At 68.5% G+C, this 55225-nt stretch carries 61 protein-coding genes (2 of these 61 running past the window's edge); 28 read left to right on the top strand and 33 right to left on the bottom strand.

Translation table 11 applies throughout. The annotated features are described in order from the left end of the window. Window positions 1-109, top strand: the 3' portion of a protein-coding gene (locus ACIA58_RS35400) for a helix-turn-helix domain-containing protein (RefSeq protein ID WP_396408206.1). It extends 860 nt beyond the left edge of the window; only the last 109 of its 969 coding nucleotides appear in the window; its start codon lies off the left edge, out of view; the stop codon is at window positions 107-109. On the opposite strand, the gene ACIA58_RS35395 is transcribed toward ACIA58_RS35400, so the two are convergent. Then, complete coding sequence (locus ACIA58_RS35395; protein WP_396408205.1) at window positions 110-637, bottom strand: hypothetical protein; 528 nt, start codon at window positions 635-637, stop codon at window positions 110-112. A gap of 96 nt (window positions 638-733) precedes the next feature. Between ACIA58_RS35395 and ACIA58_RS35390 the strand changes: the two genes are divergently transcribed. After that, complete coding sequence (locus ACIA58_RS35390) at window positions 734-1696, top strand: HpcH/HpaI aldolase/citrate lyase family protein (RefSeq protein ID WP_396408204.1); 963 nt, start codon at window positions 734-736, stop codon at window positions 1694-1696. Here the strand turns inward: ACIA58_RS35390 and ACIA58_RS35385 are convergent. Further along, window positions 1693-2304 (bottom strand): VOC family protein, encoded by a 612-nt coding sequence (locus ACIA58_RS35385; RefSeq protein ID WP_396408203.1) that lies wholly within the window; start codon window positions 2302-2304, stop codon window positions 1693-1695. The genes ACIA58_RS35390 and ACIA58_RS35385 overlap by 4 nt on opposite strands. A 41-nt stretch (window positions 2305-2345) precedes the next feature. After that, the gene (locus tag ACIA58_RS35380) at window positions 2346-3011 is read right to left on the bottom strand and encodes a peptidylprolyl isomerase (RefSeq protein ID WP_396408202.1); all 666 of its coding nucleotides are present in this window, start codon (window positions 3009-3011) and stop codon (window positions 2346-2348) included. A gap of 131 nt (window positions 3012-3142) precedes the next feature. On the opposite strand from ACIA58_RS35380, the gene ACIA58_RS35375 reads away from it, so the two are divergent. After that, window positions 3143-4597 carry a serine/threonine-protein kinase gene (locus tag ACIA58_RS35375; RefSeq protein WP_396408201.1) on the top strand — a complete coding sequence of 485 codons (1455 nt, stop codon included), beginning with the start codon at window positions 3143-3145 and terminating at the stop codon, window positions 4595-4597. Window positions 4598-4704: 107 nt separating this feature from the next. Continuing rightward, complete coding sequence (locus tag ACIA58_RS35370) at window positions 4705-5895, top strand: acyl-CoA dehydrogenase family protein (RefSeq protein WP_396408200.1); 1191 nt, start codon at window positions 4705-4707, stop codon at window positions 5893-5895. Here the strand turns inward: ACIA58_RS35370 and ACIA58_RS35365 are convergent, their stop codons facing one another. The 3 genes from ACIA58_RS35365 to ACIA58_RS35355 all read right to left on the bottom strand — a co-directional run bounded on the left by ACIA58_RS35365 (window position 5896) and on the right by ACIA58_RS35355 (window position 8811). Beyond that, the gene (locus ACIA58_RS35365) at window positions 5896-6360 is read right to left on the bottom strand and encodes a hypothetical protein (protein WP_396408199.1); all 465 of its coding nucleotides are present in this window, start codon (window positions 6358-6360) and stop codon (window positions 5896-5898) included. A 156-nt stretch (window positions 6361-6516) separates the two neighbouring features. Then, window positions 6517-7530, bottom strand: a complete 1014-nt coding sequence (locus ACIA58_RS35360; protein WP_396408198.1) for an ArsR/SmtB family transcription factor — start codon at window positions 7528-7530, stop codon at window positions 6517-6519. Window positions 7531-7704: 174 nt separating this feature from the next. Further along, complete coding sequence (locus tag ACIA58_RS35355) at window positions 7705-8811, bottom strand: magnesium and cobalt transport protein CorA (protein ID WP_396408197.1); 1107 nt, start codon at window positions 8809-8811, stop codon at window positions 7705-7707. Between the two features lie 76 nt (window positions 8812-8887). Here ACIA58_RS35355 and ACIA58_RS35350 point away from each other — a divergent pair, with 76 nt between their 5' ends. Both ACIA58_RS35350 and ACIA58_RS35345 read left to right on the top strand, forming a co-directional pair. Beyond that, window positions 8888-9418: a general stress protein gene (locus ACIA58_RS35350; protein WP_396408196.1), complete on the top strand. Its 531-nt coding sequence runs from the start codon at window positions 8888-8890 to the stop codon at window positions 9416-9418. Between the two features lie 12 nt (window positions 9419-9430). Beyond that, entirely contained in the window at window positions 9431-10021 is a 591-nt protein-coding gene (locus ACIA58_RS35345) for a MaoC family dehydratase (RefSeq protein WP_396408714.1), read from the top strand. Between the two features lie 46 nt (window positions 10022-10067). Here the strand turns inward: ACIA58_RS35345 and ACIA58_RS35340 are convergent, their stop codons facing one another. The 4 genes from ACIA58_RS35340 to ACIA58_RS35325 are packed head-to-tail and all read right to left on the bottom strand — an operon-like array spanning window position 10068 to window position 14483. Continuing rightward, the gene (locus tag ACIA58_RS35340; RefSeq protein ID WP_396408195.1) at window positions 10068-11375 is read right to left on the bottom strand and encodes an alpha-L-fucosidase; all 1308 of its coding nucleotides are present in this window, start codon (window positions 11373-11375) and stop codon (window positions 10068-10070) included. 45 nt (window positions 11376-11420) lie between these two features. Next, window positions 11421-12269, bottom strand: a complete 849-nt coding sequence (locus ACIA58_RS35335; RefSeq protein ID WP_396408194.1) for a carbohydrate ABC transporter permease — start codon at window positions 12267-12269, stop codon at window positions 11421-11423. After that, a complete protein-coding gene (locus tag ACIA58_RS35330; protein ID WP_396408193.1) occupies window positions 12259-13200 on the bottom strand; it encodes a carbohydrate ABC transporter permease in 942 nt (313 codons plus the stop codon). The genes ACIA58_RS35335 and ACIA58_RS35330 overlap by 11 nt, the downstream gene beginning before the upstream one ends. Continuing rightward, on the bottom strand, window positions 13200-14483 hold the full coding sequence (locus tag ACIA58_RS35325) for an ABC transporter substrate-binding protein (protein ID WP_396408192.1): 1284 nt from the start codon (window positions 14481-14483) through the stop codon (window positions 13200-13202). Before ACIA58_RS35325 ends, ACIA58_RS35330 begins: the two co-directional genes overlap by 1 nt. A 170-nt stretch (window positions 14484-14653) precedes the next feature. Here ACIA58_RS35325 and ACIA58_RS35320 point away from each other — a divergent pair, with 170 nt between their 5' ends. Further along, entirely contained in the window at window positions 14654-15415 is a 762-nt protein-coding gene (locus tag ACIA58_RS35320; protein WP_396408191.1) for a FadR/GntR family transcriptional regulator, read from the top strand. On the opposite strand, the gene ACIA58_RS35315 is transcribed toward ACIA58_RS35320, so the two are convergent. Genes ACIA58_RS35315 through ACIA58_RS35290 form a run of 6 tightly spaced genes read right to left on the bottom strand, consistent with a single transcriptional unit; the run spans window position 15321 to window position 22864 of the window. Then, the gene (locus ACIA58_RS35315; protein WP_396408190.1) at window positions 15321-17135 is read right to left on the bottom strand and encodes a xylan 1,4-beta-xylosidase; all 1815 of its coding nucleotides are present in this window, start codon (window positions 17133-17135) and stop codon (window positions 15321-15323) included. The two genes, ACIA58_RS35320 and ACIA58_RS35315, sit on opposite strands and share 95 nt — an antisense overlap. A 12-nt stretch (window positions 17136-17147) precedes the next feature. Next, window positions 17148-18722 (bottom strand): glucoamylase family protein, encoded by a 1575-nt coding sequence (locus ACIA58_RS35310; RefSeq protein ID WP_396408189.1) that lies wholly within the window; start codon window positions 18720-18722, stop codon window positions 17148-17150. Window positions 18723-18732: 10 nt separating this feature from the next. Beyond that, the gene (locus ACIA58_RS35305) at window positions 18733-19545 is read right to left on the bottom strand and encodes a carbohydrate ABC transporter permease (protein WP_396408188.1); all 813 of its coding nucleotides are present in this window, start codon (window positions 19543-19545) and stop codon (window positions 18733-18735) included. Next, window positions 19545-20486 (bottom strand): carbohydrate ABC transporter permease, encoded by a 942-nt coding sequence (locus ACIA58_RS35300; protein ID WP_396408187.1) that lies wholly within the window; start codon window positions 20484-20486, stop codon window positions 19545-19547. Before ACIA58_RS35300 ends, ACIA58_RS35305 begins: the two co-directional genes overlap by 1 nt. Before the next feature lie 4 nt (window positions 20487-20490). After that, window positions 20491-21786, bottom strand: coding sequence for a sugar ABC transporter substrate-binding protein (locus ACIA58_RS35295; RefSeq protein WP_396408186.1), 1296 nt, complete (start codon window positions 21784-21786; stop codon window positions 20491-20493). Between the two features lie 19 nt (window positions 21787-21805). After that, window positions 21806-22864 carry a LacI family DNA-binding transcriptional regulator gene (locus ACIA58_RS35290; RefSeq protein WP_396408185.1) on the bottom strand — a complete coding sequence of 353 codons (1059 nt, stop codon included), beginning with the start codon at window positions 22862-22864 and terminating at the stop codon, window positions 21806-21808. A gap of 94 nt (window positions 22865-22958) precedes the next feature. Between ACIA58_RS35290 and ACIA58_RS35285 the strand changes: the two genes are divergently transcribed. After that, window positions 22959-23555 (top strand): histidine phosphatase family protein, encoded by a 597-nt coding sequence (locus tag ACIA58_RS35285; protein ID WP_396408184.1) that lies wholly within the window; start codon window positions 22959-22961, stop codon window positions 23553-23555. Between the two features lie 24 nt (window positions 23556-23579). Here the strand turns inward: ACIA58_RS35285 and ACIA58_RS35280 are convergent, their stop codons facing one another. Both ACIA58_RS35280 and ACIA58_RS35275 read right to left on the bottom strand, forming a co-directional pair. Further along, window positions 23580-24560, bottom strand: coding sequence for a hypothetical protein (locus ACIA58_RS35280; protein WP_396408183.1), 981 nt, complete (start codon window positions 24558-24560; stop codon window positions 23580-23582). Window positions 24561-24656: 96 nt separating this feature from the next. Then, entirely contained in the window at window positions 24657-25232 is a 576-nt protein-coding gene (locus tag ACIA58_RS35275) for a TetR/AcrR family transcriptional regulator (RefSeq protein ID WP_396408182.1), read from the bottom strand. A 90-nt stretch (window positions 25233-25322) separates the two neighbouring features. On the opposite strand from ACIA58_RS35275, the gene ACIA58_RS35270 reads away from it, so the two are divergent. Continuing rightward, window positions 25323-25724 (top strand): DUF4267 domain-containing protein, encoded by a 402-nt coding sequence (locus ACIA58_RS35270; protein ID WP_396408181.1) that lies wholly within the window; start codon window positions 25323-25325, stop codon window positions 25722-25724. On the opposite strand, the gene ACIA58_RS35265 is transcribed toward ACIA58_RS35270, so the two are convergent. Both ACIA58_RS35265 and ACIA58_RS35260 read right to left on the bottom strand, forming a co-directional pair. Beyond that, on the bottom strand, window positions 25700-26455 hold the full coding sequence (locus tag ACIA58_RS35265; protein WP_396408180.1) for a GNAT family N-acetyltransferase: 756 nt from the start codon (window positions 26453-26455) through the stop codon (window positions 25700-25702). The genes ACIA58_RS35270 and ACIA58_RS35265 overlap by 25 nt on opposite strands. Before the next feature lie 17 nt (window positions 26456-26472). Continuing rightward, entirely contained in the window at window positions 26473-27306 is an 834-nt protein-coding gene (locus ACIA58_RS35260) for an NAD(P)H-binding protein (RefSeq protein WP_396408179.1), read from the bottom strand. A gap of 85 nt (window positions 27307-27391) precedes the next feature. On the opposite strand from ACIA58_RS35260, the gene ACIA58_RS35255 reads away from it, so the two are divergent. Next, a complete protein-coding gene (locus ACIA58_RS35255; RefSeq protein ID WP_396408178.1) occupies window positions 27392-28099 on the top strand; it encodes a helix-turn-helix domain-containing protein in 708 nt (235 codons plus the stop codon). Here ACIA58_RS35255 and ACIA58_RS35250 read toward each other — a convergent pair whose 3' ends face one another. Then, window positions 28100-28498 carry an NUDIX hydrolase gene (locus ACIA58_RS35250; protein WP_396408177.1) on the bottom strand — a complete coding sequence of 133 codons (399 nt, stop codon included), beginning with the start codon at window positions 28496-28498 and terminating at the stop codon, window positions 28100-28102. Window positions 28499-28601: 103 nt separating this feature from the next. Here ACIA58_RS35250 and ACIA58_RS35245 point away from each other — a divergent pair, with 103 nt between their 5' ends. The 9 genes from ACIA58_RS35245 to ACIA58_RS35205 all read left to right on the top strand — a co-directional run bounded on the left by ACIA58_RS35245 (window position 28602) and on the right by ACIA58_RS35205 (window position 36392). Beyond that, window positions 28602-29483, top strand: a complete 882-nt coding sequence (locus ACIA58_RS35245; RefSeq protein ID WP_396408176.1) for a PHP domain-containing protein — start codon at window positions 28602-28604, stop codon at window positions 29481-29483. Beyond that, entirely contained in the window at window positions 29480-30097 is a 618-nt protein-coding gene (locus ACIA58_RS35240; protein WP_134122241.1) for a MarC family protein, read from the top strand. The genes ACIA58_RS35245 and ACIA58_RS35240 overlap by 4 nt, the downstream gene beginning before the upstream one ends. 13 nt (window positions 30098-30110) lie before the next feature. Then, window positions 30111-30980, top strand: a complete 870-nt coding sequence (locus tag ACIA58_RS35235; protein ID WP_396408175.1) for a RecB family exonuclease — start codon at window positions 30111-30113, stop codon at window positions 30978-30980. 97 nt (window positions 30981-31077) lie between these two features. Further along, the gene (locus ACIA58_RS35230) at window positions 31078-31917 is read left to right on the top strand and encodes an alpha/beta hydrolase (RefSeq protein ID WP_396408174.1); all 840 of its coding nucleotides are present in this window, start codon (window positions 31078-31080) and stop codon (window positions 31915-31917) included. A gap of 233 nt (window positions 31918-32150) precedes the next feature. Beyond that, on the top strand, window positions 32151-32948 hold the full coding sequence (locus ACIA58_RS35225; RefSeq protein WP_396408173.1) for an ABC transporter permease: 798 nt from the start codon (window positions 32151-32153) through the stop codon (window positions 32946-32948). Continuing rightward, a complete protein-coding gene (locus ACIA58_RS35220; RefSeq protein WP_396408172.1) occupies window positions 32941-33756 on the top strand; it encodes an ABC transporter permease in 816 nt (271 codons plus the stop codon). Before ACIA58_RS35225 ends, ACIA58_RS35220 begins: the two co-directional genes overlap by 8 nt. Before the next feature lies 1 nt (window position 33757). Next, on the top strand, window positions 33758-34714 hold the full coding sequence (locus ACIA58_RS35215; RefSeq protein WP_396408171.1) for an ATP-binding cassette domain-containing protein: 957 nt from the start codon (window positions 33758-33760) through the stop codon (window positions 34712-34714). Between the two features lie 122 nt (window positions 34715-34836). After that, window positions 34837-35361 carry an RNA polymerase sigma factor gene (locus ACIA58_RS35210; RefSeq protein WP_396408170.1) on the top strand — a complete coding sequence of 175 codons (525 nt, stop codon included), beginning with the start codon at window positions 34837-34839 and terminating at the stop codon, window positions 35359-35361. Further along, complete coding sequence (locus ACIA58_RS35205; RefSeq protein WP_396408169.1) at window positions 35358-36392, top strand: hypothetical protein; 1035 nt, start codon at window positions 35358-35360, stop codon at window positions 36390-36392. The genes ACIA58_RS35210 and ACIA58_RS35205 overlap by 4 nt, the downstream gene beginning before the upstream one ends. Here the strand turns inward: ACIA58_RS35205 and ACIA58_RS35200 are convergent. Next, complete coding sequence (locus ACIA58_RS35200) at window positions 36389-37267, bottom strand: alpha/beta fold hydrolase (RefSeq protein ID WP_396408168.1); 879 nt, start codon at window positions 37265-37267, stop codon at window positions 36389-36391. The two genes, ACIA58_RS35205 and ACIA58_RS35200, sit on opposite strands and share 4 nt — an antisense overlap. Before the next feature lie 72 nt (window positions 37268-37339). Between ACIA58_RS35200 and ACIA58_RS35195 the strand changes: the two genes are divergently transcribed. After that, window positions 37340-38092 (top strand): ParA family protein, encoded by a 753-nt coding sequence (locus ACIA58_RS35195; RefSeq protein WP_396408167.1) that lies wholly within the window; start codon window positions 37340-37342, stop codon window positions 38090-38092. Here the strand turns inward: ACIA58_RS35195 and ACIA58_RS35190 are convergent. Together ACIA58_RS35190 and ACIA58_RS35185 are read right to left on the bottom strand one after the other, a co-directional pair. Further along, window positions 38086-38994: a DUF4349 domain-containing protein gene (locus tag ACIA58_RS35190; protein WP_396408166.1), complete on the bottom strand. Its 909-nt coding sequence runs from the start codon at window positions 38992-38994 to the stop codon at window positions 38086-38088. The two genes, ACIA58_RS35195 and ACIA58_RS35190, sit on opposite strands and share 7 nt — an antisense overlap. 85 nt (window positions 38995-39079) lie before the next feature. Continuing rightward, the gene (locus tag ACIA58_RS35185; RefSeq protein ID WP_396408165.1) at window positions 39080-41182 is read right to left on the bottom strand and encodes a DEAD/DEAH box helicase; all 2103 of its coding nucleotides are present in this window, start codon (window positions 41180-41182) and stop codon (window positions 39080-39082) included. A 264-nt stretch (window positions 41183-41446) separates the two neighbouring features. Here ACIA58_RS35185 and ACIA58_RS35180 point away from each other — a divergent pair, with 264 nt between their 5' ends. Next, on the top strand, window positions 41447-42127 hold the full coding sequence (locus ACIA58_RS35180; protein WP_396408164.1) for a ferritin-like fold-containing protein: 681 nt from the start codon (window positions 41447-41449) through the stop codon (window positions 42125-42127). Here the strand turns inward: ACIA58_RS35180 and ACIA58_RS35175 are convergent. From ACIA58_RS35175 to ligD, 6 genes are all read right to left on the bottom strand, one after another. Next, a complete protein-coding gene (locus tag ACIA58_RS35175; RefSeq protein ID WP_396408163.1) occupies window positions 42124-42720 on the bottom strand; it encodes a hypothetical protein in 597 nt (198 codons plus the stop codon). The genes ACIA58_RS35180 and ACIA58_RS35175 overlap by 4 nt on opposite strands. A gap of 641 nt (window positions 42721-43361) precedes the next feature. After that, a complete protein-coding gene (locus ACIA58_RS35170) occupies window positions 43362-43637 on the bottom strand; it encodes a GlsB/YeaQ/YmgE family stress response membrane protein (protein ID WP_363862936.1) in 276 nt (91 codons plus the stop codon). A gap of 145 nt (window positions 43638-43782) precedes the next feature. Beyond that, window positions 43783-44010, bottom strand: a complete 228-nt coding sequence (locus ACIA58_RS35165) for a DUF3107 domain-containing protein (RefSeq protein WP_130439935.1) — start codon at window positions 44008-44010, stop codon at window positions 43783-43785. A gap of 149 nt (window positions 44011-44159) precedes the next feature. Then, window positions 44160-44789 carry a TetR/AcrR family transcriptional regulator gene (locus ACIA58_RS35160; RefSeq protein ID WP_396408162.1) on the bottom strand — a complete coding sequence of 210 codons (630 nt, stop codon included), beginning with the start codon at window positions 44787-44789 and terminating at the stop codon, window positions 44160-44162. 105 nt (window positions 44790-44894) lie between these two features. Beyond that, window positions 44895-45062, bottom strand: a complete 168-nt coding sequence (locus ACIA58_RS35155; RefSeq protein ID WP_396408161.1) for a hypothetical protein — start codon at window positions 45060-45062, stop codon at window positions 44895-44897. 13 nt (window positions 45063-45075) lie between these two features. Further along, complete coding sequence (ligD, locus tag ACIA58_RS35150; RefSeq protein WP_396408160.1) at window positions 45076-46002, bottom strand: non-homologous end-joining DNA ligase; 927 nt, start codon at window positions 46000-46002, stop codon at window positions 45076-45078. Between the two features lie 111 nt (window positions 46003-46113). Here ligD and ACIA58_RS35145 point away from each other — a divergent pair, with 111 nt between their 5' ends. From ACIA58_RS35145 to moeZ, 3 genes are all read left to right on the top strand, one after another. Further along, window positions 46114-46977: an alpha/beta fold hydrolase gene (locus tag ACIA58_RS35145; RefSeq protein WP_396408159.1), complete on the top strand. Its 864-nt coding sequence runs from the start codon at window positions 46114-46116 to the stop codon at window positions 46975-46977. Between the two features lie 93 nt (window positions 46978-47070). Next, on the top strand, window positions 47071-49830 hold the full coding sequence (locus tag ACIA58_RS35140) for a Calx-beta domain-containing protein (protein ID WP_396408158.1): 2760 nt from the start codon (window positions 47071-47073) through the stop codon (window positions 49828-49830). A gap of 173 nt (window positions 49831-50003) precedes the next feature. Further along, complete coding sequence (gene moeZ, locus ACIA58_RS35135) at window positions 50004-51194, top strand: adenylyltransferase/sulfurtransferase MoeZ (protein WP_387781922.1); 1191 nt, start codon at window positions 50004-50006, stop codon at window positions 51192-51194. 35 nt (window positions 51195-51229) lie between these two features. Here the strand turns inward: moeZ and ACIA58_RS35130 are convergent, their stop codons facing one another. Together ACIA58_RS35130 and ACIA58_RS35125 are read right to left on the bottom strand one after the other, a co-directional pair. Continuing rightward, a complete protein-coding gene (locus tag ACIA58_RS35130) occupies window positions 51230-52009 on the bottom strand; it encodes a maleylpyruvate isomerase family mycothiol-dependent enzyme (RefSeq protein ID WP_396408157.1) in 780 nt (259 codons plus the stop codon). Further along, complete coding sequence (locus ACIA58_RS35125; protein WP_396408156.1) at window positions 52006-52647, bottom strand: TetR/AcrR family transcriptional regulator; 642 nt, start codon at window positions 52645-52647, stop codon at window positions 52006-52008. The genes ACIA58_RS35130 and ACIA58_RS35125 overlap by 4 nt, the downstream gene beginning before the upstream one ends. Window positions 52648-52733: 86 nt before the next feature. Between ACIA58_RS35125 and ACIA58_RS35120 the strand changes: the two genes are divergently transcribed. The 4 genes from ACIA58_RS35120 to ACIA58_RS35105 are packed head-to-tail and all read left to right on the top strand — an operon-like array spanning window position 52734 to window position 54558. Next, entirely contained in the window at window positions 52734-53000 is a 267-nt protein-coding gene (locus ACIA58_RS35120; RefSeq protein WP_130439916.1) for a DUF2277 domain-containing protein, read from the top strand. A gap of 9 nt (window positions 53001-53009) precedes the next feature. After that, window positions 53010-53366, top strand: a complete 357-nt coding sequence (locus tag ACIA58_RS35115) for a hypothetical protein (RefSeq protein ID WP_396408155.1) — start codon at window positions 53010-53012, stop codon at window positions 53364-53366. Between the two features lie 45 nt (window positions 53367-53411). Then, window positions 53412-54251 (top strand): TIGR03560 family F420-dependent LLM class oxidoreductase, encoded by an 840-nt coding sequence (locus ACIA58_RS35110; protein WP_396408154.1) that lies wholly within the window; start codon window positions 53412-53414, stop codon window positions 54249-54251. Between the two features lie 10 nt (window positions 54252-54261). Continuing rightward, window positions 54262-54558 carry an MGMT family protein gene (locus ACIA58_RS35105; protein ID WP_396408153.1) on the top strand — a complete coding sequence of 99 codons (297 nt, stop codon included), beginning with the start codon at window positions 54262-54264 and terminating at the stop codon, window positions 54556-54558. 4 nt (window positions 54559-54562) lie between these two features. On the opposite strand, the gene ACIA58_RS35100 is transcribed toward ACIA58_RS35105, so the two are convergent. Next, window positions 54563-55225, bottom strand: partial view of a hypothetical protein gene (locus tag ACIA58_RS35100; protein ID WP_396408152.1) — the 3' portion only. Its footprint extends 249 nt past the window's final position; 663 of the gene's 912 nt are visible here — the last part of the coding sequence; its start codon lies off the right edge, out of view; the stop codon is at window positions 54563-54565.

Genomic DNA, 55225 nt, shown 5'->3' with positions numbered 1-55225 from the left:
GATCAGCCGACGTACGGTGGCGCGCCGCGTGCAGCAGTTGATGGAGCAGACGCACTCCCGCTCGCGTCTGCAGCTCGGCTGGCACGCCCGCGACCGCGGCTGGCTGTAGCTAACTCAGCTTCGGACGGCGGCGTACTGGGCGGTGGAGGGTGATCGGCGCCTTGCCACGGGTGGTTGCGCTGGTCGGGACCGGCGCCTCGGCTCGTGGAGTGGCGTCGTAGCGTCCAGCCGCCTCGGTAATCTCGCCGGTGGGCTCCAGGACGAGGATGTCGGCTTCGCTCTGCCAGCGGTCGAGCTGCGTGTCCAGTCCAGCCGCGTTGAGGCGCTCTGTCCGCAGTACCTGGGCTGCTGCCGTCCACTCATCCGTCCCGGGCTCCAGCCGCCGTACCGTCGCAGTCCAGCTGGCCAGCCGGTTGGTCGCCGGTTTGGCCGGTACGACGACCTGTGCCGAGCCCGCAGCGGCCAGTCCGGGCAGCGGCTGCTCTGCACTCTCGGCGGCGTCCGCCAGTACGACGTACTGCCCTTCGACCGTCGCGAACCAGGCCGGGGCCGGCCGTCCGCCGTCCCACGACAGCCAGACGAGACCCGCCTTCTTCATGACGGCGGCGATCTCCGTCACAGCCTCCTCGGTGTCCACCGCCCAAGAGTGTCACAGTGAGCGATGTCACCGGGCCGGACGCGTGCGTTTCGCCGTACGCTGCCGGTGACCGGTGGGTAACCGAGTGGAGGTCCGATGTCGGAGCAGGTTCTACGCAGTCGGCGGTCTTGTCTGGCCACGCCCGGGTCCAACCCGCGCTTCCTGGCCAAGGCGAAGGGGCTGGACGCGGACCAGGTGTTCCTGGACCTCGAGGACTCGGTCGCGCCGATCGCGAAGCCGGACGCCCGGAAGAACATCGTCGCCGCGCTGAACGAGGGCGGCTGGGGCACCAAGCTCCGCGTCGTCCGGGTGAACGACTGGACCACCGAGTGGACCTACGCGGACGTGATCGAGGTCGTCTCCGGCGCGGGCGCGAACCTCGACTGCATCATGCTGCCGAAGGTGCAGACCGCGGAGCAGGTGGTCGCGCTCGACCTGCTGCTCACCCAGCTGGAGAAGGTGCACGGGTACGAGCCCGGCCGGATCGGGATCGAGGCGCAGATCGAGAACGCGCTCGGCCTGACCAACGTGAACGCGATCGCCACGGCGTCGCCGCGGGTGGAGACGATCATCTTCGGCCCGGCCGACTTCATGGCGTCGATCAACATGAAGTCGCTGGTCGTCGGCGAGCAGCCGCCCGGGTACGACGTCGGCGACGCGTACCACTACATCCTGATGCAGATCCTGATGGCCGCGCGGGCCCACGGGAAGCAGGCGATCGACGGCCCGTACCTGCAGATCAAGGACGTCGACGGCTTCCGCCGCGTCGCCGGCCGCTCGGCCGCACTCGGCTTCGACGGCAAGTGGGTCCTGCACCCCGACCAGATCGCCGCCGCCAACGAGGTCTACTCGCCACGCCAGGACGACTACGACCACGCCGAGAACATCCTCGACGCCTACCACCACTACACGTCGGAGGTCGGCGGCGGACGCGGCGCCGTCATGCTCGGCGACGAGATGATCGACGAAGCCTCCCGCAAGATGGCCCTGGTCATCTCCGCCAAGGGCCGCGCCGCCGGCCTGACCCGCACCGACATCTGGCACCCGCCGGCGGACTAGGCCCCGACCTGCGCCATGATCGCCAGCAGGTGGCCGTCCGGGTCGGGGAAGAACGCCATCCATTCTTCGACGCCGTTGTCGTGCTTGTGGATCAGATGCGGTGCGGCCTCGAACTGCACGCCGCGCCCGCGCAGTTCGTCGTACGCGACCTGGATGTCGTCGACGCGGAAGTAGAGCGTCGACGGCTCACCCATGTCCGCGGTGGTGCTGAGAAACAGGCGGGTGCCGCCGCAGTCGAAGAAGGCCAGGTCTCCGAACGTGTACAGGTGCGGCAGGCCGAGTACGTCGCCGTAGAACCCGACCGCCTTCTGGATGTCGCTGACCGGGCGAGCGATCTGCCCGATCGCACCTAACTGCAGCATGTCCGTGCCTCCCGATCGTCGTAGCGCACTGTCGGCGGGCACGCCGCGCCAGGTGCGAAGCTCGGCCCGTCGGTCCAGGCCGAGCTTCAGCAACGCGTTCGCGACGTGGAACTTGACCGCGTCGACGCTGACCCCGCGCCGCTGCGCGATCTCCCGGTTCGACAGGCCGTGCCGCACCAGGTGCACCACGCGCCACTCGGCGGGGGTCAGTACGTCGGGATGTCTCGGTCGTCCGCGCGTGCCCACGACGCCACGGTAAGGCCGGCAGGCGGGGAATTACCCTCCCCTCAGAAGCTCCAGACCTTGTAGATGCGGATCGGCCTGACCGGCGGACCGTCCTGGTCGGGGTCGGCGATGCCCGCGGCGACCATCCGGTCGAACGTGGACATGCCGGCGATCACATGGCCGAGGACGGTGTAGTTCGGCGGGATGTTCGCGAACGAGTGCACGACGAAGAACTCCGAGCCGTTCGTGCCCGGACCTTGGTTGCCGTAAGCAACGGTGCCGCGTGGGTAGGTCTCCTGGCCGGTCACCTCGTCGGGGAACTTGTACCCCGGTCCGCCCTCCTCCTGGCGGTAGATGTCGCCGCACTGCAGTACGCCGAGCCGCGCCGAGTTGGTCAGCCGGAAACACTGGGTGGAGTCGTAGAACCGGCTCTGCACCAGATGCACGAAGTTGTGCACCCCGCAGGGCGCGTTGGCCCGGTCCATCCGGACCACGAACGGCCCGTAATTGGTCAGGAAGAACACGTCGACCGTGCCCTTCGAACGTGCCGTCGCGGACGGGATCCGCACCGGTTTGGCGGCCGGGTTCTCCGGAGTCGGTGTGAACTCGCACTTGACCACCGGCTTCGGGTGGTGGGCCGGTGCGGCGGACGCGGTACTCGTCGTGGTCACAGTCAGTGTCGCGGCGACGAGGGCGGCCGCGACCAGGGCGGGAATCGATCGCTTCATGCGACACACGGTAGTACTCCGATCGCTGTCTGCAGAGGTTCCGGAAGGCTTTCTGAAGGTTTCGGCCGCGGACTCGATCCTCCGGCGCTTCCCGCCTAAGGTGTTGCGGTCCGCTGCGGAAGGTGTTGTGTGTGAACGGCGAGGTACTGGCAGGTCGGTACCGGTTGCTGACCCTGCTGGGCAGGGGCGGTGCAGGTGAGGTGTGGCAGGCCGAGGACACCGTTCTCGCCCGCCAGGTGGCAGTCAAACTGCTGAGGAGTCTCGACGGCGACCCGATGGACGCGGTCCAGCGGTTCCGGGCCGAGGCGCAGGCCGCGGCGCGGCTGACGCATCCGAACGTCGTCGCGACGTACGACGTCGGCTCAGCAGGCGACCACGTGTTCCTGGTGATGGAGCTGGTGCAGGGCCCCGATCTCGCGCAGCTGATGCGGACGGCGGGGCTCCCGACGGCTGACCTGGTCACGGACATCGCCACGCAGGGCGCACGCGCTCTGGACGCGGCCCACGAGGCAGGGATCGTCCATCGCGACGTGAAGCCCGGCAACCTGCTGCTGGCCCCGGACGGCACGCTCAAGATGACCGACTTCGGTATCGCCAAGCGCGCGGGCAACGAGACGACCGGACTGGGCGTTCTGCTCGGTACTGCGTCGTATGTGTCGCCGGAGCAGGTCCGCGGCGAGCCGGCCACCCCCGCCAGCGACTGGTACTCCTTCGGCTGTGTCCTGCACGAGCTCCTGGCCGGTACGCCGCCTTTCACCGGGCCGACCGTCGACGTGGTGATGCGGCAGCACCTCGACGTACCACCGCCCCCGATCGCCCGCACCGACGTACCGCAGGAGCTGTCGGACCTCGTCACGCACCTACTGGCGAAGAACCCGGCTGACCGTCCATCGTCGGCTGCGGACGTGGTCGCACTGCTCACACCGGCCAACCAGACCCAGGTGCTGGCCTTCACGTCACCCGCGGCCGAAGAGGTGCTCGGTGTCGGCAAGTGGGAGGACGGCGACGAACCGGAGGCCACCAGCGGGCACCGGGCGCCGCGGCGCAGTCTCCCATTCGCGAAGATCGGTATCGCGGCTGCTGTGGTGGTGGCAGGGGTAGTAGGCGCACTGCTGCTGCGGTCAGGGGTGGCAACCGATCCGCCGGCGCAGGCTGGTGGTACGCCGTCCGCTCCGGTGGTGAAGGCGACCAGCGCGCCCAAGACCACGCCGAAGCCGAAGCCGACGCCTTCGAAGACTCCGACGAAGAAGGCGACGCCCAAGCCGACTCCTAAGCAGACGCAGCAGAACCCACAGGCTGCTCTGGTGCAGAGACTGCGCACCTTGGCCGCACAGGTCCGTGCCACTCAGCAGGGCAGCCGCAGCAAGGCTCCACGCGACGCGGCGCAGCAGCTGGACCGGGCCGCCGAGGCGCTCGATCACGGCGACACCGACGCCGCCGCACGGAACTTCTACGAGGCCCGGCAGCGTCTGTTCGACGCACAGCAGCACCACCGCTGGCAGGCGACGCCGCAGATCGCCGCGCTGTTCCAGACGGTCGGCCAGGCCCTGCCACGCCCCGACCACGACAACAACGACAACGAGTGAGCCACGCGACCTCCATCAGGTGGTCGATGTCACAGCGGGTGTCACCCTCGTCCCGGGATGCTGAGAACCGCGATACTCGCGGGTAAGCCGGCCGAAGGAGACGCACGATGAGCAGGTTGCAGCAGACCGACGGGCTGACCGACATCCAGGAGGAGATCCTGAAGACGGTCCGGGCCTTCGTCGAGGCCGAGATCCTCCCGGTCGCCACCGAGCTCGAGCACCGCGACGAGTACCCGACCGAGATCGTCGAGGGGCTCAAGGAGCTCGGCCTGTTCGGGCTGATGATCCCCGAGGAGTACGGCGGCCTGGGCGAATCGCTGCTGACCTACGCCCTGTGCGTCGAGGAGATCGCCCGCGGCTGGATGAGCGTGTCCGGCATCATCAACACGCACTTCATCGTCGCGTACATGCTGCTCCAGCACGGCACCGACGAGCAGAAGCAGAAGTACCTGCCCCGGATGGCCACCGGTGAGGTGCGCGGCGCGTTCTCGATGTCCGAGCCGGGCTGCGGCTCGGACGTGGCGGCGATCAAGACCAAGGCCGCTCGCGAGGGCGACAGCTACCTGATCAACGGCCAGAAGATGTGGCTGACCAACGGCGGCTCGTCGAACCTGGTCGCCGTACTGGTGAAGACCGACGAGGGGCAGGACTCGGTCTACAAGAACATGACCACGTTCCTGGTCGAGAAGGAGCCCGGATTCGGCGAGGTCGACAAGGGCCTGACCGTGCCGGGCAAGATCGAGAAGATGGGCTACAAGGGCGTCGACACGACCGAGCTGGTCTTCGACGGCTACCGGATCGACGCCGGCCAGATCCTCGGCGGCGTACCGGGCAAGGGTTTCTACCAGATGATGGACGGCGTCGAGGTCGGCCGGGTGAACGTCGCCGCGCGCGGCTGCGGTGTCGCGCGGCGGGCGTTCGAGCTGGGTATCTCGTACGCGCAGCAGCGGGAGACGTTCGGCAAGAAGATCGCCGACCACCAGGCCGTGCTGTTCCGGCTGGCCGACATGGCGGTCAAGGTCGAGGCGGCGCACGAGCTGATGGTGAAGGCGGCCCGTAAGAAGGACAGCGGCTCCCGCAACGACTTCGAGGCCGGCGTGGCGAAGTACCTGGCCAGCGAGTACTGCGCCCAGGTGGTGGAGGACTCCTTCCGCATCCACGGCGGCTACGGCTTCTCCAAGGAGTACGAGATCGAACGCCTCTACCGCGAGGCCCCGATGCTCCTGATCGGAGAAGGCACGGCCGACATCCAACGCATGATCATCGGCCGCCGCCTCCTCGAGGACTACAAACTCTGATCAGATCTCCACCAGCACGAACCGCTGCGAATGCAGCCCGCGGCACTTCGATGCGTAGATGTTGCCCGAGCCGAACGTCAGGCAGCCGTTGGTCTTGATGTTCACCACATACGCCGATCCGTCGCTCTGGGACACCAGCTTGAACTGCTGGTAGGGGGTCCCGTTGCACGTGAGCGCCTGCAGGCCGTTGACGCTGTCGTCGATGCAGTCGTGGACCCAGCCGCGGTTCGAGAACACCCGGCTGTTCGGCGGCGCGTTGACGTCCCACTGCTGGCCGATCCGGTTCCGTGGATTGCACACCGGCATCCACAGGCCGTCGTCGGAGTCGGCGATGCAGTAGTTGTTGCCGAGTGTCTTGATGGCGTAGATGCCCAGGTAGACCGACCCCTGCGCCGACGGCGTCGTGGCCACCAGGGCCGCCGCTGCCATGGCCAAGGCCCCGAGCGCGCCGATGAGCTTTCGCATGCTTCTCCCCTCGTTCTCGCCGCCGTTCCGCGGCGGCGGGAACAGCATCTCGGGAGGCGCTTACCGGGCGCAGACAAAGTGCTGACAGGGGCGGCCGGGGCGCTGGGTCGACAGGCGGGGCGGTGCCGGTCGGCCCAGCGCTCGGCGGGGCAGGGGCTAGGGGGTGCGTGCGGGTGCCCGGGTGTGGCCGGAGCCGTAGCCGGACAGGAGCCAGATGCCCAGCTGGGTGATCTCGTGGCGCACCGACGCGCCGGCCCGGCGGGTGGTGATGAGGCCGGCCTCGCGCAGGACCGTCGCCTGGTGGCTGGCGGCGGCCGGCGAGATCTTGCAGCGTTGCGCCAGCTCGGTCGTCGTACAGCCGCTGACGGTCGCCTCCAGGGCGGCCGCCCGCGTCGACCCGAGCAGGGAGCCCAGCGGGTCGCTCGACGAGGCAGGCTCCGTCGACGCCTGCCGCAGGATCCCCGGCGCATGCTGGATCGGGTAGACCAGGATCGGTTTCAGATCCGGGTCCCGCAGCTTGGTCGGGACCTGCCAGCAGAACGCCGACGGCTGCAACTCGATTCCCCTGCCATCGAGATACAGATCGCGGTCATTCATGTCCAGCACCTGCAGGACCGGTGCCACCCACCGGACCCGCGGATGCAGCGACGACAGCAGCCGGTCCACCCCGTGACGGGCCAGCGCTTCCCCACGATGGGCGTGGTCCGCGGACACATGCGTGCCGATCGACTTCCAGTACGGCGCGATGGCCGCGTCGTGGTACGACCGGATCGCCCGGCCGAGCTTGTGCATCGACAGCCGGCCGCCCTGCGCCAGCTCCCGGGTCCACGGCGATGCCGGCCGATACGTCCCGAGCAGGTCGAGCTGGCTGCGGATCTGCTGCCGCGGTGTCGCCAGCGCCTGCTGCAGCGCGGAGTCGAAGTCCGGCGCGGCCTCGGCCGGGGTCAGGAAGTCGGGGGAGTAGCCCTTCGGTGGGGTCAGTTCGAGCAGCAGCCGCATCTGGTCCGGCGCGACCCGCGTGCGCACGTGGCGGCGCCAGTCCTCGAAGATCAGCCGGCCGTCCGAGTGCTGCAGCATATGGAGGCTGAGCAGCACCTCCCACAGCGGCGCCGGTTTCGTGGCGACGGTGACGCGGGCCAGATCCCGTGGCGTGAAGTGGATTCGAAGCACCGCGGTCCCTCCCGTTCGTCGCAGAACGTGCTCGATTCCTGACCGAACGCGATGCCAGAATTCAATCAAGGCACCGGATTGCTCCACAACTGTTTGAACATTCCAATCCGCGAGGACTCCCGGCCATGGCAAAAGGTTGCCAAGTCGCATTTCAGACAGGAGAGAACAGCCGGCTCAGAGCCAGTGGTTCCGCTTGAACAACCGGTGAAGGACGAAGCACGCCGTCACCATCACGCCGAGTACGACGAAGTACGCGTACTTGAGCCGCAGCTCGGGCATGTAGTCGAAGTTCATGCCGTAGATGCCCGCGATCATCGTCGGCACCGCGAGGATCGCGACCCAGGCGGAGATGCGGCGCATGTCCTCGTTCTCGGCCACCTGGACCTGGGCCAGCCCGGCCTGCAGGATCGAGCTGAGCAGCTCGTCGAACGAGATCACCTGCTCCTTCACGCGCTGCAGGTGGTCGTCGACGTCGCGGAAGTAGTTCCTGGTCTCCTCGGCGATCAGTGCGTGCCGCAAGGTCGACAACGAACGCATCGGTCCGGTCAGCGGTGCTACAGCCCGCTTGAGCTCCAGTACCTCACGCTTCAGTTGGTAGACCTTGTCGATGTTGCGCCAGCCACGAGGCGTGAACATGCCGGTCTCGATCTCGTCGATGTCGGCCTGTACGGCGTCTGCGACCTCGAGGTACCGGTCGACGACATGGTCGGCGATGGCATGCAGTACGGCGCCTGGACCGGTCGCCAGCCTTTTCGGCTCCTTCTCCAGGTCCTGGCGCAGTCCGGTCAGTTCACTGTGCTCTCCGTGCCGGACCGTGACCACGAATCCCGGACCGCAGAACACCATCACCTCACCGGTCGCCACGACCTCACTGGTCGCGGTCAGATCCCGGTGCGGGACGTACGTGACCGTTTTGAAGACGGCGAACAACGTGTCGCCGTACCGCTCGAGCTTGGGGCGCTGGTGCGCTTCTAAAGCATCCTCCAGCGCCAGAGGGTGCAGACCGAACTCCTGGCCGACGATCGCGAGCTGGTGATCGGTCGGCTGGAACAGACCGATCCAGACGAACCCCTGACCGCGCCGTGCTCTCGCCAGTGCGTCGGTGTACGAATTGACGCGGTGGTCGCGGATGCCGTCGCGGTAGAGGCCCCAGTCGATCAGAGCGCCCTCCAGCTTGCCGGTGACCACGTCGTCCGGCGGGCGGCCGTCAGCGCCGCCGCGGCGGGCGAAGGCCCGTCCTACTCGGCGTGTCGCGCCCAGGTCCCACCGTCGGCCGCCCATCACCGGCGAGGCTATCAAGACGCGGTAACCAGCCGTCGGCAATGATGGGGGTGGACGCACGTGGAGAGGAACGACGATGACCACGCAGGGCATGCCCTCGATGGACCCCAGGCCGACCGGCCTGACGATCGGGACGTACGACACCTACCGGGAGGCGCAGCGAGCTGTCGACTATCTCTCGGACGAGAAGTTCCCGGTCGAGCACACGACCATCGTCGGCAACAACCTCCGTCAGGTCGAGAAGATCACCGGCCGGCTGACCTGGGGCCGTGCGCTGACCGCGGGTCTGGCCAGCGGCGCGTGGTTCGGTCTGTTCGTCGGTCTGCTGCTGGGGCTGTTCACTACCGGCAACTGGCTCGCGGCGTTGCTCACGGGCGTTGTGCTGGGGGCGTTCTTCGGTCTGGTGTTCGGTGGGTTGAGCTACGCGCAGTCCGCCGGACGGCGTGACTTCACGTCGCGCACCGCGGTGGTGGCGACGACGTACGACGTGCTGTGCGACTTCAAGTTCGCTGAAGAGGCACGGAACCACCTGGCCAAGCTGGCGCTGAAGGGCGAGGTGCACCCGCGGATGCCGGACCACCCGGTGCAGCAGCCGACGCAGGACTGAAGCAGGTGATGTATCTCTCGCGGCGGTGAGAGCCAGGCCACGGTCCGGAGGCGCCTGGACCCGGCAGCATGGGGAAATCCAGGATCTAGGAGGACCGCGATGCAGTTCGGGCGCAGCTACGAGGAGTTCGAGGTCGGTGCCGTCTACAAGCACTGGCCCGGCAAGACGGTGACGGAGTACGACGACCACCTGTTCTGCCTGCTCACGATGAACCACCATCCGCTGCACCTGGACTCGCACTACGCGGAGGAGACCACGCAGTTCGGCAAGAACGTTGTGGTCGGCAACTACATCTACTCGATCCTGCTGGGCATGTCGGTGCCGGACGTGAGCGGCAAGGCGATCGCGAACCTGGAGATCGAGTCACTGCGCCACGTCGCGCCGACGTTCCACGGCGACACCATCTACGGCGAGACCGTAGTACTGGACAAATGGGAGTCCACGTCCAAGGACGACCGAGGCATAGTCCACGTAGAAACCAAGGGCTACAAACAGGACGGCACAGTCGTCTGCCTCTTCCGCCGCAAGGTAATGGTCCCCAAGAACAACTACCTGGAAGCCAGAGGCGGCGAACAACCGGGTCGTCCGACCCCCACCTCTTAACACCTGGCCCCGGCCCGCCGGGGTTAGCCGGCGGGCGGGTTGTTTGTCAGTTGAGGAAGAGCTCGATCACTGGGACTTCGACGGTCGGGCGTTGGATGGGGAGTTTCAGGGTGAGGGTGTCGGGGGAGACGCCGCCCATGCGGGTGTTCTGGGCGGTTTGTTTCGGGTCGTTGGTGATGCGCTTGATCTCCGAGGCGTCGTTCAGGAGTTGGGCGTACTTGACCTTCCCGCCGAGGCCGGACAGGTGCACGTGGCCCATCGGCCAGGAGAACAGGTGCAGGTAGAGGCGGTTGCCCTTCTGCGTGTAGCGGGCGTCGGTCGGCGGCGTGAACTCCGACGGCCGCGCACCGCGGATCGAGCGCTCGTGCAACCGCATCCACTCGCCGATTGACGCCAGTGTCGCCAGCGCCCGCGGGTCGAACTCGCCCCGGCCGGTCGGACCGACGTTGAGCAGCAGGTTGCCGTCCTTGGAGACCGAGTCGACCAGCATCTTCACCAGCGTCTCCGGTGACTTCCAGTCCAGGTTGTCCCGGTCGTAACCCCAGCTGCCGTTCAGCGTCTGGCACGCCTCCCACAGCACCGGTACGCCGTCGCGCTCCATCGGACCGTCCGGCTGGTACTGCTCCGGTGTCACGAAGTCCCCGGGGATGTCCAGCCGGTCGTTGATCAGGATGTCCGGCTGCAACTCCCGGACCATCGCCATCAGTTCCTCGGACCGCCACTCGTCCTTACCCTTGCCGTTGCCCGGTCCGGGCAGGCCGTCCTCACGGTTGCGGTTCGGGTACGAGAAGTCGAACCACATGATGTCGATCGGCCCGTAGTTCGTCAGCAGCTCGCGGGTCTGCGCGTGCAGGTAGTCGGCGTACACCTGCACGTCGCGGCCCGCGGCCTTCGCCTGGGCCTCCTCGTCGTACCGCTGCGGGTGGACGACGTCGATCGGGAACTCCGGGTGGTGCCAGTCGATCAGCGAGTGGTAGAACCCGACCCCGAGCCCCTCGGCCCGGCAGGCCTCGACGAACTGCTTCACGAGATCCTTGCCCGCACCCCAGGCGGTGTGCGCGACCGTGTAGTCGGACACCTCGGAGTCCCACAGGCAGAAGCCCTCGTGGTGCTTGGTCGTGAGTACGGCGTACTTCATGCCGGCGCCACGTGCGGCCGCGGCCCACTTGCGCGGGTCGTAGAGGTCCGGCTCGAAGTGGTCGAAGTACGGCTGGTAGTCCTCGTCGGTCAGCCGTTCACGGTTCTTCACCCACTCGTGCCGGGCCGGGAGCGAGTACAGGCCCCAGTGGACGAACAGGCCGAACCGCCAGTCGCGGAACCGCTCGACAGAAGCCGCGGGAGGCGTATCAGTCATCAAAACTCCTTGGAAGGGAAGGAAGGGACGGTCGGGGCGAGCTGGTTAACGGCCGCCGAGTCCGGTGACGAGCAGGCCGCGGACAAGGTGTTTCTGCAGGAGGACGACAAGCAGCACGGTCGGGATCATCGCCATCACCGACGCCGCCATCATCAGGTTCCACTGGGTGCCCTGCTGGCCGACGAACTGCGCCAGACCCAACGGCACCGTGCCCTTGTCCTCGACGCTGTTGATGATGATCAGCGGCCACAGGAAGCTGCCCCAGAAGCTGATGAAGGTGAAGACGGTCAGTACGGCGATGGCCGGCCGCGCGAGCGGGAGCATGATCCGGAAGAACGAGCCGAACGGGCCGCACCCGTCCACCCGGGCCGCCTCCTCGAGCTCGGCCGGTACGGTGAGGAAGAACTGCCGCAGCAGGAACGTGCCGAACGCGGTGAACGCCCAGGGCAGGATCAGCGCCCAGTAGCTGTCCACCCAGCCGAGCGACTGCATCAGCCAGTACATCGGCACGATCAGCACTTCCTGCGGCACCATCAGCGTGCCGAGGAACAGCACGAACAGTTGCTCACGGCCCCTGAATTTCAGCCGCGCGAAGGCGTACGCCGACATGCTCGAGGCAGCCACCACCACCAGCGTGCCGGCCACCGCCACCAGCAGGCTGTTCAGGAAATAGCGGTCGAACGGCGCGAACGTGAACGCGTCCGCATAGTTCTTCCACCGGATCTCGGAGCCGAACAGATGCGGTGTCGGCGTGAACACCTCGTCGGCGGGCTTCAGCGACGTCGACACGGCGTACACCAAGGGGCCGAGGAAGGCGATCGCGACGATGATCAGCAGGATGTGCGAGACGCCGCTGCGGACCTTGCGCACGGCGCTGTTGGTCTCAGACGTCATAGTTCACCCACCGCTTCTGGCCGAAGAACTGGATCGCGGTGATGCCCATGATGATCACGAACAGCACCCAGCCGGCCGCCGACGCCAGCCCCATCGTGAGGAACTGCCAGCCCTGGTTGTAGACGTACATGACGATGGTCTGGGTGGCCACGCCCGGACCGCCCTGGGTCAGGATGAACGGCTGCGCGAACACCTGGAACGAGGTGATCAGCGTCATCGTGGTGGCGAAGAACATCGACGGGGTGATCATCGGCCAGGTGATGTAGCGGAACCGCTGCAGCGGTCCGGCGCCGTCGATCTGCGCGGACTCCAGCTGGGACTGCGGCACCTGGTCGAGCGCGGCCGAGAAGACCAGGAAGTTGTACCCGAAGCCCTGCCAGATCGACATCGCGACGATGGCCGGCATGGCCCAGTTCGACGAGCCGAGGAAGTTCGGCGCGTCGATGCCGAACCAGCTCTGCAGGCCGCCGTCGATCAGCCCACCCGGCTGGAACAGCAGCCGCCAGACCATCACGTTCGCGACCATCGGCGTCATCACCGGGATGAAGAACAGCACCCGGAAGATCTGCCGGCCCTTGATCTGCGGGCCGAGCCAGACCGCGAGCCCGAGCGAGACGACCACGTTCAGCGGGACATACAGCACCACGAACAGCACGGTGTTGAGCACCACCCGGCGGAACACCGGGTCGTGCAGCAGATGCGTGTAGTTGTCGATGCCGAGGAACGAGCGGGTGCCGAACACCGGCCAGTCGAACAGGCTGATGCCGAGCGCCATCGCGGTCGGGAACAACGTGAACAGTGCCAGCCCGACGAGGCTCGGCGCCAGGAAGACCGACGCGTACCGACCGTCCCGGCGCAACGCGGGCCGGCGCCCCGCCCGGGCGGCACCAGGAGGTGCGGCCGGGGGAGCGACGGTGGTGTCGGTTGCCATCAGGAACCAGCGCCTGCCTGGTCCTGGATGGTCTTCAGCGCCTGGTCGGGCGGGATCTCACCGTTCAGCGCCTGCGTTCCGAACCGGTTGAGCAGGTCGGCGACCTGGACCCAGTTCTTCGAGGTGACCAGCGGCACCGAGTTCTCGGAGGCGTAGTCGATGGTCTCCTTCGCGCCGGCGATCCCCGCGGCGGTGAACCAGGCCGGGTGCGCCACGGTGCGGGACGGGTACGCGCGACCGGCCTGGGCCAGCGTGGTCAGCGGCTTGACGCTCGTCATCGACATGATCGCCTGGAAGGCCGCGTCCGGGGTCTTGCAGGACCGGGAGATGCCGAAGCCGGAGCCGGCGGTGTAGGTCTTGGAGCCGTCCGGACCGGCCGGGATCGGTGCGATGCCGAGGTTGAACTTGACCTTGCCCTTGGTGTCGATCAGCGACCACGGCCCGTTCAGCTGCATCGCGGCCTTGCCGCCGGTGAACTGCTGGGTCTCGAAGTCAGGGTTGCCGCCCGGTACCTGCGGGGCGATCTTGTCGGTCTTGACGAAGTCGGCGTACTGCGAGAAGCCCTGCTCGAACTTCGGGTCGGTGAAGTTGAGCTTGCCGTCGGCGAGCGGCTCGGCGCCGGTCATCGTCCGCACCCAGGACATGGTGCCCAGGTCGCCGGGGGTCGTGACCAGGCCGGTCTTGCCGGCGGCTGTCAGCTTCTTCGCGGCTGTCTTGAACTCGTCCATCGTCCAGCCCGGCTTGGGGTCGGGGACGCCGGCGGCCTTGAACATGTCCTTGTTGTAGAAGATCACCATCGGGCCGGAGTCGTACGGGATCGCGATCTGCTTCCCGTCCGCCTTCAGGCCGTCCATGATCGGCTTGTCGAAGTCCTCGGCCTTCATGCCGTACTTCTTCATCAGGTCGTCCAGCGGCAACATCGCGCCGGCATACGACGCCATCCGCAGACTCTGCATGCCGATGATGCAGGGTGCCTTGCCGCCGGCCAGCGTGGTTCCGATCTTCGACCAGTAGCTGTCCCAGGGGGCGCCCTGGAGTTTGACGGTGATCCCGGTGTGATCGGTGTGGGCCTGGTCGGCGACCTTCTGCCAGGCGGCCTGGTCCTCGGTGCCGGCGACCCAGAACGACCAGGTCAGATCGGCCTTGTCCGTCGAGCCGGAGCTACCGCTACTGCCACTGTTGCCGCCGCCACAGGCCGCGACGGCGGTCAGGGCAAGAACCGAGAGCGCGGCCATGCCGGTTTTCAGGGCCCAGCGGTGCGCCCGCACTGGTGTTGCTTTCATCGCTGACCTCCAGGGGATGTACTGATTCATCCGATCTATAGTCGGTGGTCTTCGCGACAGTCAACACCTCATGGCCACAATTCACGACCTAAACCGGCAATTCAGCCCTAGACATCCGATGTATCGTGCTGGAACATCGGATGTCTCAGCAATATTCTGGAGGCGGGGCGATGCGCGTCACCGACGAAGCGATCGACCGGATCAAGCAGATGATCGTGGCCGGGGAGTTGCGGCCCGGCGATCGCTTGCCGCGGGAGGCCGACCTGGCCGCCCGCCTCGGCCTGTCCCGGAACTCATTGCGCGAGGCGGTGAAGGCGCTGGCGCTGATCCGGGTGCTGGAGGTCCGGCAGGGCGACGGCACGTTCGTGACCAGTCTCGACCCGTCGCTGCTGATGGAGACGATGGGTTTCGTCCTCGATCTGCACCAGGACGCGTCGGTGCTGGAGTTCTTCGAGGTACGGCGGATCCTCGAGCCGGCCGCGGCCGCGCGGGCGGCGCTCCGGATGGCCGACGACGACATCGCCGCGTTGCGCAAACTGCTCGACGATCTCGGCCCGGAACCGTCGGTCGAGGATCTGCTGGCCAGCGACGTGGAGTTCCACAAGGTGGTGGCGCTGGGCAGCGGCAATCGGGCGCTGGCGTCGATCATCGACAGTCTGCGGCAACCGACGTACCGGGCCCGGATCTGGCGGGGGCTGACGCAGAGCGATGCCGTCACCCGGACACTGGCCGAGCATCGCGCCATCCTCGACGCGATCGAGGGGCGCGAGCCGGAAGTGGCCAGGTCCTGGGCGACGGTGCACATCGCGGGGGTGGAGCGATGGATCCAGGAGGCCGTCAACCTCGACGAGGACGAAGCTCCACGAGAACTGCGCTCGGCATCGGGAGGGACAGTTCGACCACTCCGTCGAGCAACTCCAGTGGAGTACTGACCATCCGGCTGCGCTCGGCCAACTCGACAAGCTCAGCGTCAGTCGGCCAATCGCCCAGGTCTGCGGCCGCTGCGGCGATGTCGCCGGCACCGATCGCCAGGGTGGTTGCGGTGGCCTGCCACGACGGGTCCACGCCGGGGAGTTGGAGGCGAACGTTCCTGGTCAGCTCCGATGCGCCGTCCGCCTTCGTCTGATCAAGCGTGAGGTTCCACAGCAGTACGGCGATCCGGTCGCGGTCGCGGGACGCCCAGGCTTCGATGAGGCTGTCGGCACCGTCGCCGGTGAGGGTGACGGGGAGCTCTACCGGGCCTAGCCGGCTCAGCAGCGTCATTGCGTGGTACCGCGGTTTCGCCAGCCCAGCAACGGTTTGCAGGCCGAATCCGCCGTGGAGCAACCGCGCTGGACGGCCCAGCTCCTCGAAGTGGTCCGAGGCGACCCAGTACGAGAGCGCGTCGATCCGGCCGGCCGCGGACTTCATGCCGCGGAGCAGGAACACGCCTGAGAACACCGAGTCGTTGATCGGGTTGAAGTGCGTCGGCGTCACGCCCCACTCGGTCCACAGCACCCGCGCGTCGCCGAACCCGTGCCGCTCCAGCGACGCGCGTACGTCGAGCGGCGGTGAGCCGTACGTGTGCGTCGACACGAAATCGACCGGCATACCATACCGTTTGGCATGGTCGAGGAGGTCGTCCACCCAACCGGCCGCCGCGGACGACGGGCCGCCGACGGCGAGCCGTGGATCCACGGACTTCACCGCGGCCGCGGACACGTCGTACAGCTGCATCCACTCGGCCTTGGTCCCGGACCAGAAGACCTCGAGGTTGGCTTCGTTCCAGACCTCGAAGTCCCAGGTCAGCACCTCGTCGAGGCCGTACCGGTCGACCAGGTGCAGCACCAGTGCGCGGACCAGGTCGTGCCAGCGCTGGTACGACGCCGGCGGCGAGATGATCGCGCCGTACTCGAAGACCGTCTTCGACGGATCGCCGGCGAGCTCGCGAGGCATGAAACCGAGCTCGACCACCGGCCGCAGCCCGATCGACAGCAGCTTGTCGTAGATCGCGTCCACGACGGAGAAGTCGTACCCGGACTCGGTGATCACGTGCGTGTCGTCGTGGAAGATCGCGTGCGCGCGGACCGTGCGTACCCCGATCTCGTCGTGCATCCGGCGCAGCGCGTCCTCGAGCTCGACCCCGATCTCGTGCCCACCGGTCTGGTCCGTGCAAAGCAGCTGGCTCAACCGCTCGCTGCCGATCATCGGCGCCCACGGCTTCGCCAGCTCGGTGCCCTCGGCAACCACATCCACCGTCACCTCGACAGCCGGAACGGCGCCGTCGGCGACCAGCGGGACGGCGCCGACGATCTGGCTCGGACGCCCGTCCTGCACGGTCACCTCGGGAACGCTCGCCACCGCGTAGCGGTACGCCGTCCCCGGGGTGAGCGTCGTGTCGACGTACGGCGGCGACGGCACCGACAGGATGTCGCCGCTGTGATGATCGACCGGTTGGAGCTCGCCGTGCGCGCCCGTCCCGCGGAGGACCAGGTATCCGGCGGCGCCGTCGACCGGTGACCAGTCGATCGTCACCTGACCGACACCACCGACCGCGCTGACCTCCTTGGGCGGATCGAGGTCCGGGAAGGCGAACTCGCGCTCCTCGTCGCTGCGGAGCGCGATCCGCTCGTCCCAGTCGGTCCGTGCCGATCTCTGGGCGTCGTTCTGCATAAAGAGGGTCTCCTATTCGAGGCCGGATTCGAACTGCTCCATCGCGATCAGCGGCCGGATCCGGCTCTCCACCGTCCGGCTGCCGAAGCTCCGCCGGATCAGGTCGTTGCCGAACACGTTGCCGATGGCACCCATCACCATGGCCTGGTCGAGGGACAGGTACCGCTTCGCGATCAGCCCGGACTTCACCGCGACCGAGTCGTAGAAGCCGCCGCCGCCGTAGGCGTGCAGGTCCGACTCGATCTTGTGCAGGTTGTCGATCGCCTGCCGCGGTGCGTACGACATCGCGAGGAAGGCCGCGTGCGGGGTGACGACGCCGTCGCCGTACGCCGGGTTCGGGTTGGTGCCCTCGCGGCAGCCCTCGAATCCACCGTCGTAGTTGGTGCCCTCGAGGTCGGACGGGTAGCCGGTCGGGTCCATGCCGAGCGGCTCGACGCCGTAGACGGAGTACCCGCCCTTGGGGTTCGACGCCGGCGAGAAGCCCCAGTAGCCGTAGCGAGCGTCGTCGAGACCGTGCTCGATCTGCGCGCGGACCGTGAGCGGGTGGTTGATGCCCCAGCTGCGCGGCGCCCAGGTCGCCTCCGGGACGAAGAGGTCCGGCATCAGCGACTCGAACATGTCGCCGCCCCAGGACGGGACGATCCGCATCCCGCGGTACGAGTAGGTGCCTTCGAAGACGTCGAGCCCGAGGTACGTCCGGTGCACGCCCTTCGGCTTCTGCTCCACCCAGGACCAGTCGCACGTGTCCGGGAAGGTGCGGTACGTCGCGAAGTACTGCGTGTGCGGGACCTGACCGAGCGCGAAGCCCATATAGCCGGCGATCCGCGCCTCGGTGTTGCAGGTGTCGTAGTGGAACTTGCGGTAGTACACGTCCGGGCCGACGCCGGCGTGGTTGCCCTTGTCGGTCTCCTCGTCCGGCGGCGGGGTCTCGAAGAAGCCACCGCGCATCAGGCCGCCGGGACGGGCATCGGGGTTGTAGTAGAACTTGAAGTTCATCCGCCCGAGCACGGAGTCGGCCAGGGCGCGAGCACGCGGCTCGGCGTTCCGGACGACCATCAGCGCGCAGGCGAACCAGGCGTTGTCGACGCTCGACACGAACGGAGTGATCGGCTTGGTGCCGTCCGGGTCGACCGTGCGCACTTCACCGGTCGCCTCGTCGTACCAGTTGAAGTACATGCCGCTCGGCTCGTGATGTACGGCGTTCTTCATCGTGGTCAGCGTCTGCGTGAGCCGGCGCAGCGACTCCTGCGGCGAGATGATGCCGAGGTGCTTCGCGACAACCGTGCTCCACAGGTAGCCGCCGATGTTGGTGGGGGAGGTGTAGTTGCTCCGCACGGGGCTGGTCACGGACTCCCCGATGTTGTCGGCCGGCAGCCCGGTGTGCTCGTCCGTCATCGCGACGAGGCTGCGCCAGGTGTCACGGGCCCATCGCCCGACCAGAGCTTTGTCGTCGCGGCTCGGCTTCCATCCGCCTTTGAGCAGTACGGCGGGATCGGGCGTTCCTCCGAAGGCGGGTGATTCGACCCCGGCGAGCGCGAGCGCTCCGGTCGAGGCGAGCAGGGTACGGCGACTGATGATGGCGGTCATCGAACGTCTCCTATTTGAGTCCGGTAATGGCTATGCCCTTGGTGACGTGCCGCTGGAAGGCCAGGAACATCACCAGCACCGGAAGGACGACCACGACCGCGCCGGCCATCAGCAGGCCGTAGTTCTGCGCGTTCTGTCCGGTCGAGTACAGCGCCAGGGCGACGGGAAGGGTGTACTTGTCCTCGGTCTGGGCGATCACCAGCGGCCAGAGGAAGTTGTTCCAGGAGCCGAGGAAGGTGAGGATGCCGAGCGTGGCCAGCGCGGGCCTGGTCAGCGGCAGCATGATCCGGGCGAAGATCCCCAGTTCGCCGCTGCCGTCCACCCGGCCGGCGTCCATCAGGTCGTCCGGCAGCCCGAGGAAGAACTGCCGCATCAGGAACACGCCGAACGGCGAGACCAGGAACGGCAGGATCAGGCCGGGGTAGGTGTTGGCCAGGCCGGCGTTGGTGACCAGGATGAACAGCGGTACGAACGTGACCATGCCGGGGATCATCAGCGTGGCCATCACCACGACGAACAAGGCGTTGCGGCCCTTGAACCGCAGCTTGGCCAGCGCGTAGCCGATCATCGAGCAGAAGATCAGGTTGCCCGCGGTGACGACCAGTGCGACCAGTGTCGAGTTGACGAAGTACCGCGGGAAGTTCGCCTTGCCGAACAGGTCGTCGTAGTTCTGGCTGGTGGCGTCCTGCGGCCACCAGGTCGGTGGGACGCGGAGCAGTTCGCCCTGCGTCTTGAAGCTGCCGAGCACCATCCAGCCGAACGGCGCGGCCACGGCGACCAGGCCGAGCGCTCCGATCAGGTAGATCCACCAGGTACGGCGCATCACTTCTCCCTCAGCAACCGGAACTGGATGAACGTGATCACCGCGATGACGACGAACAGGATGTACGCCATCGACGTGGCCAGTCCGTAGTTGCCGAAGCCGAACTGGTTGTAGGTGTACATCGAGACCGAGATCGTGCTGTTCAGCGGGCCGCCCTGGGTCATCACGAACGGCTCCTCGAAGAACTGCAGGTAGCCGATGCCCGTGGTCACGCTGGTGAACAGGATCGTTGGCCTGAGCAACGGCATGATCAGGTGCCGAAATCGTTGCCAGGGGCCCGCACCGTCGATCTGGCCGGCCTCCTCGACCGACTGCGGGATGCCCTGCAGGCCGGCCAGGAAGATGATCATCGCGGAGCCGAAGTTCCGCCAGACCGCCATCGCGATCAGCGACGGCATCGCCCAGGTCTTCGACGCCAGCCAGTTGGGTCCGTCGATCCCGACCCAGCCGAGCACGGTGTTGAGCAGACCCGAGTCGGGCGCCAGCACGAACCGCCAGATCACCGCGATCGCGACGATCGACGTCACCACCGGCAGGTAGTACCCGACCTTGAACAGCGCCTGGAACCGCTTGACCCCGCGATCCAGCAGTACGGCGGCCGCGAGCGCCACCACCAGCGTGAGCGGTACGCCGAGCACCACGAAGTACGCCGTGTTGAACGCGGCCTTGCGGAACGTCTCGTCCTGGAACGCCTTGACGTAGTTCCCGAACCCGACCCCGTCCACTGCGAACGGCGTCCGCAGATCCCGCTGCTTGATATCGGTGAAGCTCATCCCCAACGACCCGAGCACCGGCCCCGCCGTGAACGCCAGGAAGAGCAGAACGAACGGCAGTACGAGGATCCAGGCCGCGGCGGTCTCCCGGGTGATTCTGCGTCGCGGACCCCCGGGCGGCGACGTACGCCGGACCGCCTGGGGCTCCGTCTGCGTGACGACACTCATCGGATCAGCTACCGCCGGCGCCGATCTGGGTGGCTTTGGTTTGGATGGCTTTGGCGGTGTCGGCCGGGGACTGGCCGGCCTTGGCCATCTTCTCGACCTCGGCGTCGAACTGGGCGGCGATCTGCTCCCAGTTCACGATCGCCGGCGGGGCCTTGGCATCGTCGAGCTGCTTGCCGAAGACCGGCAGCAGCGGGTCGGAAGCGATGCTCGGGTCCTGCCACGCGCTCTTCACGGCCGGCAGGTCCGACGACATCTTGAACCACGACGCCTGCGTCTTCGCGTCCGACAGCCACTTGACCAGCTTCCAGGCGCTGTCCTTGTTCTTCGACGCCTTGAACACCACGAAGTCCGACCCGCCGACGAACGACGTCGCGGACTTGTTCTTCGGCAACTGGAACACGCCGATGTTCGGCTTGATCGCGTCGCCGCCCGCCTTCGCCACCGAGCCGGCCATCCACGGGCCGGAGATGAACATCGGCACCTGCCCGCTCACGAACTGCGCCTCGGTCTGGTTCGGCGGCAGGTCCGTCCCGGCCAGCTTCTCGGTGAAGAAGCTCTGGTAGTACTTGAGCCCCTCCTGCATCTCCGGCGTGTCGAACGTGAACGACTTCTGGTCGTCGCTGGTGATGTTCGCACCGGCCGACCACGCGAACGGCATCACCGTCTGCCAGGACCCGGTGCCACCCGGCTGCAGGTTGATCCCGTACTTCGCGCCGGCCTTGTCCTTCATCGCCTTCGCCATCGCCTTCAGCCCGTCCCAGTCGGTCGGGGGAGTGCTGACGCCGGCCTTCGCGGCGAGATCCTTGCGGTAGAACACGAGCCGCGTCTCGACGTACCACGGAACGCCGTACTGCGTGTCGCCGACCTTCGTCGTGTCCAGTGCGCCCGGGTAGAAGCCCGAGTTGTCGAACCCCTGCGGCGTCGGGTCGAGTGCGCCGAGGTCGGCGAACTCACCCATCCACGTGGTGCCGACCATCGCGGCGTCGGGCAGCGTGTTCGCGGTGATCGCGGTGGTGAACTTGTTGTGCGCCGCGTCCCACGGGATCGGCGTGACGGTCACGTTGACGCCCGGGTTGGCCTGTTTGAACTGCTCCATCAGCTTGGGCAGGTTCTCGCCCTCGGTGCCCATCGCCCAGACGGTCAGGTTCCCGGTCGCGGGGCCTTGGCTGACGGTCGTCGTGGCCTGGGAACCCGCGTCGGGGGAGTCGCTCGACCGGCCGCAGCCGGCAAGCGCCAGTGCGGTGGCAGTGAGCGCAGCGCTGCCGATCACCAGCCGGCGGCGGATGCTGTGGGTGAACATCTGTTGTCTCCTCACTCGGTTACTTCCGCTGTGTCATGCGGCCCCGCCCCGCCGCCCCGGTCAGGCCCCGGTTCGTGCCGCAGCTGTCCCGGAGCACGAGTTGTGTCGCCAGTACGTCGTTCCGCGCGCGCGACCGCTCTCCGGTCACCCGCTCATGCAGTCGTTGCGCAGCCAGCCGCCCCAGTTCGGCCATCGGCTGCCGCACCGTCGTCAACCCAGGCGACACGTACCGAGCCGCCATCACGTCGTCCCACCCCGTCACCACAACCTCGCCGGGCACCCCGACCCCGTTCGCCACCAACACACTCATCGCGGCCAGTGCCAACTCGTCGTTCGCACAAACCAGCCCGTCGGGCCGCGATCCGTTTGCCTGGAGCAACTGCTCGGCGACTGCCCGGCCGGACTCCTCTGTCATCGGAACCTGGACCGGCTTCGGTACCTGTAGTCCGCGCGCCTCGAGGGCCTTCGCGAATCCGGCGTACCGCTCGGTGACGTCGTACCCGCCGGCCGGATCGCCGACGAACAGCAGATTCGTGCGGCCGTGGTCGAGCAGTCGCATGGTCAGGGCTGCGGCGCTCGCCGCCGATTCGGTGCGGACCGAGTCGCAGCTGCGGATGGGCGGATGCGCGATCAGCACCAGCGGTACGCCCGCCTTCTGCAGCGCCTGGATCGTCGGCAGGTCGAGAGCGTTGCCATGGACAACGATCCCGTCGACCCGGCCGGCCAGGTCCATCACGCTGCGGCGCGGATCCGGGTTGCCGTGCGTGACGGTGATGACGACGCTCTGACCGTGCTCGCCGGCCCAGCGCTCGTACCCCATCAGGAGGTCGCCGTAGAACGGACCGGCCAGGTCCGGCAGCACCAGCCCGTGCGCCTCGTGCCGTTGTACGGCGAGACTGCGAGCGGCGCGCAGCGGTACGTAGTTGAGCTCCTGCGCCGCCTGGTCCACCCGCGCCCGCGCCTTCGCCGATACCGGTCCAGTCCCTTGCAGGACACGCGAAACCGTCGCGATCGACAGCTTCGCGCGGGCGGCGACGTCGTAGATCGTCGCCGGCCGGCCGGTGGGTCCGGATGCCACGGTGAACCCTCCTGAGCAACAGTGGAAGCGCTTACAGTTTGGATACCCTGCCTTGGATCCTTCAAACGGTCAAGAGTTCGCGCGGCGTCGGCCGATGGTCTGCGAGGATGAAAGCGTGACCACACAGGAGCGAGAGGATCGGGTCTTCCTGGTCCGGCACGGCGAGACCGAGTGGAGCAGGTCGGGCCGGCATACGTCCGTCACCGACCTCCCGCTCACGCCCGACGGCGAGCGCGTCGCGGCGGGTCTGAAGGAGCGCCTCGCGGACGAGTCGTTCGACCTGGTGCTGACCTCACCGCGGCAGCGCGCCCGCCGTACGGCGGAACTGGCCGGCTACCCCGACGCCGAGGTCGACGACGACCTGGTCGAGTGGAACTACGGCGACTACGAAGGCATCACCACCGCGGAGATCCGCAAGACCGTCCCGGGCTGGACAGTATGGGACGACCCGGTACCCCACGGCGAAACTCCCGCCCAGGTCACCACCCGCCTCGACCGCGTCGTCGCCCGCATCGCCGCCGTACCCGGAGACGTCCTGGTCTTCGGCCACTCCCACGCCCTCCGCGCCCTCACCGCCCGCTGGCTCGAGCTCGACGCCACCGAAGGCCGTCACTTCGTCCTCAACACCGCCACCGTCTCAACCCTCGGCTGGGAACGAGGCTCCCCGGCCATCCTCCACTGGAACAGCTGACAGGTTTTCGGAACATTTCTCGCACTACATGGCAGAAATGTTCCGCAGATCCGCGACGGGACAGGCCGGGGAGCACGGCGTAGCGGTGAGGAACGGGGTCCTGCGGCGCAGCACCTGCAGGACCTGTACGGCGGCCTCGCACGGGCGATTGGTGACATCGAACCACCCGTACCGCAGCGTGGCCTCGGCGCGCAGCGTCGCGCGGTTGTCCCGGTCGAGATCCCGCCACCGTTGCCGCGGTACGAGGTGGAGCCGGCCGTCGAGTTCCACCACCAGGTCGGATCCGGCATAGAAGACATCGGTGAACTCGTTGTCCACCGCGCGTTGCCGTTGCCCGCGCGGCAGCCCGTGCCGGCGCTCGACGTCGCGCAGGTAGCGGATCTCCAGCAGCGAGTGCGATCCCGCGACCACGTCGGCGATGATCGGCCCGAGCTTCCCGCGGTGCCGCAGTCGCGGACGATCGGCCAGCGAGCTCAGAATGTCCGCCGGAGCCACCCGGCCGCTCTGGCACGCCTCGGCGACTACTGCGGACGCGTGGTCCAGCGACGAACTGATGCCCACGATATCGAGTACGGCGTCCGCAGGTGTACGCCGCGGTGGGGCGACCGGCGCGAGTCGATCGGCCCAGCGCAGGTCGCGATGAATGACGATCCCGTCCTGTTGCCGGACCTTCCGACGCTCCGGGACGGTCACGAAAACGGGTCGGTTGGCGTCCGGTTTGAGGAGCCCCAGTTGCTCGGCGGCGGTGTAGTGGCTCCAGGCTGCCTCGGGTCCGGCGTAGAGCAGTGCCGCCAGCAAGCGTTCGCCGTACCCGATCGGTCCGGTATGGGTGACGTAGACGCCGGGATGAACGGTCCGCCAGCGCCTGTTCCGCAGCGGTCTGCGGATGCGGTGGTCCGGCCAGGCAGCAGCGAGCAGCTGCGCTCGCGAGACGATCTGCCCCTGCTCGTGGATCAGCCCATCGATCCCCTTGTCGCGCAACGGCCCGCTCCACCACCACTCCACCCGCCCCAGGATGACCGATTCTGCGCGCGCTCGCCGTACGCCCTGTGGAAAACGTCGCCGACGGTTGATTCCCGGAAGTTTTTCGGCAGCGGCTGGCTATTTGTTTCCGATGAAACGGCTGACGAGGGTGTCGAGGCGCGCCTGGCGATGGGTGGGACGGAGGCGGTGGCCGTCGGTGAGGGTGGCGATGCCGTGGAGGGCGCTCCAGAAAACTTCGGTGAGGGTTTCCGGGTCGTCGCTGGTGAACGGTTCGACGGCGGCGCGGATCTGGTTGAAGGCGTCGGTCAGTTCGGGCGGGGTGTCGGCCGCGCCGAAGACGAGGTCGGTCCGGCGGACGAACATCGCCTCGTAGACGGCCGGGTGCTGCTCGGCGAAGTCGAGATAGGCGTGCGCAAGCGCGCGCAGTCCGGCCGTGTCGCCGGCCGAGCTCGAGCGAGCCGTGCGGAACACCTCGGTCAGCTCCTCGATGCCTTCCAGGGCGACGGCGTCGGCGATCGCGTTCATGTTCTTGAAGTGGCCGTAGAGGACGGGCTGGCTGTAGTCGACGGCTTCGGCCAGGCGGCGGGTGGTGACGGCGTCCCACCCTTCTGCCTCGGCGAGGTCGCGGGCGGCGCGGAGGATCAGCGTACGGCGCTCCTCGCGAGCCCGCTCGCGGCGTGTCTGGGTCGGCATACTCCGGATCCTAGCATCGCTAGACAATCTAGCAACGGCAGTGTTAGCGTTGCTAGAAAAGTTAGCAACGCTAGATCAAGGAGAATCCCGATGCGCCGCTTCACCACCGTCCTCACGGTTCTGCTCGCCCTCTTCCCGCTCACCTTCGGCCCGCGGTTCCTGTTCGACGGGCCCGGCGCCGGAGCCGGGTACGGGATCACGGCCGCCGCCGGCGGCTTCTTCGTGGCGAAGGGGATCCGCGACATCGTCCTCGGCCTCAACCTGCTCGCGCTGTTCGCGCTCAAGCAGCGCCGCGCCACCGGCGTACTGATGGCGATCACCGCGCTCGTCCCGATCGTGGACATGATCACGGTCCTGAGCCACGGCGGCACGGTCGCGACCGCGCTCGGCATTCACGGCCTGACCGCCGTCGTGATGCTCTTCGACGCGTGCCTCCTGCTCCGCGAGCGCCGGACCGTCGAGGCGCCTCAGCCGGTCGGGGCCCATTCGTAGAGCTCGATCGTGCAGTACTCGCGGAACCCGAGCCGCTCGTACACCGACCGCCCGGCCGGCGACGATCCCAGTACGGCGTACTCCGTGCCTGCGTCACGCAGTGCGCCGTACGTGATCGCCGCCCCGATCCCGCGCCGCCGTAGCTCCGGCACCGTCATCACGAAGTACAACCCGGCCACGCCCGCCCCGAGGAACACCGTCGCCGTGCCGACCGGGGCGCCGTCGAGCCAACCCACGTAGTGCCGCCAAGGATCGCCGTACCCGAGCTCCCGGTAGACCGACGCGACCCACCGGGCCTCCCGCTCGCCCTCGCCGAACCCCTGCCCGAGCGTCGCCTCCCACACCGCCAACGCGTCGTCATCACCGACCCGCGTCAACGACAACCCCGGTACGTCGGCCGGCACCAGCTCCTCGATCCGCACCGCCATACCAGGCTCCGCCCCAGCCGACGCGAACCCGGCCGCGGTCAGCTCCGCGCCGGAGACCCGCATCGACGGACCGACGTGCCAACTCCCCGGGATGCCGTGTTTCCTCAACAAAGCAAGGGATTCCGCCGCGGCGCCCGCATCGGAGGCAGCCACGACCGCGTTGTGGTAATCGATGGGCGACCCACCGATCGTCCACCGCGCCGCCGCATCGTCGCGCTGTGAGCCACCGCCCGCGGCCCCCATCGCCATCAGCAACTCGGCCGCGTTCTCCTCGATCGCCCGCACCAGCCCAGCGTCGTCCATCCGCCCAGTCTCGCCGATCACCCGAAGGCAGCGCGATTGCTTTCCACCCACGCCCGGAAAGTCCCCGCCGGACGTCCCAGCACCCGCTCGACGTCGTCCGTCAACGTCCGCTCCCCGCCATCCCGGACCAACGTGGCACCGCGCAACGCGACCGAAACCACCGCCTCGTCCAACCCAGCCGCCCGCAACTGCTCCGCATAAACCTCCAGCGGTACGTCGACCACGCGCAAGGCCCGCCCGAGCACGTCCGACATGATCGCGACCTGATCCGGCACGCTCAGCAACTCCGGCCCGGTCAACGTGTAGGTCTGCCCGTCGTGATCGCCCGAGACCGAGACCGAGACCAACGCCGCCGCCGCAACCGCCGCGACGTCACGCGGATCGACGAACCCGTGCCCGCCATCCCCGGTCTGGTTGGGAATCGGCTGCCCGGCCCGGATCGCCGGCAACCACCTCAGCACGTTCGACGCGAACCCGGCCGGCCGCAGGATCGTCCACGCGAGCCCGCTGTCCCGCACCGCACTCTCCCCGGCCGCATGCCAACTCGCCGGCCTCCCCTCGCCGGTACTCCCGATCGCCGACAGCTTCACGATCCGCGGTACGCCGCCGTCCACCGCGGCCGCGACCATGGCCTCGTCGTGGTCCGGCACCCATGGTCCCGGCGCGCTGAGCAGGAACACCGCGTCCACGCCAACGATTGCCTTTCGCAACGATTCCGGATCGTCGAAGTCCGCCTGGACGAATCCGGGCAACTCCCGGCGCGTCATCCCGCGGACGGGGATGTCGCGGGCAACCAGTTGGCGGACGAGTTCACTGCCGATGGTGCCGGTCGCACCGGTAACGAGGATCATGTCGCCACCCTGCGTGGCGCGGGCCGCCGCGGGATAGGAACTTTCGGTACTACGGTCCGCCCGGCCGACTGGCTACGCTCGAACCGTGCACGACCCGTGGATCGAGAACGTCACCCTGAAACCCGCGACCACCCCGGTCACCGTGCTGCCGCCGGACCCGGCGACCACGGTGGTCTGGCGGATGACGCACGCGGGGGAGAGCGACGTACTGATCGCCGGTCCGCGGACGCAGGCGGCGTACCACGTCACGAAGGACCTGCCGGTGTGCGTACGGCTGCGGCTCCGGCCGGGTCGCGTGATGGCGCTGGTCGGCACGCCCGCGGACGAGCTGGTCGACCGGACCGTGCCGCTGCAAGACCTCATCGGCCAGCCGGCGCTGTCCCTCGCCGAGCAGTTGGTCGCCTATCAGGATCGCCCTGGGAGGGCGGCTGAGGTGCTCGGCGACTTCTTGGTCGGCCGCTTGCCGCGCCACCTGCCCGACCGGCTCGATCTCGTCAGCAATGCAGTCACCGAGCTGACTGCCCGGCGGGTGGATGAGGCGGCCGCCACGCTCGGGGTGAGCGAGCGGTACATGCGGCGGGTCTTCCGCCAGGCGGTCGGCGTCTCACCGAAGCACTTCGCCCGGATCGCGCGCGTACGCAGTGTCATCGGTCGCGCCAACAAGTCCTGGGCCGATACCGCGGCGTACGCCGGGTACGCCGACCAGTCGCACCTGATCGCGGACTTCCGGGCGTTGATGGGCGTGACCCCGAGAGCGTTTGCCGCCGGCAAGGTCCCGCTCAGCAGCTGCTGATCAACCGGGCAACGCGTTCCACTGCTCCAACGTGGAGACGAGCAAGGTCGCCGTGGACAGCGCCAAGAACTCGGACCGGGTGACGAACCGCGCGTCCGATGCGTCGTCACCCGCGGTGAGCGTCCCACTGACGGCGGTCGCTTCGTAGTCGCGGATGACGTAGAGCTGCCCGCGAACGCCCGGGCGTTCGACCTCGCCGACCAGATCGCCGACCTCGACCGTCAGTCCGGTCTCCTCCGCGACCTCGCGGGCGACCGCGGTGGGATCGTCCTCACCCGGTTCGACCCGGCCGCCCGGGATCGACCACAGCCCCCGTTCCGGCTCGTTGGCCCGTTTCACCACGAGCAGCCTGCGCTCCGCGTCGTACACGAGAGCTCCCACACAGTCGACCCGCTCCATGCACCCGAAGGATAGAGGTTCTGTGCACAAGTGCCAGGGCTCGTCGGTCAACGCCTATAGCATCAGCGGTGACAGTTGACCGGCGAAGGGATTCGGGCACCTCGTGCGCATCGACCTGCACACCCACTCGAACCGCTCGGACGGCACCGACCCGGTGCCCGTCCTGATGACGCACGCGCGGGAGGCCGGGCTCGACGTGATCGCGCTCACCGACCACGACACGGCCGACGGCTGGGTCGAGGCCAGGCAGGCCGCGGAGGAGCTGGGGATCGGGTTCGTGCCGGGGCTCGAGATCTCGTGCAAGCTCAACGGGATCAGCGTCCACCTGCTCGCCTACCTGCCCGACCCGTCGTACGCGCCGCTCGCCAAGGACCTGCAGGTGATCCGCGACGGCCGCACCGACCGGATCCCGACGATCGTGGCCCGGCTGAACAGCATCGGCGTGCCGCTGACCGTCGAGGAGGTGCTGGCCCAGGCGACCGGTACGCCGTCCGTCGGCCGCCCGCACGTGGCCGACGCGCTGGTCGCCAACGGCACGGTCGCCAATCGGACCGAGGCGTTCGACCGGTTCCTCGCCGACGGGCGCGCCGGACACGTCGCGCACTACGCCCTCGAGCCCGGTCACGCGATCGACCTGGTCCGCGAGGCCGGTGGCGTGCCCGTGATCGCGCATCCGTGGGGCCGGTCCAGCTACAAGGTGATGACCGAGGAGAACCTGGCCGGCCTGGTCCAGGACCACGGGCTGGCCGGCATCGAGGTCGACCACCAGGACCACTCGCCGGAGTCCCGGACGGCGCTGCGCGCGATCGCCGGCAATCTGGGCATCATCTACACCGGCTCGAGCGACCACCACGGCGCCGGCAAGATCGACCACGACCTCGGGGTGAATTCCACCGAGCCGGAGCAGTTGGAGCGGCTGCTCGAGACCGCCAAGAACAATGCGGCTGCCTCCGGTGCACAGGTTCCCGAGGCCTACCTTCCGTGAACAGTGTCATCAACACCGGTCTGTTCAGCTCGGTCTTCGTCACGCTGTTCGTGATCATGGACCCGCCGGGCACCGTGCCGGTCTTCATCTCGCTGACCGCGGGCCAGTCCCGCCCGGCGCGGAAGAAAGCCGCCTGGCAGGCCGTGCTGGTCGCGTTCGGCGTGATCGTCGTGTTCGCGGCGTTCGGCCAGCAGATCCTGCAGCACCTCGGCATCACCCTGCCCGCCCTGCAGTGCGCCGGCGGTCTGCTGCTCCTGCTGATCGCCCTGCAACTGCTGACCGACACCGCCGAGGACCCGGTCCAGACCAAGAACGTGAACATCGCCTTCGTCCCGCTCGGTACTCCGTTGCTCGCCGGCCCGGGCGCGATCGTCGCCACGATGGTGTTCGTGCAGCGCGCGAACGGATCGCTCCCCGACGTGGTCGCGATCTCGGTCGGCATCATCGCGATCCACATCGTGATGTGGCTGACCCTCCGGTTCTCCGGCATCATCATGCGAATCCTCGGCGAGAACGGCGTACTGCTCGTCACCCGGATCGCCGGTCTGCTGCTGAGCGCCATCGCCGTGCAGCTGGTCGCCGATGCCGTGACCGACTTCATCAAGGCGGGCTGACATGCTGCCCGGGATGCCGACGCGGCTGTTCGTCGCGACACCGACCAAGCTGCTGACCTTCGCGGACTGCAAACGGAAGTACCGCTACACCTATCTCGAGACGCCGCGACCGCCGAAGGGCCCGCCGTGGGCGCACAACACGGTCGGTGCGATCGTCCATGAAGTGCTCGCTGACTTCTTCGGGCGCTGGCCCGCAGCTCGTCGTACTCCGGACGAGGTCGTCGCGAAGATGCGGTCGAGCTGGCGGAGCGAAGGGTTCCGCGACGAGCGGCAGTCGCTGGACTGGCGGGACCGCTCGACCGAGATGGTGCTCGGCTACCTGCGCGACTCCGATCCGTACTACGAGCCGCGCGGCGTCGAGCGTACGGTCGCGTTCACCACCGAGCGGGCGTCGTTGCGCGGGCGGGTCGACCGGATCGACGAGCGCCCGGCGCGCGACGGGAGCGGCGACACCGAGCTGGCCATCGTCGACTACAAGACCGGCCGCCGCCCGCTCACCTCGACCGACGCACGGTCGTCGCTCGCGATGGCGCTGTACGTCCTCGGCGCCCGCCGCGTCCTGCACAAGCCGTGCACGCGCGTCGAGCTGCACCACCTCCCGACCAACACCATCGCCGCGGCCGACCACGACGACGAGTCCCTGGCCCGGCACCAGAAGCGCGCCGAGTCGATGGCCGACGACGCCGCGGCCGCCGAGGCCCGCTGGCGCGAGGGCCTGACCCCGGCCGAGGCGGACGAAGCCTTCCCACCCGAGCCCTCGCCACTCTGCGGCTGGTGCGACTTCGCCAAGATCTGCCCCCAAGGCCGCCGCGAGTCCCCGACCCGCGACCCCTGGGCAGGCCTCGACGAGGCGGCGCCCGTCCCGGTGCAGGACGCCGGCTGAACGGCGATGGTTCCCGCTGACAACTGATGTCAGTGCCGTGTGCGTGTGGTGCCAGCGGTCGGGTGAACCCTGAGGGTGGACGAAAGGGGCTCGCCTGATGGGTGCGAAGACTGTGAACAAGCTGGCGGTGCCGGAGGCAACGCTGCACTACGAGGTCACCGGGTCGGGGCCGGTGCTGCTGCTGATCGCCGGCGGCGGGACGGACGCCGGGGTGTTCTCAGGGATGGTCGGGCAGCTCGCGGCGGAGTACACGGTCGTGACCTACGATCCGCGGGGCAACTCCCGTAGCCGGTACGACGCTGACGCGACGGACGAGTGCGTCGAGCAGTCGGCCGCCGACGCGCTCGCCCTGATCGACGCAGTCTCCGGCGGCGAACCGGCGTACGTGTTCGGCAGCAGCTCCGGCGCGATCACCGGGCTCGAGCTGATCACCCGGTGGCCGGACCGGGTGCGGATGCTCGTCGCGCACGAGCCGCCCTGCACCGAGATCCTGCCGGACGCGGACGACGCCCGGGCGTTCTTCGACGAGGTCTACGACACCTACCGCAACGACGGGCTGATGGCCGCCGACGTGGTGTTCATGATGGGCACCGGCATGGACGACGACGCGATGCCGCCGATGGAGGACCTGCTGCCGGAGTACCGCGAGCTCGCGGAGCGGATGCAGGCGAACGCGGCCAACTTCTACGAGCACAAGTTGTTGCCGTTCACCCGCTACCAGCCGGACCTGGACGCCTTGAAGCGGGTTTCGGACCGGATCGTCCCGGCCGCCGGACTCGAGTCGTACGCGAACCTGCCTGGGCGGCCGATCGCGGTCATCGCCGACCACGTCGGTTGGCCGGTGGTGATGTTCCCGGGCGGGCACGGAGGGTATTCCAGCCACCCGGCTCCGTTCGCCACGCATCTGGCTCATCTGTTGAAGACCGACACAGTCTGATCCGTGGCCACCGGTCCGGGTGCGAGTCTGAGGGGTCTCGCACCCGGACCGGTTATTCGTGTTGACGGCCGCCCGCGCCGCGGCGTAGCGTCCCTTCTCTGCCTTTGACAATCGGCGTGGTTCAACCACGCCTTCACAGTGGTGTCCGTACCCCCGGGTCCTGATGGATTCGGGGCGGTTTCGCGTGCCGCTGTGCTCTCGGACACCACTACGAGTGCGAGAGGAGGTAACAGATGGGCGTGTACTGGGCGATCGCGGTGCGGTCCTTCCGGCGTTTCTCGACGTACCGGATCGCCACCGTGTCCGGCACGTTCACGAACTCGGTCTTCGGGTTCATCCTGTGCGGCATCTACCTGACGCTGTGGCACGAGCGGCCCGGCCTCGGTGGGTACGACGTCGCGGACGCGCTGACGTTCGTGTGGCTGCAGCAAGGCCTGCTGATGCCGGTCGGGATCTGGGGCGCCACGACGACGGGAGAACTGGGGGAGCGGGTCCGCAGCGGTGAGATCGCGGTGGATCTGTACCGGCCGACGCATCTGCTGCTCTGGTGGCTGTCGGTCGACCTCGGGCGGGCGATGTTCCAGCTGGTGGTGCGCGGCGGGGCGCCGTTGCTCGTCGGAGCGCTGGTGTTCGACCTCAAGTTCCCCTCGACGCCGACGGCCTGGCTCGCGGTCGCGGCCGGTGTCTTCCTGGCGATCCTGATCAGCTTCTCGATCCGCTACCTGGTCGCGTTGTCCGGGTTCTGGATCACCGATACCCGGGGCATGGAGCAGTTGGCGCTGGTGCTGGCGACCTTCTTCTCAGGCATGGTCATGCCGCTGGTGGTGTTCCCGGGCTGGATCGGGGACGTCGCCCGGGCGACGCCGTGGGCCGCGACCATGCAGGTCCCGATCGACATCTGGCTCGGCCGGCACCCGGGTGGCGCCGGTTCGGCGCTGCTGTTCCAGCTGGGCTGGATCGCGGTGCTGCTGCTCTCCGCGCAACTGGTGACGTCGGTGGCGACCCGGAAGGTGGTGATCCAGGGTGGTTGACCGGGTGCTCCGGGCGCCGGCCCAGTACTGGATGCTGATCATGATGTGGGTGCGGTCGTCGATGGCCTACCCGGCGTCGTTCGTCGTGATGCTGTTCAGCTCGATGGTGCTGATGGTGATGGACTTCGTCGCGATCGTGCTGATGTTCAGTCACATCTCGTCGTTCGGCGGATTCTCGCTGGCGGAGATGGGGTTGCTCTACGCAACGGCCTCGATGACGCTGGGCATCGCGGACCTGTTCACCGGGTCGATCGAGCGGGTCGGGGAGCGGATCCGGTCCGGGACGTTCGACGCGTACCTGATCCGTCCCGTACCGGCGTTCCTGCAGGCCGCCGCCGACGGGTTCGCACTGCGGCGGCTCGGCCGGCCGGTGCAGGCCCTGGTCGTGATGGTGTTCTCGTTCGGCCGGCTCGACATCGACTGGACAGTTGCCCGCGGCATCATGCTGGCGGTGTCGATCGTCGCCGGGTCGGTGATCTTCGCGGCGATCTTCGTGCTCGGCGCCGCGTTCCAGTTCCTGTCGGTGGATTCGGCGGAGCTGGCCAACTCGTTCACCTACGGCGGTCAGACGTTGACGCAGTACCCGTTGGCGGTCTTCGGCAAGGAGATCGTGCGGGCCGTGACGTTCGTCGTACCGCTTGCCTTTGTCAACTATTACCCGGTGCTGTTCGTGCTGGGCAAGCCGGTCCCGTTGGGGTTGCCGTCCTGGATCGGGCTGTTGTCGCCGGTGGTCGCGGTCGTGATGGTCGCGCTGGCGTCGCTGGCCTGGCGGGGCGGTCTTCGTCGCTATCGCAGTACAGGGAGCTGAGATGCCAGTCATCGAGTTGTCGGATGTGTCGCGGGCGTTCACCGTCACGTCGCGGGCCGGGTTGCGGCGTACGCGGCGGGAGGTGCGGGCGGTGGACGGGATGACGTTCAGCGTCGAACCGGGGGAGGTGATGGGGTACATCGGCCCGAACGGGGCCGGGAAGTCCACCACGATCAAGATGCTGACCGGGATCCTGGTGCCGTCCGGCGGGTCGATCCGCGTCGCGGGCGTGGATCCGTCGCGGCACCGGCTGAAGCTGGCGAAGCGGATCGGCGTCGTGTTCGGGCAGCGGACGACGCTGTGGTGGGACCTGCCGTTGAAGGATTCGTTCGCGGTCCTGCAGAAGATGTACGGCGTGCCGCTCGCCCGTCACCGGGAGAACCTGGCGACGTTCGTGGAGCTGCTCGACCTGGGCGATCTGCTCGACGTCCCCGTTCGCCAGCTGTCGCTGGGCCAACGGATGCGCGGCGACATCGCGGCCGCGTTGCTGCACGATCCCGAGATCGTCTACCTGGACGAGCCGACCATCGGCCTGGACGTGATCAGCAAGGCCCGGCTCCGCGAGTTCCTCGCCCGGATCAACGCGGACCGCCGGACCACGATCATCCTCACCACCCACGACCTCGACGACATCGAGGCCCTCTGCACCCGGGTCATGGTCATCGACCACGGCCACCAGATCTTCGACGGCACGCTCGCCCAGCTGAAATCCAGCCAGTCGGCCCCGCGGACCCTCGTGGTCGACCTGGCCACCTCCCTGCCGCCGATCGAGATCGACGGCGCCACCGTCGTCAAGGTCGACGGTCCCCGTCAGCACCTGACCTTCCCCGCCGGCACGAGCGCCGCACCCCTCCTCGCCCGGCTGGCTGCCGACTACCCGCTGGTAGATCTGAGCATCGCCGAACCCACGATCGAGTCCGTCATCACCCAGCTGTACGCCCCGGCAACCAGCGCCTGATCGGGATCCGGTGACAACTCGGGTGGGTTACGGAATGGGGTTCGGGGTGACTTGGGCGTGGTGGAGTCGTTGAAATGCGGGTAAGGACCCAACCGGGCGGGTGATTCGGGGGTAGAGAAGGTATGCCGACGATGACGGGTGAGCCGGTGGCCGGTGTGCTGGGGCCGCCGGGGGACGGTCCTGGGTTCGCTCGGTGGGTGCGGCCGCATCTGGCGGCGATGGCCCGGTTGGCGGGCCGGCTGGCCGTCGGGGCGGATCGGGACGACATCGTCCAGGAGGCGCTCGCGCGGGCGTGGGCCAAGCGCTCCCAGTACGACGAGAGCCGCGGCACCCCCTCGGCATGGCTGCTCGCGATCACCGCGGACCAGGCCCGCAAAGCTGTCCGGCGGATGCGCCCGGCGTTGCTCGCGATCGACACGTCGGACACCGCGCCTGTGTCGCGGCCGGATCTGGATGCCCGGATGGACGTCGATCACGCGATCATGTCGCTCTCGGCGCGGCAGCGGCTCGCGGTGGACTGTTTCTACTTCGCCGACCTGTCGATCGCCGACACGGCCGCCGTCATGGGCTGCTCCGAAGGCACCGTCAAATCCACCCTCTCGGACGCCCGCTCCCGGCTCCGCACCTTGCTGGAGGTCACAGAGTGAAGCCGACCGACGAGATCGACGACCTGCTGACACGGGCGGGCGCTCGCTGGCGGGCCGACCAGGACGCGCCGCCCGAGCCCGACCTCGAGTACATGCTGACCGGCGGCCGCAAACCCCGCCGCTGGGTCCCGGCGCTCGCGGCGGCGAGTGTCGCGGTGATCGCCGCCGGCGTCATCGCCGTACTGCCGAACCAGAAAGAGCCGGCCTCCGACCCTCAGCAGTCATTTGCCCAAGGCAACCATGAGCCGAACGACGAGCTGCTCGTGCGGCCGGGCGACAAGGTGCAGGTCAGCGGCCGGATCATCGCCGTCCCGGGCAAGACCCCGGTCTTCTGCGCGCCGCTCGCGGTCGCAGCCATCGGCTACCCGCCCGGTAAGGAGCCGACGCCGAGCTGCTCCGACGAGTTCGCGGTCGAGCTCAACGGCCTGGACCTCGGCCAGATCACCGGCATGACGACGATCAAGGGCGTCCGCACCGGCAGCGCGACAGTCAGCGGCCTGTGGCGCGACGGCGCGATCGACGTACAGCAGCAGTCGGCTCCGATCACGCCGGCGCCGACCGGTCTTCCGAAGCTTCCGTGCGCGGCGCCGGCCGGCGGCTGGCCGTCGAAGCCGGTCAACCTCACCTCGCCCGCGGTGAAGGCGTTCCTCGCCGCGAACGCCGGCCAGGTGTACGGCCCGACCACCTACTACCCGAACGGCACCTCCCGCAACGCACCGGTCGTGATGATGCTCGGCGTGGCGCACGGCGACGCGGCGGCGATCCGCGCGGCGTTCGAGAAGGTCTACAGCGGCAACCTCTGCGTGAGCCCCGTGCTGATGAGCAACGCCGACAGCGAGCGTGTCGGGGCCGAGCTGGACAAGATCGTCCCCAAGCGGGATCTCGGTGTGTACCAGTTCGGCGGCGCCGGGATGTCCGGCGGCCGCGCACCGATCTCGCTGCTCGTCTACACCGAGCAGGTGAAGGCCGCCCTCGCTCCGGTCGGCCTGGACCTGCTGGACCTCCACCCGGACGTCCGACCGGTCAGCTAAACCTGCGTGGTCAGGCTCGGGTAGTCGTGGAAGAAGTCGACCAGCAGGCGAGCGGTCGCGGCCGGCTGGTCGATTGCCGGTGAATGGCCCGCGTCGGGGATGACCTCGGCCTGCACCCCGAGCGCCACGGCCATGGCGTGCTGTACAGGGATCGGCCAGCCGTCGTCCGCTGCGCCGTGCATGACCTGCAGGCGTACGCCGGCCTTGGCGAGCTGCTCGGTCTTGTCTTCCGCGTCCGTCAGCCGACGGGTGATCTCGGCAAGGCTGATCGGCACGTTGCCGGTGAAGCGCTTCCGGAGGAACGCGGCGACATCCTCGGGCGGAGGGACGTACGCCGGCGCTTCGCGGTCGTGACTGAGCTTCAGGTCGTACACCTGCTCGATCGGCAGGTTCTCCAGCCCGAACGCGAGCATCTGCAGGCTCTGGATCGTCTGCTGGTCCGTGAACGCGGCCGGCCCCGAGCACATCAGGGTGAGGGTGGAGAAGACCGACGGGTCGGTCAGCACTGCCTCACGCGCGACCAGTCCACCGAACGAGTGCCCCACCAGCTGGCTGTAACCGCCGAGCGCCTTGCTCATCGCCACCACGTCCGCGCCGAGCTCAGCCAGCGAGTACGCCGCCTTGTCGGCCGGACCGGCCGTCTCGTACTGACCACGCTGGTCGACCGCCACAGTCCGCCAGCCGTACCGGCACAGGTGGTCCACGAGCGGAGTGAAGTCCTCTTTGCTGCCGGTCCACCCGGGAACGAGCAGGACGGTGCCGAGCGGCGTACCGATCTCCGGTACTGCGGTCAGCGTGGCGAACGAGCCACGCTCGGTCTCGAGGGTCTTGGCGTGCACCCCGTGGGGCAGCGTCAGCGTACGCGGCGTACTCACAAGTAAAGAGGGTAACCGCTTCGCCGGTCCGCCCCTGTAGGAGGCCGCTCCGCGGTGCGGCACAATGGCCGGGTGCCTCGCACTCTCGTGGTTGCCAATCAGAAGGGCGGCGTGGCCAAGACGACCACCGTCGCCACCCTCGGCGCAGCCCTGGGCGAGCTCGGCCAACGGGTGCTGCTCGTCGACCTGGACCCGCAGGCTTGTCTGACCTTCTCGGTCGGCATCGACCCCGAGGACCTCGACAAGTCGATCCACCACGTGCTGCTCGGCGGCGTGAAGGTGCGTGACGTCCTGGTCGAGTACGACGACGCCCCGGACCTCCTGCCGGCCACGATCGAGCTCGCGACCGCCGAAGTACAGCTGGCCCGTGAGAGCGGCCCGGAGCAGGTGCTGCGGACCGCGTTGCGCCCGCTGCGCTCGTCGTACGACTGGATCATCGTGGACTGCCCGCCGACGCTCGGCCTGCTCACCGTCAACGGGCTGTCCGCGGCCTCCGACGTGTTGATCCCCTTGCAGTGCGAGACGTTGGCACATCGTGGCGTAGGGCAACTACTTGACACGGTGCACGACGTCCAGCGGCTGACCAATCCGGGCCTGCGCGTGCTCGGCGTACTCCCGACCCTGTACGACGGACGTACGACGCATGCGCGGGCTGTGCTGGAGACGATCGCGGACACGTACTCGCTCGACGTACTGCAGCCGGCGATCCCGAAGTCGATCCGGTTCGCGGAGGCGCCGGCGATCGGCGAGACCGTGCTCAGTACGGCGCCGGCCTCGCCCGGCGCGAAGGCCTACCGGGCGCTGGCCGGCGCGCTCCTTCACTGACCGGCGCTCGGCTGCTTCCGCAGCAGCCGGTGCCGGAACCGCCACAGCGGAACGGCGATGATCGCGAGCAGCACGAGGAACGGCAGCATCGCGCCGATCGCGGTCGCCAACGCGGAGAACACCGCGGTGAACGCGTGCCATCCGCCCTTCAGGCCGGCGAGGAATCCCTTGTCCTGCGTGGGTTCTGCCTGGACCGGCGGCTTGCCCTTCTCGGTCAGCGTCAGGGTGAGCGTCGCGAGATCGGTCTGCAGAGACAGGTTCTTCTGCTTGGCGAGCAGGGCCTCGAGGTCGGACTGGCGGCGGGTGAGCTCGCTCTCGACCGAGACGATCTCGCCGATGGTGTTCGCCTTCGTCATCAGTGCCCGCATGCGGTCCAGGCTGGCGCGCTGGGACTCGATCCGGCTGGCGACGTCGACGACCTGCTCGGTGACGTCGGTCGACTCCTGGTGGATCTGCAGCCGCTTACCGAGGTCGGAGAGCCGCTGGATCGCGCTCTCGAACGACTTGGTCGGGACCTTGAGGACGAGGTTCGCCCTGGTGACCTTGCCGTCCGGGTCGCTGCTGGTGTCCTCGGACGCGACCTGACCGTCCAGGCCTGCGATCGCGGTGACGGCCTTCTGCCGCATGACCGCGACGTCCTCGCCCTCGACCGCCAGCGAACCGGTCTTGATGATCGCCCGCGTGACCGTCGGCTGGTTGGTGCCCCCGGCCTGCGAGGTGCCGGCCGGTGGCTGGCCGGATACTTGTGGCTTCGCGTTGCTCGCCTTGCCGTCGGCCGCGCCTTGCTTCTGCGCCGGCGCGGCTCCGGTCGTGCTGCTGTCGTTGCTGTTGCCCCCACAACCGGCCAGCAGCACGATCCCCGCCGCGGCGAGCACGGCTGTTACCGCTCTGATCCGCCCCATCACCCAGCCCCTCTCTCGTGGTTACGCCCTAGGACGGGCCACGTGGGGCTGGGTGTTGCAGTCTCAGATCACCGTTCGGAAACGGTCACTCCGGCGCGCTGAAGATCGGCGTCGTCGCCGGACCCGCGGTCTTCGGCTCAGCAGCCTTACGAGTTCGCGCCCGCTTCACCGGCTTCTCGGCTGCCGCGTCCGCGTTCGCCTCAGCAGCAGCGGGCTCGGCCACCTTCGCGGCTGCCTTCCGGGTCCGCTTCGCCGGCTTCTCGTCCGCGGCGTCGGTCTCGGCTGCCGCCTCGGTTGCCTTGGCCGCGGCTGTCTTCCGGGTCCGCGTCCGCTTCACAGGCTTCTCGTCCGCCTCGGCAGCCGGCTCGGTGGCCTCCGCCTCAGGTGCCTTCGTCTCGGCGGCCTTGCGGGTACGTGCTCGCTTGACCGGCTTCTCGGCCACCTCGACCACGTCGGCCTCGGCGGCCGCCTGCGGCTCGACGGCCTCAGCGGTCTCGACGGTCTCGGCGGTCTTGCGGGTGCGGGTCCGCTTGGCCGGCTTCTCGGCCGGCGTCTCCGCCACCTCGGCCTCAGCTGCCGGCTCGACGGCCTGCGCCTGCGGGGCATCGGCCGACTTCCGGGTGCGGGTGCGCTTGCGCGGCTTGCGTGCCTCGTCCTGCACCGCGTCCGTCTGCGGTGCGTCCGTCTGCACTGCGTCCGTCTTCACCGCGTCCGTCGGCGCCGCCTCGGTGGCCGGTGGGACCTCGGTCCTGGTGGTGACGTCGGCGAGCTCCTCGACCGGCGCCCCGGCCCGGGTGCGCTTCCGCGTCCGGTTCCGCTTCCGCCCCGACCTCGCGCCATCGCCGTCGGCCCGACCGTCAGGCCGGCTCTCGGACCGCTTCTCAGGACGCCCCTCGGAGCCCTTGTCGGACCGTCCCTCCGAACGCTCCGACGAGCCGCCGCGACGGTTCCGCGGCGCGTCCTCGCGGGACTCACGCGACTCGCGGACCTGCTCGCGCGCCGCCCGGATCCGGCCCTTGGCGTCGGTCGGGATACCGAGGTCGTGGTACAGCTCCGGCGAGGTGGAGTAGATCTCCTGCGGGTCTTCGTACGGCAGGTCGAGCGCCTTGTTGATGACCTTCCAGCGGGTCACGTCCGGCCAGTCGACGAAGGTGACGGCGATGCCGCTCGCCCCCGCGCGCCCGGTCCGGCCGATCCGGTGGATGTAGGTCTTCTCGTCCTCGGGGCAGGTGTTGTTGATGACGTGCGTGACGCCCTCGACATCGATACCCCGGGCCGCGACATCGGTGCAGACCAGTACGTCGATCTTGTCGCCGCGGAACCGGGTCAGCGCCCGCTCGCGGGCCTGCTGGTTCAGGTCGCCGTGGATCGCCGCCGCCTTGAACCCGCGGTCCTGCAGGTCGTCGGTCAGCCGTGAGGCCTCGCGCTTGGTCCGGCAGAAGATCATCACCCGGCCACGGTCGTCGGCCTGCAGGATCCGCGCGACCACCTCGGGCTTGTCCAGATCGTGCGCCCGGTAGACGAACTGTGCCGTCGTCGGGACCATCTGGGTGTCCTCGTGCGACTCGGCCCGGATGTTCAGCGGGTGCCGCATGTGGGTGCGGGCCAGCCCGATCACGGCCGACGGCATCGTTGCCGAGAACAACATCGTCTGCCGCAGCTCGGGAGTCTTGCGCAGAATGCGTTCCACGTCGGGCAGGAAGCCGAGGTCGAGCATCTCGTCGGCCTCGTCGAGGACGAGCACCTTGATGTGGCCGAGGTCGAGTACGCCCCGGTTCGCCAGGTCGAGCAGGCGTCCCGGCGTACCGACGACGACGTCGACGCCGTTCTTCAGCGCGTCCAGTTGCGGCTCGTACGCGACGCCGCCGTAGATGGTCAGCACGCGCACAGTGCGCACGGTGGACGCGGTCGTCAGGTCCTTGGCGACCTGGATGGTCAGCTCGCGGGTCGGGGTGACGACCAGCGCCTGCGGCTTGCCGGGAGCGGCGAGCTCCTCGTAGTCGGCCTCGCCGGGGGAGATGGTGCGCTGCAGCAACGGAATCCCGAAGCCGAGCGTCTTGCCGGTCCCGGTCCGGGCCTGGCCGATCAGGTCGGTGCCCATCAGGGCGACGGGGAGTGTCATTTCCTGGATCGGAAACGGCTCCACGATGTTGACGCGGTCGAGCGCGTCGCAGATCTCGGGCAGCACGCCGAGCTCTCGGAAGGTGGTCAGGCTGATCGCCTCTCACATGCTTGTGCGGACAGATTGCTCAGGGGCCGGGCGCCATGTTTCGTGAGGCGCGGGGACACTGTGCAAGCACCTCGCACCAGCTTGCCCATGTGGGCGCGTCACCGGCGAATCGCCCACCAGTGTAACCGGTCAACCTGTCAACGCCGCTTCGTGTGGTTTGCGCCACTCGAACGCTGCCACGGTACCGGCCGGTGGCAGGGGCGGAGAGATAGGGTGCGGCGCATGGAGCAGACGGCCTTTGATGATCCCGCCTACCGGGCCGCGGCGGTGGATCTGCTGGGAGTGCTCGCGTACGGCGAGCTGACCGCGTTCGAGCGGATGGCAGAGGACGCCAAACTGGCGCCGACGCTGAACGACAAGGCGGAGCTGGCGGCGCTGGCGACCACCGAGTTCGGGCATTTCCAGCAACTGCGGGACCGGCTGGTACAGCTCGGTGTAGACCCGATGGAGGCGATGACCCCGTTCGTCACGCCGCTCGACGCGTTCCACGACCACACCGCGCCGTCGGACTGGCTGGAAGGCTTGGTGAAGGCGTACGTCGGGGACGGGCTCGCGAACGACTTCTACCGGGAGATCGCGTCGTTCGTCGATGCGGACACCCGGGCTCTGGTCCTGGAGGTCTTCGGCGACTCCGGGCAGGCCGAGTTCGTCGTCGACCGCGTCCGTGCCGCCATCGAGGAGGACCCGAAGCTGGGCGGCCGTCTCGCGCTCTGGGGTCGCCGGCTGGTCGGTGAAGCTCTCAGTCAGGCCCAGCGCATCGCCGCCGACCGCGACTCCCTGACCGCGCTGCTGGCCGGCAGCGTCGACCGCCCCGGCCTCGACCTGGCCGCCATCGGCCGCATGTTCACCCGTCTGACCGAGGCCCACACCGCCCGCATGACCGCCCTAGGCCTCCAGGCCTAACCCACCCGCCCCCGGCGTACCCACCCGGCGTGCCCGGCCCGGCGTACCCACCCGGCGTACCCACCCGGCGTACCACCCGGCGTACCACCCGGCGTACCACCCGGCGTACCACCCGGCGTGCCCGGTCGGCGTACCCACCCGGCGTACCCACCCGGCGTACCCACCCGGCGTACCCACCCGGCGTACCCACCCCGGCGTACCCACCCCGGCGTGCCCGGCCGGCGTGCCCACCCCGGCGTGCCCGGTCGGCGCACCACCCGGCGTGCCCCGCCGGCGTACTCACCCCGGCGTGCCCGGTCGGGGTGCTCACCCCGGCGTGCCCGCTCGGCGCACCCACCCGGCGCACCCGGCCGGGCGCACCACCCGGCGCACCCACCCGGCGCACCCACCCGGCGTACCCACCCGGCGTACCCACCCGGCGTACCCACCCGGCGTACCCACCCGGCGTACCCACCCGGCGTACCCACCCGGCGTACCCACCCGGCGTGCCCGGCCGCCGTACCCATGCGGCGTCCCCATCCGGCGTGCCCGGTCGGGGTGCTCACCCCGGCGTGCCCGCTCGGCGTACCACCCGGCGTGCCCGGCTGTCGCACTCACCCGGTGCACCCACCCGGTGCACCCACCCGGCGCACCACCCGGCGTGCCCGGTCGACGTGCCCGGCTGTCGCACTCACCCGGCGTACCCACTCGGTGTGCCCGCCGGTGTGCCCACCGGTCTACCCACCCGGCGTGCTCGGCCGGCGTCCCCATCCGGCGTCCCCGGCCGCCGTATCCATCCGGCGTCCCCGGATGCCGTGCCCATCCGGCGTACTCGGCCGACACCTCCGCACCACGTGCAGCCCCGCGCCGCTTGCTCAGCCACCGGCAACTTGACGGGATATCCCCTCAAGTTGGCGGTTCTCTGCCCGTGTGACGGGGGAGAACCGGCAAGACGAGGGGATATCCCCTCGTGTGGTCAAGGTGGGCCAGCCCGGGAGGCCGGTGGCGGCGGGTGGCGGTGGGCGCGGGTGGTGGGCGGGTGGTGGCGGGTGGGGTGGGTGCTGATGGGGACGGCCGGGTGGGGTGGGTGCTGATGGGGACGGCCGGGTGGGGTGGGTGCTGATGGGGACGGCCGGGTGGTGGGTGGGTGGAGACGGCCGGGTGGGGGTAGGGGCAGGTGAGCGCCCGGGTGGGGGTGGGGATGGCAACGGCCGCCTGCCCCGGGTGGGGCGGCGGCCGTTTGGTGGTGCCTGGACTAGGCGGTTCTGGCTTTGCTGTTGCGCGAGGAGATGATCGCGATGACGATCGCGGCGCAGATGATCTGGATCAGGTACTGGATCCAGTCCGGGCCCGATGTGTCCTTGACGCCGAGGAAGTAGGCGATGAGACCACCGATGAAGGCGCCGATTCCGCCGCCGAGGATGGTCCAGCCGAGGCTGATGTTCTGCTTGCCGGGGAGCACCAGCCGGGCCAGCGGCCCGAAGATGATGCCCGCGATGAGACTGACGATGATCATCCAGACCCAGTACACGGTTCCTCCTTGTGAGGGATGGCGGACCTGCGCGTACCTGGTGCCCCGTGACAACCAGACCAATCACGCGGCAGGTCTTACCGCCATCGTGCCCCCTCGACCGCGCTCCGCAACCCGGACACGCTCTACTGTGTCCGGACCGGGATCAGATCGCGCCGAACCCGACCTTGCGGGTCGACACCTCGCCGATCTCGACGTACGCCAGCCGGTCGGCCGGGATCAGCACCCGGCGGCCCTTCTCGTCGGTCAGCTGCAGCAGACCGGTCTTGCCGGCGAGGGCCTCCGCCACCAGTTCCTGGACCTCTTCCGGGCTCTGCTCGCTCTCCAGCACCAACTCGCGATTGGCGTGCTGGACGCCGATCTTGACCTCCACGAAACCCTCCGGGCACGTTCCGACCGGCGGCTCTCGCCGGTAACGCTTTCGAGCCTATCCGCTACTGCTGCCGAGCTCTCACCCGTCCGCCCAGAGCAGAACCTCAGCCAGCGGCAGAACGTCAGCGACCGAACGTCAACGGCAGTACGTCAGCCGTCGGTACGGGGGAAGCCACGAATGCCCCGCCAGGCCAGCGAGGCGACCAGGTCGGCGGCGTGCTCCTGCGGGATCGACGGATTGCCCTCGCCCAGCCAGTACCGCGCGCTCACCTGGGCCATGCCGACCAGGCTCACGGCCAGCACCATCGACTGCTCGCGACTCAGCCCGGCGTCCGCGCTGATCACCTCGGAGACAGCCTCCGCGCAGGCGTGCGTGACCCGGTCGACCCGCTCCCGGACCGCCGGCTCGTTGGTCAGGTCGGACTCGAACACCAGTCGGAAGGCGCCCTGCGCGTTGGCCACGTAGTCGTAGAAGGCGTGCATGGTCGCCGCGACCCGGAGCTTGTTGTCCTCGGTCGACTTCAGCGCGTCCTGGACGGAGGCGACAATCGCGTCGCAGGAGGTGTCCAGGAGCGCCAGATACAGCTCCAGCTTGCCGGGGAAGTGCTGGTACAGGACCGGCTTGGAGACGCCGGCGCGGTCAGCGATGTCGTCCATCGCGGCGGCGTGGTACCCGTTCGCGACGAAGACCTCCTGGGCCGCCTCGAGCAGTTGCGCGCGCCGAGCCAGCCGAGGCAGGCGGCTGCCGCGTTTCGGTGCGGTCTCGGGGGTCGTCGACACGGTGGTGCTCCTTCGGATGACGTTCCACGAATCCTACCGGGCAGTCCTCCTCGTCAGTAGCTTCCCCGCCGAAGAGTATTCCGCCGGGGCGCGATCACCGGGGAGTCAGCGGTAATCGTCTTCCTCGTCGTCGCCGACCTCGCGGCGCTGTTCCTCGACATCGGCCGGGTTGGCGTCGGCGGGCAGGTCGGGCTCGGACTCTTCCGGCTCGGTGTCGTGTTCGGCGTCGAAGGCCGGGTCGTAGTCCGGTCCCTCGAAGTCGGTCTCGGTCATGTCGCCCCCTTGCTCAGGTGGGTAGCGGCTGCGGGTCGTCGTACAGGCCCTCGAGTACGTCGCCGTACTCCTCGATCCGGGCCAGTACGTCGTGCGGGAGGAACCGGAGCTCCTCCGGTGACGTGGCCGACGCCACCTCGTCCCAGTCGATCGGCGTGGACACCCGTGGCTCGTCGGAGCCGCGTAGTGAGTACGGAGCCAGCGTGGTCTTCGCGCTGGCGTTCTGACTCCAGTCGATGAACACCTTGCCGGGCCGGAGCGCCTTGGTCATGTTGGCGGTCACGCTCTCCGGCAGGGCCTCTGCCAGCTGTTCTGCCAGCTGTTTGGCGAACGCACTGGTCTGCCGGGACGACGCGGGCTCGATCGGCACGTACAGGTGCATGCCCTTGTTTCCCGACGTCTTCGGCCAGCCCTCCAGCCCGAAGTGGCCCAGCAACTGTCGCAGCGCCAGTGCCACGTCGCAGCACTCCACAATCGTCGCGCCCGGCCCCGGGTCCAGGTCGAACACGATCAGGTCCGCCTGCGGGTCCTTGCCCTGGTCGGACAGCCCGATCCGCCACTGCGGGACGTGCAGCTCTAGCGCGGCCAGGTTGGCCAGCCACACCACGGTCTGTACGTCGTCCGCGACCACGAAGTCGGCCTCGTCGCGTCCGGTCGAGCTACCGGGCGTGGGCAGCGTCACAGTCCGCACCCACGGCGGCGTACCGCGGGGTGCGTTCTTCTCGAAGAAGTACGACGCTTCGGTGCCGTCGGGCCACCGTTTGCGGGTCAGTGGCCGGTCGCTCAGGTGTGGGAGCAGGTGCTCGGCGACCTGGTGGTAGTAGTCGATCACCTCTGCCTTGGTGAACCCGGTCTGTGGGTACAGCACCTTGCCGAGGTTGGTGAGCTTCATGGTCTGCCCATCCACCTCGGTCGTCAGCTGCTGCTGCGCGCCCGCCATGCGTCCCAGTCTCCACCTACGAACCGTCCTAACATGGGTGTCGTGGATAGTTACGGGCCAGTAACCGGGGACGCCGTACCCCCTGAGCTCAATCGGTGGCCGGAGCGGCGGGTGCCGGTCACAGGGGTGGATCTGCTGGTCAGAGACATTCCTGGTGCGGCGCCTGACCTGCCGCCTGCCTTGTTCGTCCATGGCTTGGGCGGGTCGTCACTGAACTGGACCGCTCTGGGCCTGCTGCTCAATGACACGATCCGGGGCATCGCTCCCGACCTGCCTGGTTTCGGGCGTACGCCGCTGTCCGGCGCGACCGGGATCTCCGAGCAGGCCGCAGTCCTGGTCGAGCTGCTGGAGCGGGAGTTCGACCAGCCGGTGCACGTGTTCGGCAACTCGATGGGCGGGGCGTCGTCGGTCGCACTGGCCGCCTTGCGTCCTGACCTCGTGGCGTCGCTGACGCTGGTCTCGCCCGCGCTGCCACATCCGCGGGTGTCGGCCAGTGCGTTGTGGTTCACCGCACTGGCGACTCCGCGGCTCGGTTCCGTCGTACTGGAGCGGACGTCGCGGTTGCCGTTCGAGCAGCGGTTCCAGGCGTCGCTGGCGATGGTGTTCGGCGATCCGCGAAGGCTGACGCCCGAGGTGCGGGCGGCGTACGAGGAGGAACTGCACCGGCGCGACACCGACCCGTGGGGCCGGCAGGCCACGCTGGACGGCGCACGGAGCATCCTGCGGTCTTCGCTGGCCAGACCGCGCCGGTCGCTGTGGGCCGACGCCGCCAACGTGAAGTGCCCTGTCCTGTTGATCTACGGAGGCAAGGATCGACTGGTCGACGCCAGGATCCGGACCAAGGCCCAGCGCACCTTCCCGAACGCACGGCTGCTCTACCTGCCGCAGTCCGGGCACGTCGCCCAGATGGAGCATCCGGCCGAGGTGGCGCGTGCTTTCCGGCAGTTGATCGAGTCGAATCCGACGCCCGACTGAGACACGACTGAGCGGCGGATCCGGTCAACTTTCCTCTCGCCCGGCAAGTACTACAGATGACTTGTCCGAACGAACGAGAGGACCACTGTGCGAGTGATCGGCAGAACCGCCCGAAGTCTGTCGCTGGGGATGGTCGCACTGCTGGGTGTGGGGACGCTCACCGCCACCGCCGCGACGCTGCCTGCTCCGCCATCGGTTGCTCAAGGCAACCAATGGGATGTGCGCGCGGTGACCGGCGGTTACCGGCTCACGCTGCGCCTGGACACACCTGCGCCGATGCGCGCATCGCTTCCGCTGCTTGCGGTCGACGGCAAGCCGCTCGGCGTCGCCACGCAATCGGCGGACCGCAAGACGCTGACGCTGGTCAGCGCTGATCCGGCGGTACTGAAGGCGCGTGACGTGCGCCTGATCTGGTCCGGCGACCTGGGAAAGCAGTCCGGCCTGAGTCGGGGCATCGCCGCGGCCGGCCCCACTGACGCCTATTGGCTGAAGGCGCGGCGCGGTCCGCTGCTGCCGGCGGACCCTGGTGCGCTGGGCAAGTACAAGGTCGACACAGCGGAGTACAACCTGGGTGAGGGGGCTGTCGACCTGCCGGGCCTCGGACACAAGTCGGAGCTGCTCGGGAAGGTGTATTCGCCGCGCGGTGCGTTCGGACCGCGGCCGCTGGTGATCTTCCTGCACGGACGGCACGAGGTCTGCTACGGCGAGCCGACGCACCCGTCCGACAACGACAAGCCGTGGCCGTGTCCACCCGGTATGAAGGCGATCCCGAGCTACCGCGGGTACGACGCACCGGCGACCGCACTGGCCAGCAACGGGTACGAGGTGGTGTCGATCAGCGCCAACGCGATCAACGCCTGGGACAGCGATGCGTACGACGCGGGCGCACAGGCCCGGGCCGAGCTGATCCTCGACCACCTGGCCCTCTGGCGGAAGTGGTCGACCATCGGCGGCGCACCGTTCGGCACGAGGTTCGTCGGCAAGATCGACCTGCAGAACGTGGGCCTGATGGGTCACTCGCGCGGCGGTGAGGGTGTCGCGCGCGCCGCAGTACTCAACGCGGACCGCGGTGGTCGGTACGGGATCCGTGCGGTGCTTCCGCTCGCGCCGACCGACTTCGCGCGGGCAACCGTGCCGGGGGTGGCGATGAGCGTCGTACTGCCGTACTGCGACGGCGACGTATCCGACCTGGAGGGGCAGAAGTTCTACGACGACACCAGGTACTCCGTGGATGGCGACAACGCCCCGCGGTCGACTGTCACCGTGATGGGCGCCAACCACAACTTCTTCAACACCGAGTGGACGCCGGGGCAGTCCGTCGCGCCGTCGAGTGACGACTGGTATGGCGACGAGAAGGCGTCACCGTGCGGGACGAAGGACCCGGGCCGGCTGACGGCGAAGGAGCAGCAGGCGGTCGGTACGGCGTACGTGGCTGGGTTCTTCCGGCTGCAACTGGGACACGAGACGCAGTTCCTGCCGGAGTTCGACGGGTCGGACTCGCGGGCGGCGTCTGCGGGCAAGGCCGTTGTACGAGTGGTGTCACAGGGGCGGGAGGTGAACCGCCTCGACAAGGCACTGCCGGCCGCAGCGGTCACTGGGAAGGTGTCTGCGACGGTGTGCGCCGGTGTGACTACGACAGGCCTGCGAGCGTCGACTCCGACCTGTATGGCGACGGACGACTGGTCCAACGCACCGCACTGGGGTGCTGCGTGGTTCGCAGCCAAGACGCCGACCACTGCGGTCACCAAACTGCAGTGGACGGGTACCAACGGGGTCGTGCGAGTCCGCGTGCCGGCAGGGCAGCGCGACGTACGACGCGTTGCGGCACTGACTTTCCGCGCCGCGCCGGACCCGGCTGGTGCGCCGAAGACGGACCTGAGTGTTCACGTGGTCGATGGGCACGGACGGGCGGCCGTCGTGCCGGTGTCAGCGGTCAGTGATGCGCTGGTGCGGATGCCGGGGAGCAACGACAGCGGTCTGCCGAAGAACCTGCTGCGGACGGTACGCATCCCGGTGTCGTCGCTGAAGGGCATCGACCTGCGAGACGTGCGCTCGGTGGAGCTGCATACGGACAAGGTGGCCAGCGGGTCGGCGTACGTGAGCGATCTGGCCTTCTCGTCGTCCGGGTTCGGTCTGCCGGTGCCTGCGGCGCTGCTGCCGAAGCTGTCCGCGTCGAGCGTCACTGTGAAGGAGGGCGACAAGGGCACGCGGACGGTCGACTTCTGGGTGACCATGTCGCGGCCGAGCATCCGGCCGGTCAGTGTGTACGTCGAGACGAACGGCGACCTCGGCGAGACCGTCGGGGACGTTGCACGGCAACTGGTGTTCAAACCAGGGCAGGTACGGCAGAAGGTGACTGTGCCGGTCACCGGGAACACCCGCGACAGCTACGACCTGCCGTTCAGCCTGGTGCTGTCGGCGCCGCACGACGGACTGCTGAGCGAGTCCTTCGGGCACGGTCTGGTGCTGGACGACGACCCGACGCCCACCCTCACCCTCGGCAATGTCAAGACGGCCGAGAAGACCGGACTGGTCAACTTCGGAGTCAAGCTGTCCGCTCCGAGCGACAAGTTCGTGTCGATCACCGGCGTCCTGAGGGACGGTACGGCGGTGATCCGAAAGGACTACACGTCCGCCGACGACCCCGGCACCGGCCCGGTCGACCGCTCCGTGCAGGGCTACGTCGAGCCCGGGCAGACCACCGGCGAGCTGTCCGTGAAGATCCTCGACGACAAGCTGAAGGAACCGGCGGAGACCTTCAGCGCCGTCATCCAGCAGATCGACGGCGCAGACCTGGCAGCCGGCGCGAAGGTCCCGATGACCCTCGTGGGGACGATCATCGACAACGACTAGTACTACCGGCGTGCCGGGCTGCCTGGGGGCGCCCGGCACGTCTCGTTCCTGAGACGACAGGCCCGGGATGTGGACTTCGGCCGGGGTGGGTTGGGATGTGCGGGAACATGGGGGAGGGACAGATGGTTGAAAACCGGAGATCCCGTCCGACGTCTTCCTGAGGAGCCGACAAAGTGTCACTGCCACCGCTGGTCGAACCGGCCGACGAGCTCACGATCGACGAGGTGCGGCGGTACTCGCGGCACCTGATCATCCCCGAGGTCGGGATGGCCGGACAGAAGCGGCTGAAGAACGCCAAGGTGCTGGTCATCGGCGCCGGCGGTCTCGGCAGCCCCGCGCTGCTGTACCTGGCCGCCGCCGGTGTCGGCACGCTCGGCATCGTCGAGTTCGACACCGTCGACGAGTCCAACCTGCAGCGCCAGGTCATCCACGGCCAGTCCGACGTGGGCAAGTCCAAGGCGCAGTCGGCCAAGGAGTCCATCCTCGAGGTCAACCCGTACACGAACGTCGTCCTGCACGAGACCCGGCTGGACAACGACAACGTGTTCGAGATCTTCGAGCCGTACGACCTGATCGTCGACGGCACCGACAACTTCGCCACCCGGTACCTGGTCAACGACGCCGCCGTGCTGCTGCACAAGCCGTACGTGTGGGGCTCGATCTTCCGCTTCGACGGCCAGGTCAGCGTGTTCTGGGCCGACAACGGCCCGTGCTACCGCTGCCTGTACCCGGAGCCGCCGCCACCCGGCATGGTCCCGTCGTGCGCCGAGGGTGGCGTGCTCGGCGTGCTGTGCGCGTCCGTCGGCGCGGCGCAGGTGACCGAGGCGATCAAGCTGCTCACCGGCATCGGCGACCCGTCGCTCGGCCGGCTGAACATCTACGAGGCGCTCGACCTCAACTGGCGTTCGCTGAAGGTCCGCAAGGACCCGAACTGCGCCATCTGCGGTGAGAACCCGACCGTCACCGAGCTGATCGACTACGAGAGCTTCTGCGGCGCGATCACCGAGGAGGCGGCCGACGCCGCCGCCGGCTCGACGATCTCGGTCAAGCAGCTCAGCGAGTGGATCAAGCTCAAGGACAACGGCGAGAAGGACTTCGTCCTGATCGACGTCCGCGAGCCGAACGAGTACGAGATCAACAAGATCCCGGGCTCGGTGCTGATCCCGAAGGCCGACTTCCAGACCGGCGTCGCGCTGGAGAAGCTGCCGCAGGACAAGCAGCTGGTCTTCCACTGCAAGTCCGGTGTGCGCTCGGCCGAGGTCCTGGCGATCGCCAAGGGCGCAGGCTTCTCCGACGCGGTCCACGTCGGCGGTGGAGTCGTCGCCTGGGTCGACCAGATCGACCCGAGCCAGCCCTCGTACTAAGCCGGCCACGCCTTCGGCGGGGTTGGGGATCGGTACTAGAACGGCATCCGGCAGGATGCGACCGCCTCAGCGGCGACAGGTTCACCTGTAACCGCTGGGGCGTTGTCGCGGCCGGACAACGTCCGCATGTAGCCGACCGCATCCACGACGGCGCGACCCACCGGCTCACCCCTCCCGAGCTGATAGGTCCCACCTCCCTGCCCGGTCAGCTCCACCTCGACCGCCGGCCGCTCGCCCCAGAACGGTCCGCCGATCACGTCGTACATCACCTGCGCGACGATCTCCCCGGCGTACGGTCCGGCGTCGAAGGGCCGTCCGAGTGCCTGGCAGAGGTCGTCGCGGTGCATCCACAGATCCCGCGCGAGCAGGATGTCGTGGACGTAGCCGAGGTTCATCCGGACGCCGTTGAAGGTCATCGACATCCGCCGCATCAGCTCCGGGCTCGTCGAGATCTTCCGGGTCGCCTTGGCCCACACCTGGTCGAAGGTGGTCCGCAAGACGGCCGGCGGCGTACCGCGGTGCTCGTCGGCCTGGACCATCATGTGCGCGTCGATCCGCAGTACCCCGGGATAGACCCGCTTGGCCTTGCGGTACCGGCGCGGGAACGAGAGTGGCTTGTTGACGTCCTCGGCCTGCCCGATCAGGTGGCCGGCGATGTCCGCGACGTCCCACTCCTCGCAGACGGTACGGCGCTGCCACTCGTCCCCATCGATCGACGCGAGCAACTCGTGCCACGCCGGCAGTTCGGCGTCGCGGTGGATCCGGCATTGCGGCCGATCGGCCCGCCCGATCTTTTCGGCAAGTACGGCAGTCATTTCTTCCCCCTGCTCGGTGCGTAGTGCTGGTAGAACATCTCGAGTACGACGGGGAACAGTCGCGTGAAGCGCCCCGTCTCGAAGCTCGCGTCCGGCTGGTTCGCCATCTGCTGCGAAATCACCCCGGCCGTGATCGACGTGAACACGGCGAGACCCTCCTCGCTCGCAGCGTCCGGATGCAGCCGGCCCGCGTCCACCGCCGCCTGCAGACCGCGCTGCAGTACGGCGAGGGCCTCCTGCGCCGGCGCATACGCCTCCGGGCTCGGCTCGAAGCCGGGGATCGTCCGCCAGAACATGAGTTGTGAGTAGACCGGGTTCCGCATGCTCCAGCGCGCGTAGGCGGTCGTGCCGATCAGGTGCAGCTCGACGACGTCGTCGGTCGTGGCGGCCGCGATGGCCTCCCGCTGCGCGGCCAGGAACAACTCGGCTCCACGCTGGAACAGCGCGTCGTAGATCGCCATCTTCGACGGGAAGTACTGGTACAGCGACGGCGGCTGCATCCCCAGCCGGCGCGCGACCGCCGACAGGCTCAGCGCCGCAACCCCCTCGACCTCCATCAGCTCGATGGCAACGTCGAGGATCTCCCCGATCGTCTCCCGCCGACGGCGAGCCCGCCGGTCCGGCGCAGTAGTACTCATACCTAAAGGAAAACCTAAGACCATTAGGCAAGTCAATACCCAGTAGGTTCGCTTCCTCATTCCCTCCGGCCACGTACTGTCGACACATGTGCAGAAACATCACCGTGCTCCGGGGACTCGAGCCGTCCGCGACCTCTGAGGAGATCTACGCGGCGGCGCTGCAGTACGTGCGAAAGGTGACCGGCGTCGGCTCGCTGAGTGCGACCACGCGCGGTCCGATCGAGCGCGCGGCCACCGAGGTCGCGCGGATCACCGAACAGCTGCTGGAGGAGATGCCGGCCCGCCGGACCCCGCCGCAGACCGTCCCGCCACTGCGGCGCCCCGAGGTTCGCGCGCGCCTCGGCCTCGACTAGCAGCCTCCCGTGGGGGACGGGGCTCGGGCCGCCGGCCGGCGGCGGGGGGTGGTGTTCGGCCTGATCGTGACCGGCGTGCTGATGGCGCTCACCAGTGCCAACGCGGAGACAGAGTTGTCCCGGCGTCGCCATGCGACGTGCGACGGCGCGCTGCCGTTGCCGACGAGCGCCTTCGTGCTCGGCTTCGGCGGACTGGTCCTGGGGACGATCGCGCTGTACCTGCTGCTGCGTTGGTTCGGGCGCAGCCGCCAGACGATCGTGCTGATCCTGTTCTGGACCGCGGTGGCCGCTGTCGTGTCCGAGGTCTTCACCCTGGTGACGGTGTTCCAGCAGAGCCGTCCGATCACGTCGCTGTGCATCGGCTGATTGGTAGTGTCGCGTCGGGGAACGGTTACCTCTAGGAGGCGCGGGATGCGGTTCGCGATCAAGACCAGGCCGGAACACACCACCTGGCAGCAGATGCGGGACGTGTGGGTCGCGGCGGACCAGTTCGAGATCTTCGAGTCCGCCTGGCACTGGGACCATTTCTACCCGCTCAGCGGCGACATGCAGGGACCGAACCTGGAGGCCTGGACCACGCTGGCCGCGCTGGCGCAGGCGACCTCGCGGATCAGGCTCGGCTGCCAGGTGACCGGGATGATCTACCGGCACCCCGCCGTGCTGGCGAACATGGCGGCCACCACCGACATCATCAGCAACGGCCGGCTCGAGCTCGGTATCGGCGCCGGCTGGAACGAGATGGAGACCGCGGCGTACGGCATCGACCTCTACCCGTTGAAGGAGCGCTTCGACCGCTTCGACGAGGGCACCGAGGCGATGGTCAAGCTGCTGACGGAGAAGGTCGCGAACTTCGACGGCAAGTACATCAAGCTCACCGAGGCGTACTGCAACCCGAAGCCGGTGCAGACCCCGCACCCGCCGATCACCATCGGCGGCAAGGGCCCGAAGCGGACGCTGCGCGCGGTCGCCCGGTGGGCCCAGCAGTGGAACGTCATCGTCCCGAACCCGGAGGAGTGGAAGCCCCTCAAGGACGTGCTGGTCCAGCGGTGCGAGGAGGTCGGCCGCGACGTCGACGAGATCACCTGCTCGGTCAATGTCCGCGTCGACCCGGACAGCCCGCTCGACAAGGCGGTCGCCGACGCAGCGGCGTACGGCGAGGCCGGCGTCGACCTGGTGATCATGAACCTGCCGCTGGACGCCCCGCCGTCCGTGCTGGAGCCACTCGCCAAGGCGCTCGCGCCGCTGGCCTAGATTTGGGCCCGTGGACAGGGAGCAGTACGTCGAGGCCGTTCTGCAGGCGGTGGAGTCGATCCCGGAGGGCAGCGTCGCGACGTACGGCGACATCGCCGAGTACGTCGGACAGGGCGGCCCCCGTCAGGTCGGCGCGATCATGCGCGAGTACGGCGCGAGCGTGCCGTGGTGGCGGGTGATCCGCGCGTCCGGAGTACCGGCCGACGAGGTCGGTGACGAGCAGCTCCACCGCCTGCGGTCGGACGGCGTGCGGATCACCAACGGGCGCGTGAACCTCCGCGACGCCCGTTGGGATCCACAGGACTAGGTCGTCACTCGCCGTTGAGCGGCGTGCCTGCCTGCGAGGTGCGCAGGAAGTAGACCGGGTCGTTGAACGTGCCCGGCACCTTGCCCAGGCTCTGGATGACCGTGGCCGTACCGTTGGCGTGACCAATGGCGTACAGGTACGCCGAGCCGCTGTCGGTGTCGATCGCGGCGAGCAGGGTGCCCTGCGTGCCGCACTTCTCCGCGACGATCGCCTCGAAGCCCTGCCAGGTCGACGAGCGGACGACCTTCACGACCGGCGTCAGCGGCGACGTGGTCGGGATGTGGATCGTGTACAGCGCGCCGGCCTTGGTGGTGGCCAGGAAGGTGTCGTACGTCGACGTCGTGCTGATCAGCGTCATCGTCTTCACGGCCGAGAAGCCGGCATACGTGCCGAGCGGGTGGAACCCGTCCTTGTCGAGCTTCCAGCGCGCCAGCGATCCGTCGTTGCGCAGTGCGTAGAAGTACTGCCGGGTCGGCGAGTCGCCCTTCGGGTACGCCGCCCGCGCGATGGAGGTGTACGCGCTCATGTTGTCCATCGCCAGCCCGCGGCCCCACCACGGGCCGCCCGGCACGTTGTTGATGACCGTGCTGTACAGCGTGTCGCCGTACAGCGCGTAGCCGCTGTCCGAGCTGCCGCCCTCGGGTTCGGGCTTGAACTCCCAGGTCGC

The organism is Kribbella sp. NPDC051586 (genome assembly GCF_044453965.1).
GTDB lineage: Bacteria > Actinomycetota > Actinomycetes > Propionibacteriales > Kribbellaceae > Kribbella.
The sequence above is the reverse complement of the archived record's forward strand: the minus strand, read 5'-3'. Positions and strand labels throughout refer to the sequence as shown.

Coding starts and splice junctions, on each gene's coding strand:
- ACIA58_RS35390 (WP_396408204.1), top strand. CDS start 734: ATGTCGGAGCAGGTTCTACGCAGTCGGCGGTCTTGTCTGGCCACGCCC.
- ACIA58_RS35380 (WP_396408202.1), bottom strand. CDS start 3,011: ATGAAGCGATCGATTCCCGCCCTGGTCGCGGCCGCCCTCGTCGCCGCG.
- ACIA58_RS35370 (WP_396408200.1), top strand. CDS start 4,705: ATGAGCAGGTTGCAGCAGACCGACGGGCTGACCGACATCCAGGAGGAG.
- ACIA58_RS35365 (WP_396408199.1), bottom strand. CDS start 6,360: ATGCGAAAGCTCATCGGCGCGCTCGGGGCCTTGGCCATGGCAGCGGCG.
- ACIA58_RS35355 (WP_396408197.1), bottom strand. CDS start 8,811: ATGGGCGGCCGACGGTGGGACCTGGGCGCGACACGCCGAGTAGGACGG.
- ACIA58_RS35350 (WP_396408196.1), top strand. CDS start 8,888: ATGACCACGCAGGGCATGCCCTCGATGGACCCCAGGCCGACCGGCCTG.
- ACIA58_RS35340 (WP_396408195.1), bottom strand. CDS start 11,375: ATGACTGATACGCCTCCCGCGGCTTCTGTCGAGCGGTTCCGCGACTGG.
- ACIA58_RS35335 (WP_396408194.1), bottom strand. CDS start 12,269: ATGACGTCTGAGACCAACAGCGCCGTGCGCAAGGTCCGCAGCGGCGTC.
- ACIA58_RS35330 (WP_396408193.1), bottom strand. CDS start 13,200: ATGGCAACCGACACCACCGTCGCTCCCCCGGCCGCACCTCCTGGTGCC.
- ACIA58_RS35325 (WP_396408192.1), bottom strand. CDS start 14,483: ATGAAAGCAACACCAGTGCGGGCGCACCGCTGGGCCCTGAAAACCGGC.
- ACIA58_RS35320 (WP_396408191.1), top strand. CDS start 14,654: ATGCGCGTCACCGACGAAGCGATCGACCGGATCAAGCAGATGATCGTG.
- ACIA58_RS35315 (WP_396408190.1), bottom strand. CDS start 17,135: ATGCAGAACGACGCCCAGAGATCGGCACGGACCGACTGGGACGAGCGG.
- ACIA58_RS35310 (WP_396408189.1), bottom strand. CDS start 18,722: ATGACCGCCATCATCAGTCGCCGTACCCTGCTCGCCTCGACCGGAGCG.
- ACIA58_RS35305 (WP_396408188.1), bottom strand. CDS start 19,545: ATGCGCCGTACCTGGTGGATCTACCTGATCGGAGCGCTCGGCCTGGTC.
- ACIA58_RS35300 (WP_396408187.1), bottom strand. CDS start 20,486: ATGAGTGTCGTCACGCAGACGGAGCCCCAGGCGGTCCGGCGTACGTCG.
- ACIA58_RS35295 (WP_396408186.1), bottom strand. CDS start 21,786: ATGTTCACCCACAGCATCCGCCGCCGGCTGGTGATCGGCAGCGCTGCG.
- ACIA58_RS35285 (WP_396408184.1), top strand. CDS start 22,959: ATGGTCTGCGAGGATGAAAGCGTGACCACACAGGAGCGAGAGGATCGG.
- ACIA58_RS35275 (WP_396408182.1), bottom strand. CDS start 25,232: ATGCCGACCCAGACACGCCGCGAGCGGGCTCGCGAGGAGCGCCGTACG.
- ACIA58_RS35270 (WP_396408181.1), top strand. CDS start 25,323: ATGCGCCGCTTCACCACCGTCCTCACGGTTCTGCTCGCCCTCTTCCCG.
- ACIA58_RS35265 (WP_396408180.1), bottom strand. CDS start 26,455: ATGGACGACGCTGGGCTGGTGCGGGCGATCGAGGAGAACGCGGCCGAG.
- ACIA58_RS35260 (WP_396408179.1), bottom strand. CDS start 27,306: ATGATCCTCGTTACCGGTGCGACCGGCACCATCGGCAGTGAACTCGTC.
- ACIA58_RS35250 (WP_396408177.1), bottom strand. CDS start 28,498: ATGGAGCGGGTCGACTGTGTGGGAGCTCTCGTGTACGACGCGGAGCGC.
- ACIA58_RS35235 (WP_396408175.1), top strand. CDS start 30,111: ATGCCGACGCGGCTGTTCGTCGCGACACCGACCAAGCTGCTGACCTTC.
- ACIA58_RS35230 (WP_396408174.1), top strand. CDS start 31,078: ATGGGTGCGAAGACTGTGAACAAGCTGGCGGTGCCGGAGGCAACGCTG.
- ACIA58_RS35225 (WP_396408173.1), top strand. CDS start 32,151: ATGGGCGTGTACTGGGCGATCGCGGTGCGGTCCTTCCGGCGTTTCTCG.
- ACIA58_RS35215 (WP_396408171.1), top strand. CDS start 33,758: ATGCCAGTCATCGAGTTGTCGGATGTGTCGCGGGCGTTCACCGTCACG.
- ACIA58_RS35210 (WP_396408170.1), top strand. CDS start 34,837: ATGCCGACGATGACGGGTGAGCCGGTGGCCGGTGTGCTGGGGCCGCCG.
- ACIA58_RS35190 (WP_396408166.1), bottom strand. CDS start 38,994: ATGGGGCGGATCAGAGCGGTAACAGCCGTGCTCGCCGCGGCGGGGATC.
- ACIA58_RS35180 (WP_396408164.1), top strand. CDS start 41,447: ATGGAGCAGACGGCCTTTGATGATCCCGCCTACCGGGCCGCGGCGGTG.
- ACIA58_RS35155 (WP_396408161.1), bottom strand. CDS start 45,062: ATGACCGAGACCGACTTCGAGGGACCGGACTACGACCCGGCCTTCGAC.
- ligD (WP_396408160.1), bottom strand. CDS start 46,002: ATGGCGGGCGCGCAGCAGCAGCTGACGACCGAGGTGGATGGGCAGACC.
- ACIA58_RS35130 (WP_396408157.1), bottom strand. CDS start 52,009: ATGACTGCCGTACTTGCCGAAAAGATCGGGCGGGCCGATCGGCCGCAA.
- ACIA58_RS35125 (WP_396408156.1), bottom strand. CDS start 52,647: ATGAGTACTACTGCGCCGGACCGGCGGGCTCGCCGTCGGCGGGAGACG.
- ACIA58_RS35120 (WP_130439916.1), top strand. CDS start 52,734: ATGTGCAGAAACATCACCGTGCTCCGGGGACTCGAGCCGTCCGCGACC.
- ACIA58_RS35110 (WP_396408154.1), top strand. CDS start 53,412: ATGCGGTTCGCGATCAAGACCAGGCCGGAACACACCACCTGGCAGCAG.